Raw genomic sequence first — 56,790 nt, forward strand, 5'->3', positions numbered from 1 at the left:
GGACGCCAGCCCGGCCCACAACACCGCCCTGGCCGAAATGTGCGATCCCGGGACAGCCCAGTGCATGTCCTGGAGATGCCAGTGGTGGATGCGTTCCGAGAACCTGGACATGAACCCTCCCCGCGCAACGAGGATGGCCGGTCGCCAAACGCGACGGCCTTTGCGTCACGCTGAAGAAAATTAACGCACAACGGTTGTTAATTCGCCGTTGAAAGCCGGCCGCGGACGACGGTGATCAGGCCCTGATCACGTTCAACGAGGGCGCGGGCTTTTTCGCCAGCGCATCGCCGAACAGGTCGTGCTCGTCGCTGTCGGTGATCTCCACGTCGACGAAGTCGCCCGGCTTCAACCCCAGCTCGCCGCCGTTCTGGATGTGCACCAGCCCGTCGATCTCCGGCGCGTCGGCCTTCGAGCGCGCCACCGCGATGCCGTCCTCGATCAGGTCGACGAGGCAGCGCTGCACGCTGCCGATCTTCGCTTCGAGCTTCTCCGCGCTGATTTCCGCCTGCACTTCCATGAAGCGCGCGAGGCGCTCCTGCTTCACTTCTTCCGGTACCGGATCCGGCAGCGCGTTCGCCGACGCGCCATCCACCGGCGAATAGGCGAAGGCGCCGACACGGTCCAGCCGCACCTCGCGCAGGAAGTCGAGCAATTCCTCGAACTCGGCCGCGGTTTCGCCGGGGAAACCGACGATGAAGGTGCTGCGGATGGCGATGTCCGGGCAGATCTCGCGCCAGCGCGCAATGCGCTCGCGGGTCCTGTCGATCGCGCCGGGCCGCTTCATCAGCTTCAGCACGCGCGGGCTGGCGTGCTGGAACGGGATGTCGAGATACGGCAGCAGCTTGCCTTCCGCCATCAGCGGGATGGTGTCGTCGACGTGCGGGTACGGATACACGTAGTGCAGGCGCGTCCAGATGCCGAGCTGCGACAGGCCTTCGCACAGCGCCTTCATCCGGGTCTCGTACTCGTTGCCGCGCCACGGCTTCTTCGCGTACCTCAGGTCGACGCCATAGGCGCTGGTGTCCTGCGACACCACCAGCAATTCGCGCACGCCGCCGATCGCCAGCTTCTCGGCTTCGCGCAGCACTTCGTCGACCGGGCGCGAAACCAGGTCGCCGCGCATCGACGGGATGATGCAGAAGCTGCAGCGGTGGTTGCAGCCCTCGGAAATCTTCAGGTAGGCGTAGTGCTTCGGCGTCAGCTTGATGCCGTAGTCCGGCACCACGTCGACGAACGGATCGTGCCTGGGCGGCAGCGCCCGATGCACGGCGTCCATCACGCTGGCGTAGTCCTGCGGCCCGCTGATCGACAGCACGTCGGGGAATTGTTCGCGGATCAGCTCGCTGCGCTTGCCAAGGCAGCCGGTGACGATGACCTTGCCGTTCTCGGCCATCGCCTCGCCGATCGCATCGAGCGACTCTTCCACCGCCGAATCGATGAAGCCGCAGGTATTGACCACGACCACGTCGGCGTCGTCGTAGCTGGGCGAGATCGCGTAGCCCTCGACCCGCAACTGGGTGAGGATGCGCTCGGAATCGACCAGCGCCTTGGGGCAACCCAGGGAAACAAACCCGATCTTCGATTGGTTATTTCCCATATCCATCTGTTTCATAAGAACTTTCCAGGCAAGAACCGCCATCAGAACGCCGACGGCTTGCCGAAGCAGGCAACACCAGGCAACAGGATTTCATCTTGTTGATTCTACTGGGGGAAATCGGATTTGTACGTTTGGGCGTGCCCAAGACACGGGTTGATTCCATCGAGAATCGGCCACAAGCCACCCGTCGCATTGCCCGGAATCCAACCGGTGTGCGTTTCGTCCCGCGTCAACGGCTGACGCGTCTGTCCGTGGGCATCGACGCGATGCGCCCGCGGGATGCGATCGCGACACGCACCTATGCCGCGCGCCAATCGATCCTGACCAGCGCACCGCCGAGCGACGAGGACGACAACGCCAGGCGACCACCGCCCGCTTCGGCCAGTTCCCGCGCTATCGACAGCCCCAGCCCGCTGCCCGGCCCCGATTCGTCGAGCCGGCCGCCACGCGCGAGCATCGTCTCGAGGCTGCCTGGCGTGAAACCGGGGCCGTCGTCCTCGATCGTCAGCACCGTCCCTTCCGCGACCGGCGCGGCGGCGATGCGCACCTGCCGCCGGGCATGGCGCGCTGCGTTCTCGAGCACCGCGCCCAGGATCTCGGAAAGGACATCCGCGGGTACCGCCAGCCGCAGCCCGGCCGGGATGTCGATGGCGAAGGCCAGTTCGCCGCCCTTGTCGGTGTGCTCGATCACCGTCACCAGCCGTTCGGCGACCGTGCGCAGGTCGGCGTCGCCGCCCGGTGCGCCACGCAGGGACGCCGCCCGGGCGCGCGCCAGCTCGGCATCGATGGTGCGCCGGATCGCGGCGATGCCGCGGTCGATGCCGTCGGCCGCCTGTTCCGCGCCGCTTTCGCGCGCGCGCCTGCTTTGCGCGGCGATGGCCGACAAGGGCGTCTTCAGCCCGTGGGCCAGGTCGGCGGCACGGTGGCGCGCGAGTTCGAGGTCGCGCTCGCGCGCGTCCGCGAGCGCGTTGATCGCATCGGTCAGCGGCTGGATCTCGCGCAAGCGCGCCTCCGGCAACCGCGCGCTGGCACTGGCACGCAATGCGGCAAGGTCGCCGCGGATGTGCCCGAGCGGACGCAGGCCGAGCCGCACCTGCAACCATGCTGCCAGCGACAGCACCAGCCACAGCGCGAGCAAGAACAGGGCCAGTTCGCGGCCGAATTCGCGGCGCGCGGCGGCCAGCGGCGCGCGGTCCTGGGCGAGCTGGACCAGCACCTGTGGCCCGTCGGCATCCGGGACGACCGCGCGTTCGAGCAACGAGACCTCTTCGCCGAACGGTCCCTCCGAACGACGCATGCGCCAGTCATCGCCGGTGGGCGGAGCGGGCGGTTGCGACAGGTCCCCGTCCCACAGCGAGCGCGAACGCGCGGCGCCGGCGTCGCTGGAAACCTGCCAGTAATAGCCCCCGGCCGGCGTCAGCAGGCGCGGATCCATCGGGACCGGGTCCACCGACGGCGCGCCGTCCGCATCGAGCGAGAGCGCCGCGACCAGGCGGCGCCCGTCGCGTGCGAGTTCGTCCTGCAGCCGCCGCTCGATGTGGCGTTCGAACAGCAGGGTCATGAACAGCCACGCCGCGCACAACGCCAGCAGGATCGCCGCCGCCGCGCCGGCCAGCAAGCGCCAGTGCAGCGAACGAGCGAGCGTTGCGGTCATTTTCCCGGCCCCAGCAGGTAGCCGAAGCCGCGCCGCGTGCTGATGAGGTCCGCCCCGAACTTGCGCCGCAACCGCGCGACGATCGCCTCGATCGCGTTGGTGTCGCCGGAATCCGCGACCCCATAGAGGCGCTCGGCGATTTCGCCGGCGGGGATCGCCCGCCCCGGCTGGTGGGCCAGGCAGTCGAGCAGACGGAATTCCAGCGGCGACAGGTGCGCCGGCGCGCCATCGAAGGTGGCGCTCATGCGCGCGGTATCGAGCCGGAGCTTGCCGATGGCGACGATGTTGCTGGTGCGGCCCGCGCCGCGCCGCACCAGTCCGCGCACGCGCGCGACCAGTTCGCCCATCTGGAACGGCTTGCCCAGGTAGTCGTCGGCGCCGGCCTCGATGCCTTCCACCTTCTCGGTCCAGTCGCCGCGCGCGGACAGGATGAGCACCGGGAAAGCGCGGCCCGCGGAACGCCAGCGGCGCAGTACGGACAGGCCGTCGAGCTTCGGCAGGCCGAGGTCGAGCACGACCGCGTCGAAATCCTCGACGTCGCCGAGGTACCAGGCGTCCTGGCCGTCGCCGGCAACGCCGACCGAGAATCCCGCGGCGTCGAGCGCACGCTTCAGGTCGGCCTGGATGTCGGGATCGTCCTCGACGACAAGGCAACGCATCAGTCGTCCTCGATCTTGCGGATCGTGCCCGTGCGGGCGTCGAGCTTGACCTCGAGTACGCGGCCATTGGCGGCGAGCACTTTCACCTCGTACTCCCAGCCGTGCTTGTCGCTGTGGTCGAGTTCGACCTCGATGACGTCGCCGGGCGCCTTCTCCTGCACGATCTGCAGGATCCGGCTCAACGGCAGGATCTCGCCGCGGCGCAGCAGTTCCCGCGCGTCGATATGGTCCTGGCCGCGCTTGTCGGCGGATGCCGCGGAAACCGCGAAGAACGGGCCGGCGGCGATGGCGACGGCCAGCACGACGGCGATACGGCGGGAGATTCGGCGGAAGCTGGTCGGAATGTTCATGGGGCAAGCATGCGGCGGCGTTGCTGACATTTGCCTGACGGTTTCCCTTGCCGTGGCGTCAGCGAAGCCAGTCTAGCCTGTCGCATTGCCAAGGGGATACCGAACCGATGCGTCTTCACGCCACATCGCTCGCCGCGCTGCTCGCGACGGCACTGCACGCCCCGGCCGCCGCAGCACGGGCGGACGGCGACGTCTTTCCGCGCGAATACTTCGCCGGCACCCTCGCCGGCAACGCCTGGGAAATGCTGCAGCGCGTGCCAGGCTTCGCCATCGTCGAGGCCGACGACGAAGTGCGCGGCTACGGGGCGGCCCGGGGCAACGTGCTGATCGACGGCACGCGCCCGTCGAGCAAGCGCGAGGACATCTCCGATCTGCTCAAGCGCATCCCCGCCGCGTCGGTCGAGCGCATCGAACTGGTCCGCAGCGGCGCCGGCGGCATCGACATGGCCGGCCATGCGGTGCTGGCGAACGTGGTGCGCGTGCACGAGGCGAGCGGCGAAGGCGCGATCGAGGCCGGTGCAGCCGCATCGACGGACGGCTGGCTGGCTCCGCAGGCCGGCGTCGAATACGCGCGCCGCTGGCAGGACCACGCACTCGACTTCGCACTGCAATACGAGCCGGAACTCGACGACGACAGCGGCCGCGGCCGCATCCGCGCGTTCGCGCCGGACGGGGCCGCGCGCGGCGACGAGCGCCTGGACACCCGCGTGGTGCAGAAGAACGGCGAAGCCAGCGCCAGCTGGAAGCAGCCGCTGGCGGGCGGACAGCTGACCCTGACCGGCGCGTACCGCGACGAACGCGAATCCGTCGATACCTGGCGCCGCACCGACGGCGAAGCGGGAGAGCGCATCGACGAGCGCAACACCGGCCGCGAAACCGAGTTCGGGGCGCGCTGGTCGCGCCGGCTCGGCGCGAAGACCGTGCTGGAGGCGCTGGCCACGCGCCGCGATGGCCGCATCGACGACCACGAACGCTCGCGCGAAGACGGTACCGACACGTTATTCGAGGAAGACACCGACACCCGTGAAAGCATCGGCCGGCTCGAACTGAGCCACGAACGCAGCCGGCGGCTGACGCTGTCGGCGTCGCTGGAAGCCGCGCGCAACACCCTCGGCAGCGATGCGCGGCTGCTCGAAGGCGGCGTGCCGGTGGCGTTGCCGGGCTCCGACGTCGACGTCGCCGAAACGCGCTACGAAGGCACGGCCGGCTTCGCGTGGCAGGCCACCGGCGCGCTGCAACTGGAAGCGGCGATGCGCTTCGAGCGCTCGTCGATCGCGCACGGCGGCGACAGCCCGCTGCAACGCCGCTTTTCCTACCCGAAGCCGCGCGCGGCGCTGCGCTGGGACGCGGGCGAGCGCGACCGCCTGCGCCTGTCGCTGTCGCGCGAGGTCGGCCAGCTCGATTTCGGCGATTTCGTCGCCTCGGCCGAACTCGACGCCGGCACGGTTTCCGCCGGCAACGCCGAACTGGTGCCGGACAAGACCTGGCGCCTGGCGGCGTCGTGGGAGCACCATTTCGGCGCCGACGCCGCATTCACCCTGACCTGGACCCACGAGCGCATCGAGGACGCGATCGACCGCGTTCTGGTGGCGAACGGCGACGACGCGTTCGACGCGCCCGGCAACATCGGCGATGGCCGTCGCGACACGCTGCAGCTGGACCTGGCCGCGCCGCTGGACGGCATCGGTTTCCATGGCGGTCGCATCCGCGCGACGCTGCTCGGCACCGACAGCGCGGTGACCGATCCGGTCACCGGCGAACGCCGGCGGATCGGCGAGGAAAAGCCGGTGGACGGCGAAATCGAACTGAGCCAGGACCTGCCGGCATGGCGCGCCACCTGGGGCGTGCTGGTCGAGCACATCGCGGAACGCGAAACCCAGTACCGCTTCGACGAAATCGAGCGCAAGTCGGAAGGCGTGGGCTGGACGCTGTACGCCGAACGCCGGTTCGGCGCGCGCTGGCGCGTGCGCGCCGAAGCCGTCGACCTGTTCGGCCGCGGGTTCCGCGACGACCGCGACAAGTACGACGGCCCGCGCTCGCAGGTCCCGCTGGACGAGCGCGAGGCGCGCCGACGCAGGACGCCCGGCACCTTCGAGCTGACTTTCCGCCGCGAATTCGGCGATTGAGCGGGACGCCGCGCCGAAGCCGCGGACCTCACCCCGCGGCGCGCGCCAGGTTCAACAGCTCGAGCAGCGCCTGCTGCACGGCGCCGTTGCTGACCAGCACGTTGTGGCCGTGCAGGTCGAGCTCGCCGCCGGTCGCCGAGGTGGCGACGCCGCCGGCTTCCTTCACCAGGATCACGCCCGGCGCCATGTCCCAGGCGTTGACCGCACGTTCCCAGTAGGCGTCCCAGCGGCCTGCCGCGACCCACGCCATGTCCACCGCGCACGCCCCGGTGCGGCGGATGCCGGCGACGCTCGGGGTCAGCAGCGCCATCTCGCGCGCGAACAGCGCCTGCTCGGGTTTTCCGGCGAACGGGATGCCGCATGCCAGCACCGCCTCGATCAGCGTGCTGCGGTTCGACACGCGGATACGCTTGCCATTGAGCCACGCGCCCTTGCCTTCCTCGGCGACATAGAACTCGTCGATCATCGGCAGGTAGGTGACGCCGGCGACGACCACGCCATCGCGCGCGAGCGCCGCGTTGAAGCCCCATAGCGGATTGCCGAACAGGAAGTTCGTCGTGCCATCGAGCGGGTCGACGATCCACGTATGCGAACCGTCGCCGGCCACGGAGCCGCCCTCCTCGCCGAGGAAGCCGTAGCCGGGGCGCGCGGACCCGAGCAGCGTGCGCGCGGTCTTCTCCGCCTCCTCGTCGGCGATCGAGACCAGGTCGGCGGGCCCGCTCTTGCTGCGCACGCCGAGGTCGGACAGGTTTTCGAAACGCCGGCGCAGGCCGGCACCGGCCACTTGCGCGGCTTCGATCATCGCCAACAGTTCGGCGGAGGCGTCGATTCCCATGCCCGCTCAATCCCTCAGCTTGGTCCGCCACAGGGCGGCCGCCAGCAGCATGGACAGCACCGACGCGCCGACCCAGAAACCGATCGCCGCATCGAAGTCGTAGACGCGGCGGTCGCCGACCATGGTCATGCCCTGCTGTATCAACTTGCCGGACACGTGCTCCTGGATGCCTGCGCCGATGTAGCTGAAGATGCCGATCACGCCCATCGCCGCCCCGGCCACGCGCTTGGGCGCGATGTCCACCGCGAACAGGCCGCCCAGCGAAGTCACCAGCCCGGTCAGGCCCAGGCCGAACAGCACCATGCCCGCGATCATCGTCGGCATCGTGTTCGGGCCGTAGAAGAACAGCAGCAGGCCGCCGATCTCGATGATCGCGAACAACAGGTTCGTCGGCGGGCGCCGCGCCTTGAACGCGAGGTCGGAAATGAAACCGTACGCGACCGCGCCGGCGATTCCGGCCAGGGTCCCGGTCATCAGCACCGTACCCGCCGCCGGCAGCGACAGCCCGCGCGCCTCCTGCAGGTACAGGATGCCCCAGGAGTTGATCGCATAGCGGGTCACGTAGATGGTCGCGGCGGACAGGCACAACACCCAGATCGCCGGAATCTTCAGGATCGACAGTTGCAGGGCAAGAACCGACTTGATGCCGTCGTCGTGCTTTTCCTCGTAATGGTCGTTGTTCCAGTCGGCGACCGTAGGCAGGCCCAGCGTGCGCGGACGGTCCTGCACCAGCCAGTACATGCCCGCCGCGGCCGCGACGCCGACCAGGGCGGGACCGAAATAGCCCCAGCGCCAGCCCAGGAGCGCCACCAGCGTGCCGACGCCGACGAAAGTCAGCCCCTCGCCGATCGAATGGGCGGTACTCCATATGCCGTAGGCGCGGCCGCGTTCCCGGTTGGAGAACCAGGCCGTCATCGCCACGACCCCCCCGGGTGCGCCGAAGCTCTGGAACCAGCCGTTCAATCCCCATATCGCAACCGCCAGGCCGACCGTGGTGGTCCAGCCCATCGCGAAGTTGCACGCGGCCGTCAGCAGGAACGCGATCGCGAGGCACCGCTTCATGTTGGCGTGATCGGCCAGGAAGCCATTGGTCAGCTTGCCGATCGCGTAGGCGTAATACAGCGCCGAACCGATCATGCCCAGTTCGACCGGCGTGAACACGCCACCGTCAATCAAAGGCTTCTTGACCACGCCGATGGCCAGCCGGCAGGTGTAGATCAGGCCGTAGCCGAGCGTGATCGCCACCATCACCCGGAATCGGTGGCGGCGGAACAGCCGGTCGATGGCGTCCCGGTCGCCCATCTCCGGCCTGTCGGCGCCGGTGGCGAAGAAACCCAACAAAGATCTTGGCATCAGTCCTGCCCTCCCCGGGGTGATTGGAGCTCCGGCGCCGCCCATGTCAGCGCATCGTCGGGATCACGAAGGCGTGTTCGCCGACCGCGCCGCCCTTCGGCCAGCGCTGGGTCACGACCTTGGTCCGGGTGAAGAAACGCACCCCGTCGATGCCGTACTGGTTGAGGTCGCCGAAACCCGAGCGCTTCCAGCCGCCGAAGCTGTGGTAGGCCACCGGCACCGGGATCGGCACGTTGATCCCGACCATGCCGACTTCGACCCGCTCCGCGAATTCGCGCGCGGCCTCGCCGTTGCGGGTGAAGATCGCCACGCCGTTGCCGTAGGGGTGTTGCGAGGGCAGTTGCAGCGCTTCCTCGAAGCTGTCGGCGCGCACGATCTGCAGCACCGGGCCGAAGATCTCGTCGCGGTACGTCTTCATCGACGCGGTCACCCGGTCGAACAGGCTCGGGCCGAGGAAGAAGCCGTCTTCGTGCCCGGGCAGCGCGAAGCCGCGGCCGTCGCGCACCAGCTCCGCGCCCTCCTCGACGCCGATCCGGATGTAGTCCTCGATCCGCGCCTTGTGCGCGGCGCTCACGACCGGGCCGTAATGCGCGCCGGGATCGGTCGACACGCCGATCTTCAGCGCATCGATCGCGTCGAGCAGCTTCCCGCGCAATGCGTCCGCGGTCGCCTCGCCCACCGGCACCACCACCGGCAGCGCCATGCAGCGCTCGCCGGCCGAGCCGAAGGCCGCGCCGATCACGTCGGCGACGGTCCGGTCGAGGTCGGCGTCGGGCAGCACGATGCCGTGGTTCTTCGCCCCGCCCATGCATTGCATGCGCTTGCCGTGCTGCGCGCCGAGCGCGTAGACATGCTGGGCGATGTCGGACGAACCGACGAAGCTGACCGCCTTGATCGTCGGGTGCTTCAGGATCGCCTCGACGACCTCCCTGTCGCCGTGCACGACGTTGAGCACGCCCTCGGGCAGGCCGGCCTCGATCATCAGTTCCGCGAGCCGCACCGGCACCGACGGATCGCGTTCGGACGGCTTCAGGACGAAGGCGTTGCCGCAGGCGATCGCCGGGCCGAACATCCACATCGGGATCATCGCCGGGAAGTTGAACGGGGTGATGCCGGCGACCACGCCCAGCGGCTGCCGCGCCGAGAACACGTCGATGCCCGGGCCGGCGCCCTGGGTGTATTCGCCCTTCAGCAGGTGCGGGATGCCGCAGGAAAACTCGATCACCTCGAGCCCGCGCTGGATGTCGCCGCGCGCATCCGACAGCACCTTGCCGTGCTCGGACGACAGCAGCCGCGCGAGATCGTCCATGTTCTGCTCGAGCAGGCGTTTGAACTCGAACATCACCCGCGCGCGGCGCTGCGGGTTGACCTTCGCCCAGTCGGCCTGTGCCTTCGCCGCGCTGGCGACGGCGCGGTCGAGTTCGGCGGCCGAGGCCAACGACACCTTCGCCTGCACACTGCCGCTATTCGGATCGAAGACGTCGCCGTGGCGGCCGGAAGCGCCGGCGACGGTCTTGCCGTCGATGAAATGTTCGATGCTGCGCATGTCGGTATTCCGGTTCGTTACTTCGGCGGGGAAAGGATCCACAGGTGGTCGGGATCGATGCAGAACATCCAGCGCCGTTCCGGCCCGGCCATCACGTTGAGGTAGTAAAGGTCGTAGCCGTGCGCGGCGCCGACCGGGTGGTAGCCGCGCGGCACCAGCACCATGTCGCCGTCGCCGACGGCGAAGGATTCGTCGAGGTCGCCTTCGGCGGTGTAGACACGCTGGAAGGCGAAGCCCTGCGCCGGCGTTATGCGGTGGTAGTAGGTTTCCTCGAGCGCGGTTTCCTTGCCCGGCACGTGGGTGTCGTGCTTGTGCGGCGGATAGCTCGACCAATGCCCGGCCGGCGTGATGACCTCGACCACCAGCAGGCTGTCGGCCGGTTCGCCCTCCGGCAGGATGTTGCGCACGTAGCGGGTGTTGGTGCCCTGGCCGCGGGTCTCGCGCGGCATGTGCGCCGCGTCGATCAGCCGCGGCGCGCGGCCCGGCTTGCCCGGTGCGGTGCACACGACCAGTTCCGCCGCGCCGTTCGCGACCACCGAATACGCGGTGCCGGCCGGCACGTACACCGCGCCCGGCGCCCTGTCCTCGAACGGCGTCGCGCGCCCGCCGACGGCGACAAAGGAATGTTCGCCGGCGACCACGTCGGCGCTGCCGGTCACCAGCACCAGGCAGGTTTCGCGCGCCGCGTCGAAGCCCTCGAAACGCTGGCCGTCGGCGAGCCGGACGATGTGCTGGCCGATGTAGGTCCAGCCGGCGCTGTCCGGGGTCACCGCCAGCACGGTGCCGTCGGCGGTGGGCGCGTGCGGGCGCAGGTGCAACCGACTGCTCACGACAGCCCCGCCCTCGCTGCCGCTTCGCGCAGCGTGCGCAGGCCGAGTTCTGCATACGGCTTCGGTGGCGCCAGCGCCGGATCCTGCTCAGCCTCGATCACGATCCAACCGCTGTAACCGATCTTCTTCAGTTCGCGCATCACTTCGTCGTAGTCGATGCCGCCATCGCCGGGCACGGTGAACATGCCGGCGAGCACGCCGTCGAGGAAGCTGGCGCGCTCGTCGCGAGCCTTGGCGAACACCTTGGCGCGGATGTCCTTGCAGTGCACGTGGGCGATCCGTCGCGGCCATTCCTGGATCAGGCCGATGAAGTCGACCCCGCCGAGCGCGGCGTGGCCGGTGTCGAGGGTCAGCCCGACCGAATCGCCAGTGCTGCGCAGGAACGCACGCACGTCGCCGTCGCTCTCGACCACGGTACCGAGGTGGTGGTGGTAGGCGAACTTCAGCCCCTGCGCCGCGATGTAGTCGGCGACCTCGGTCATGCGCGCGCCGAACTGCGCCCAGTCGCCGGCGGCCAGCCGCGGCGAACCGGTCAGCGGCACGCGCTTGTTGCCGTGCACCGCGTTGCTGGTCTCGGCGAATACGAACACGTTGCTGCCCAGCGCCTTCAGCACCTGCAGGTGCGGCTGCAGTGCGGCGATTTCGGCCTGCGCGTCCTGCACCAGCAGCGAACCGCTGTACCAGCCGCCGATCAGGTCGATGCCGTAACCGGCGAGCAGCGGCTTCAGAGCGGCCGGATCGCGTGGGAACTTGCCGCCGAGTTCGACCCCGGCGAAGCCGACGTCGCGGATGTCGGCGAGGATGCTGTCCAGCGGCGTGTCGCCGCCCAGCTCGGGCATGTCGTCGTTGGCCCAGGCGATCGGGCTGACGCCAAAACGTATCGTCATGACAAGTCTCTCTTCATGCGCACGCGCTGTTCGTAGTCGCGACGTGCGGCGTTGACTTCGGGGCGGTCGGAAACCTCGGGAACGGCGACGTCCCACCACCAGCCGCCGGCTTCGGTGGTTTTCAGTGGATCGGTGTCGATGACCACAACGGTCGAGCGCTCGGCGGCGCGCGCGCGTTGCAGCGCGGCCTGCAGTTCGCCCAGCGTGGCCACGTGCTCGGCCAGCGCGCCGAGGCTGCGCGCGTGCGCGGCGAAGTCGATGTCCGGCAGCGCGGCGTGGCGCGCGTCGGCGAGCAGGTTGTTGAAGCCGGGCGAACCGGTCGCCTGCTGCAACCGGTTGATGCAGCCGTAGCCGCGGTTGTCGAGCAGCACCACGACCAGCTTGAGGCCGAGCATCACCGAGGTGGCGAGTTCGGAATTCAGCATCAGGTAGCTGCCGTCGCCGACCATCACCACCACTTCGCGCTGCGGTTCGGCCATCTTCACGCCGACCCCGCCGGCAATCTCGTAGCCCATGCACGAATAGCCGTATTCGAGGTGGTAGCCGCCGGGCCTGGCGGTGCGCCACAGCTTGTGCAGCTCTCCCGGCAGACCGCCGGCGGCGCAGACCACGACCACGTCGTCGCCGAAGCTTCCCTGCACCGCCCCGATCACCTGCGCATCGCTGGGCAGGGCCTTGCCGGCCTCGCCCGAGGTCGCCACGACGACGTCGGCGTTCCAGGCGACGACCGCGGTGCGGTCGCGCTCGACGACCTCGCCAGCGACGCGCCAGCCCTGCAGGCGTTCGCGCAGCGCTTCGACCACGGTGAGCGCATCGCCGACCACTGCGGTCGCGCCATGCTTGTGCGCGTCGAACGACTGCACGTTGACCTGGAACAGCCGCTTGCCTTCGAACAGGCTGCGCGAGCCGGTGGTGAAGTCCTGCAGGCGCGTGCCGATGCCGACGACGAGGTCGGCTTCCTGCGCCATCGCGTTCGCGGCGCTGGAGCCGGTGACGCCGATCGAACCGAGCGCGCACGGATGCGTCCACGGCAGCGCGCCCTTGCCAGCCTGCGTCTCCGCGACCGGCAGGCCGGTCGCTTCGGCGAGCACGGCGAGTGCGGTTTCGGCCTGGCTGTACAACACGCCGCCGCCGGAAACCAGCAGCGGGCGCTTCGCGACGCGCAGCGCCGCTTCCAGTGCATCGAGTTCGCGCGGGTCCGCAGGCGGCCGGCGTTGCGTCCAGATGCGACGCTCGAAGAACGACAACGGGTAGTCGAACGCCTCGGCCTGCACGTCCTGGCAGAACGCCAGCGTGACCGGGCCGCAGTTCGCGGGATCGAGCAAGGTCGCCAGCACCTTCGGCAGCGCATCAAGCAGCTGTTCGGGACGCACGATTCGGTCGAACCAGCGCGACACCGGCCGGAAGCAGTCGTTGGCCGACACCGTGCCGTCGCCGAAATCCTCGACCTGCTGCAGCACCGGGTCGGGACGGCGGCTCGCATAGACGTCGCCGGGCACGAACAGAACCGGCAGGCGGTTGACGTGCGCTAGCGCCGCGGCGGTGACCAGGTTGGTCGCGCCGGGGCCGATCGAGGTGGTGCAGACCATCGCGCGGCGGCGGCGCATCTGCTTGGCGTAGGCGACGGCGGCGTGCGCCATGCCCTGTTCGTTGTGCGCGCGGAAGGTCGGCAGCGCGTCGCGCGCGGCGTACAGTGCCTCGCCCATCGCGGCGACGTTGCCGTGGCCGAAGATCGCCCACGCGCCGGCGAAGTATGGTACTTCGGCGCCGTCGACGACGACGTACTGCGCGCACAGCCAGCGCACCAGCGCCTGCGCTGCGGTCAGGCGGATCGTCGTCATCTCAGGCCACCTCCCCCACCGGCCGGCGCGAACGCGCCACGCGCCAGGCTTCCACCAACGTGCCGAAGCGCCGGGCGAGGTCGGCGACCGCGGTCTCGTCGTCGATCTTCCCGGCCAGCCAGCGCTCGGCGGCGTCGGCAAAGATCGTGCGCCCGACTGCGAAACCCTTCACCACCGGCGCTTGCGCCGCGGTCCGGAACGAAGCGACCAGTTCTTCTTCCGGCGCCGACAGGCCCAGCAGCAGCACGCCGCGGCAATACGGGTCGTTGGCGGCGATGACCTGGCCGATGTTGGCCCAGGCCTGCGCGTCGTCGCTCGGTTCCAGCTTCCACCAGTCCGGCCTCATGCCCAGATCGTAAAGCCGCTGGAGCGCGCGCGACACCGTGGCCGCATCGACCTTGCCGTCGCGCGAGACGATGATCTCGACCAGCAGCTCGTGGCGGGTCTTCCGCGCCGCGTCCTGCAGGCGCAGCAGTTGCCGCTCCTGGCGCTCGCGCAGTTCCGTCGCATCGTCCGGGTGGTAGAAGGCCAGGCACTTGATCACGTGGTTGGCCGGCCAGGTCGCGACCTCGGTGGCGACGTCGGCCGAGCTTTCGAATTCGAGCGGGCGCGAACCCGGCAGTTCGATCGGGCGGCCGATCCAGTACGGGCGGTCCGCCGCGGCTTCCAGCCCGCGCATGCCGTAGCGGCCGTCGAGCAGCACGCCGAAACGGTCGCCGCTGCCATCCGCAGCGAGCCGGTCGACCGCCTGCAACGCGAGTTTCTTGAACCCGGCGATGCGCTCGTAGCCGATGCCGAGCTTGTCGCAGATCGCCTCGAACTGGCTGCGGTGGTCCATCGCCAGCACGGTCAGGTCGTTCCACCCGCCGTTGCGCGTGGTCGCCCAGTGCAGGTGTTCCAGCGCCGCGTCCTCGCGCAGGCGCAACGGATGCTGCTTCGCGTCGAGGAACCGGCGCAGCTCGGCCCAGGTCGCCATCGCCGGCGCGCAGCCGTGACGCGAGACCACGATCGCACCGCAGGCGTTGGCGTATTCGCAGCAGGTTTCCAGCGCCTCGCCGCGCAACCAGCCGCGCAAGAAGCCGGCCATGAACGCGTCGCCGGCGCCGAGCACGTTGAACACCTCGATCCTGAAGCCGCGACCGACGACGCCGTCGTCGAGGCGGTCGGGGATCGCGCCGGGGAAGGCGACGCAACCCTGCGCGCCGCGCTTGTACACCAGCAGCGCCGGCGTCCGCGCGCGGATCGCGCGCAGCGCGGCGACGGTGTCGGTGGTGCCGCCGAGGATGTGGATCTCCTCCTCGGTCCCGACGACCAAGTCGCACAGCGGCAGCACCTGCTGCAGCTTCATGGTGACCGCATCGTGGGCGACGAAACGGTCTTCGCCGCGGTCCTTGCCGGCCAGTCCCCACAGCACCGGCCGGTAGTCGATGTCGAACACGACCTTGCCGCCGCCGGCGCGGGCGAATTCGCAGGCGCGCACCGAGGCGTTGAACACGTTGTCGCGCGATAGGTGGGTGCCGTTGATCAGCACCGCCTTCGCCGCGCCGATGAAATCCGGATCGACGTCGTCCACGGTCAGCGCCATGTCGGCGCAATTCTCGCGGTAGAAGATCAGCGGGAAGGTGTCCGGGTCACGGATGCCGAGGAACACCAGCGCGGTCAGCCGCTCCGGGTCTTCAAGCACGCCGCGGGTGTCGACGCCCTCGCGGCCGAGCTGCTCGCGCAGGAAGCGGCCGAAGTGGTCGGCACCCACCCTGGTCAGCAAGCCAGCGCGCAGGCCCAGCCGCGAAGCGCCAATGGCGGTGTTGGTCGGGCTGCCGCCGACGTACTTGGCGAAGGAGTTCATGTCCTCCAGCCGGCCGCCGACCTGTTCGCCATACAGATCGATGCTGGAACGCCCGATCGTGACCAGATCCAGCGAATGTTCCACCGCCATGCTGGCTACCCTTCCCTGCGGGCGACCATCGCCCGACGTTTTGTAAAATATATTCTATTTTTTGAAAAATGCAAGATTCATTTCAATGACTACTTGAGCGATTCCGCGGCTCATTTCCGCTGGCCGCGGCCACGGCGGGTGCCCAGCGTCGAAGGATTGCGCACCTGGCTGGCACTGGCGAAGGCGTAGGACAGCACCAGCGACTGCGCCAGGCACATCGAGGTCGACAGCGAACGGAACTTGCGGATCTCGGCCTCGCGCACCTGCAGCACCAGGTTGGCCGGCTTGGCGATCGGGCTGACCAGGCTGTCGCTGATCGACAGCACCTTGCTGCCCGCGTCCACCGCGACGTCGATCAGGTGCGCGGCCTCTTCGGCATACGGGTGGTAACTGACCACCAGCAACAGGTCGTCGCGGGCGATCCCATGGATCTGCTGCCGGGTCATGCCGCCGACGCTGTCGACCAGCACCGCGCGCTTGTCGACCTGGTGCAGCGAATACGCAAGATAAGCCGCGACCGGGAACGAGCGGCGGAAGCCGGCCACGTACACGGTGTCGGCCTGCGCGATCAATTCCACCGCTGCGGCCAGGCTGGCCTTGTCGACAGTTTCGCCAAGGTGCTGCAGGGCCATGATGTTGCCTTCGACGAACTCCGACAGCACCTGCGACGGCGCGCCGACCTTCTTGCCGTCGACCGCCTTGGAGAACTCGCGGATGCGCTCGCTGTAGCCCAGCGAGGCGTTCGACGACAGCAGGCCGTCGCGAAACAGCCGTTGCATCTGCGTGGCGCCCTCGAAGCCGAAGGTCTTGGCGAAGCGCACGATCGCGGACGGCTGCACGCCGGTGCGCTCGGCCAGCACCGCCAGCGTTTCCAGCGCCACCGTGTTGGGCTCGTCGAGCACGTAGCGGGCGATCTGCTGCAGTCGCTTGCTCAGCGTCTCGTAGCGGGCAAGGATCGCCGCGCGCAGTTCCTCGGCGGTGTTCGGCGGGGGATTCTTCTCGGCCATTCGGACCACTCTTTGGTGTCGGCTGTCGCCGGTTCAGGGGAGGAGGCGCCGGGGTATGCAGCCGGCACCGTCATCGCTATTCTATTCGAATCTGGAATAGAATATAAATTCCATACAACGGAACGACGGCGGGGGACATTGTGGAACGAATCGACGTGGCGCTGATCGGCGCCGGGCGCATGGGGCAGATCCACGGCCGCAACGCCGCGGCCAATCCCGGCCTGCGGGTCAAGTACGTCGTCGACCCGCGCCCCGGGGCGGCCATGCTGACCCGGGAGCTGGGTGCGCAGCCGGCGCCGCTGGAACTGGCCCTGGCAGATCCGGCGGTACGCGGCGTGCTCATCTGCAGCACCACCGACTGCCACCTGGAACATGCACTGGCCGCGGCTGCGGCGGGCAAGGCGATCTTCTGCGAGAAGCCCATCGACCTGGACCTCGACAAGGCGCGCCGGGCGCAGCCGCGGTTCGACGGCGTGCCGTTCCTGCTCGGCTTCAACCGCCGCTTCGACCCGCATTACCGCGCCCTGAAGCGACGCCTCGAGGCCGGCGAAGCGGGGGCGCTGGAAGCGCTGCACATCGTCAACCACGACCCGGCCGCCCCCCCGCCCGGCTTCGTTCCCACCAGCGGCGGCCTGTTCAAGGATTTCACCGTGCACGACCTGGACACGGCGCGCTGGCTGCTCGGCGAGGAGCCGGCGGAAGTGTTCGCGACCGCGAGCTGCCTGGTCGACGCGAGCATCGGCGAACAGGGCGACGTCGACACCGCGCGCACCGTGCTGAAGACCGCCGGCGGCAGGCTCTGCGTGATCTCGAACACGCGCCGCAGCGGCTGCGGTTACGACCAGCGCATCGAGGCCTACTGCGCGCGCGGCCTGCTCTGCGCCGACAACGTGCGCATCGATGCGGTGCAGGCCTGGTGCGAAGGCGGCGCGGTCGCGTCGCCGATCCACCCGAATTTCGCCACGCGCTACCGCGAGGCCTACAGCGCGGAAATCGACCACTTCGCCGACGTACTGCACGGCCGCGCCGCGCCGCAGATCGGCTACGCCGACGGCATCGTCTCGCTGGTCCTCGCCGAGGCCTGCGCCGCATCGGTGCGCGACGCTACCGCCATCCAACTCTGACCCAGCCCGGGACCCAAGCAATGCACAAGATCGTCCTCATCGGCGCCGGCCGCATCGGCCGCATCCACGGCAGGAACGCCGCTGCCAACCCGCGCGTCGAGCTGGCCGGCGTGGTCGACGTGGTCGACGCCGCCGCGCAGGCGCTGGCGAAGGAGCATGGCGTGCCGGTGCGCACGCTCGACGACGCCCTCGCCGACGAAAGCGTCGCCGGCGTGATCGTCGCCAGTTCCACCGACACCCATCTCGACTACAGCCTGCGCGCCGCCGCGGCCGGCAAGGCGGTCTTCTGCGAGAAGCCGATCGACCAGGACCTGACGCGGGCGAAGTCGGCGGCGAAGGAACTGGCGCGGGCGCGCCTGCTGCTCGCCTTCAACCGCCGCTTCGACCCGAACTTCCAGGCACTGAAGGCCAAGCTGGATTCCGGCGCGGTCGGCAGGCTGGAAAGCCTGCAGATCACCTCGAACGACCCTGCCCCGCCGCCGCCGTCCTACGTCGCCGTTTCCGGCGGACTGTTCAAGGACATGGCGATCCACGACTTCGACATGGCGCGCTGGCTGCTCGGCGAGGAGCCGGTCGAAGTGTATGCCTCCGGCAGCTGCCTGGTCGATCCCGAGATCGGCAAACTCGGCGACGTCGACACCGCGCGCACGGTGCTGAAGACCACCGGCGGCAGGCTGTGCGTGATCTCGAACAGCCGCCGCAGCGGCTTCGGCTACGACCAGCGCATCGAGGCCTACGCTTCGGCCGGCATGGTCCGCGCCGACAACGTGCTGGAAAGCACGGTGCAGGCATGGAACGAAAACGGCGCGGCCGCCGACAAATTCCAGAACTTCTTCCTCGACCGCTACGCCGAGGCCTACCGCCGCGAGATGGAGCACTTCGCCGACATCCTCGACGGTGCCGCCCCTTCGGTCGGCTACGCCGACGGCGTCGCCGCGCTGGCGCTGGCCGAAGCCGCGGCCGAGTCGAGCCGGTCCGGCAAGGTGGTCAGGCTATAAGCCCGCGAACATCGTCGCACGCCGCGTCGCCCCGCACCGTGCGGGGCGATTCATTCGCATCGATTCGCTGCCCCATAGGGCGGGGCTTGTGCCGCTGCCCCCGATCCTGCTTTTGCCGCGGACGGCAGCGCCGGATCCAGGCGCCTGCGCGAAAGAAGGCCCCGCCCAGGCGGGGCCGGAGAGGATCGATGTCAGTGCTTCGGCGCGGTGGCCAGCGGCGCGACCAGCTTGGCGCGAACGCCCCTGGCGAAGTCGTCGAGCCTGCATTCCTTCGCGCAGCCGGGGATGTCGAGGTAGACGTAGGCCGGCGCGTTGTCGCCGCCCAGTGGCTGCAACTCGCGTACCTGGTCCATCGTCTGCGCGCGGTAGAAGGCGCGCACGTACTTCGTCCCCGCGGCGTCGGACAGCACCTCGAAGCCGAGTGCGCCGCCCGGCGGCGGATCGTCCTGCGGATAGCCGGGCACGGTCCAGTGCAGGTCGAGGAAACCGCCGAGGTTGGCGATGTTGGTGTCGTGCCCGACCAGCACGGTCAGCTTCGGGCCGGATTCCATCGCCTCGAGCATCCGTGCCGCCAGCGGCGAGGCGGCGCGCGCGGCGATGTACGGCGGCCGCGCTTCGTAGCGGAACTTCAGGGTATGGAATTCGAGTAACTTGCCGATCTCGTCGCGCCCCAGGCGCCCCCAGGCCACGTCCTGCTCCGGCATGCCTTCGAGGTATTCCAGCAGGAAGGTCTGCGCGACGGTGGACGCGGTGCCCAACGGATCGCCGATCGACGGCCCGTCGCCCTCTTCGCGCACCAGCCCGGCCGGCTGCCTGGACAGATCGCACGCCGCGGCCTCGGCGCAACCAAACGCGCGGTTGAGCAACGCGAACAGTTCCGCATGGCGACGCACCTCCTCGTCCATGCCGCCAGCGGGGGCGAGCGCCTGCGCAGCGCGCAGCGCTTCGTCGGCGTCGATGGGAACCGCGCCGGCATCGAGCGGATGGAATTCGACGTCGTCCTTCGCCTCCTTCGGGAACGACACGTCGACCGGGCAACCGGGCGCCATCCCTTCGACCAGCGCGCGCGCGGTGGCCTGCGTGCGCGACTTGGCGCTGGCCGCCACGGCAAGGTCGTCCTTGCCCGGGCAGCGATATTCGGGCAGCAGGCCGCGCTCGATCCAGTGCGTGCGATCCCAGGCGCCGAGCAGCTTCACCGCGTCGTGGCCGTGCGGGGTCAGCTCGCCGAAACCGACCGACCACTTCGGCCATTCGCCATCGACCACGCCGTCCGGTACGAACTTCGCCTTGGTGGGCGGACGCACGCCATGGCGCATCAGCATGACCACGCGCTCGAGCTTGGGTTCGGCGGCCGGACCATCGACGGCGGCCTTTGCCGCGGCGGCGCCGTCGTGGCGCGCGCAGGCGGACAACGCGAGCGCGATCGCGCCCAGCGCGAACCGCCTTGCGGCGTGCGTTGCATGTTTCGACATCGTTTCGCTCCTGCTGGCTGGAAAACCGGCTGGCCGGCCGGAAGCCCGGGCGGGCTTCCGGCGGCGCGGCCGCCCTCGAGGGGGCTGGATCAGAACACCATGCGCAAGGTCAGCGTCCAGCGCGGCGAGGAACGCTCGCGCTCGACCTCGAACCCGTCCACGTTGTAGGCGGCCTGGTTCCCGATGATTTCCGCTCCGTTGTCGCCGTCGAAGCCGGACTCGGTCTGGATCGAGCGCGCGTCGAGCAGGTTGCTGCCGGTCAGGCGCAGCATGGTGTGGTCGCCCAGGCGCTTCTCGATGAACACCTCCAGGTTGCCGTCGTAGAGCTGGTGCTCGATCTCGCCGTAGGTCACGAAGTCCGACTCGCCCTGCTTCTGGTAGCTGGCGCCGATGCTGGCATCCCAGGAGGGGATGTTCTGGGTGATGCCTACGTTGTAGACGTAGTCCGGCTGGTAGTCGATGAAGATGTCGCCCCCGCCAGCGGGGTCGTCGCGTTCAGAATGCAGCCGCGTGTAGTTGGCGAACACGCCGGTCTCGCTGAGGCCAATGAAGTCCAGCGGCGTGGACAGGTCGAACTCGATGCCGCGCACCTTGGCCTTGCCGATGTTGGCGTAGCTGTAGACGTTGCCGGGGAAGTCCTCGGGATCGAGGCCGACGCTGTCGGTGCCTTCGCCGGTGTTCACCAGGCCGATCAGGTCGTCGATGCTGCGCGCGAACAGGTTGACGCCGAACACGCCGCGGCGGCCGATGCGGTGCTCGTAGCCGATGTCGAAGCCGATCGAGGTCTCCTGCTTCAGGCCGGGGTTGCCGACGGTCACGTCCTCGTCGGCAGGCGATTCCAGCGACAGCGCCGGCACCAGCTGGTCGATGCTCGGGCGGCGCACGGTCTTGGCGACGCTGAAGCGCAGCTGGTCGCTGTCGTTGATCGACCACCGCAGGTGCGCCGACGGGTTGAGCTGGAATTCATCGCTGCTGGCGCTGCCCTCGGAGGTTTCCTCGAGCGTGCCGGCCTCGTAGAACGCGGTGGCGAAGGATTGCTCGGTCTTGGTGCTTTCCGCGCGCAGGCCGGTCTCCAGGGTCACGTTGTCGGAGAGCTTCCACTTCAGCACGCCGTAGGCGTCGAGGCGGCGTTCCTGGTAGTCGAACTGGCCGTCGTTGATGGTGATGTCCTCTTCGTCGTCCATGTCGTCGCTGACCACCAGGCGGTAGTCGCGGTCCTTGCGCTTGGCGCTGATGCCGAACTTGCCCGAGACCCGGTCGCCGAAGTCGCGGGCGTAGGACAGGCCGGCCAGCCATTCGCCGTCTTCGGCGTCGTTCACTTCGCGGTTGACCAGGTTGCCCGGCTCGTCCTCGAAGGTATCCTCGATGCCGTCGTCGTCGAAGCGGTTGTACGACAGCTCCGCCTTCCAGGTGCCGCCGCCGGCCTTGCTGGTCAGCAGCGCGGCAAGGCCGTGGCTCTTCTGCTGGAAGTGGGCGTCCTGCAGCTCGATCGCCGGATCTTCCAGGTCGAGGCCGCCGACGCTGCCGTCGCCCTCGAACTCGCGGGTGTCTTCGTGTTCGCGGCGGTCGGTGGTCAGGTAGAAGGCATCGAAGCGCAGCGAGGTCTCCTCGGACAACAGGAAGGTGGCGTCGCCGTTGAACGACTTGTCCTCGCTGTCGCGCCAGTCGCTCTGCTCGGTGCGTTCCACCGCGCTGGACTGCGATGCGTCGTCCCAGCGCTCGAGGCGGCGGCCGGTGCCGTGCGCCGCCACTTCCTCGGCGAATCCGACCGAATCCTCCTCGAACACTTCCTCGACCGCATGCTTCTCGTTGAAGCGCTTCTGCGCGTCCAGCGTCAACGACCAGAACGCGGTCTCGGACTGGTTGCGTCCCGACCACGACACCGAGGCATTGGGACGGTTCTTGCCCGAAGCCTGGTCGTGGCTGACGCCGATGCGCGCGATCACGCCCGGCGGCAGGCTTTCGCCGTCCTTCAAGATGATGTTGATGGTGCCGCCGACGCCCTGGCTGTCGATGTCGGCGCTGGGCGCGCGCACGATCTCGATGCGGTCGATGATTTCGGCCGGGATACGGTCGACGAACACGGTGCGGTCGTTGCCCGCGCCGGGGATCGGGCGGCCGTTGACCAGCACCTGGGTGTAGCCCAGGCCGAGGCCGCGCAACTGCGGCGCGTCGGATTCGCCGATGTCGCTGGTGAAAGCGACCCCGGGCACGCGGCGCAGCTGGTCGCCGACCGAGACCGGCTCGAATTTCTGGAAGAACTCGCGGCCGTACACCAACTGCGGGGCCGTCGTTTCCGCGCGGTCGCGGTACTGGATCTGGCCCGTGACGATCACCGACTTCAGGTCGGTGACCTGGCCTTCCTGCGCCTGCGTTGCCGCCGGCGCGGCCACCGGATCCTCCCCCTGCGATGCGGACGCGGCCTCCTGCCCGTCGACCTCCTGCCCGTCGGCATCCTGGGCAAAGGCCTGCCCGGGCGCGATCGCGAGACTGCTCAAAACGAACGCCGTCAGCGTATTCCTACGGATCTTGCGCATTGTGTGGTCCCTCCCGAGGACATTCACCACCGGCCGGACGATGGCCCGGCCCAGGCGGCTGCGCGCAGATTACGAACAAACATTCCAAAATGCAAATGAAATGGAATTTTTCTTGCAAAGCAGCATGGTTCATGCCATCTTTCCGGGCCATGACCGGATCGCCAGACAGGCGCCACGCCCTGGCGTGACGCGCATTCATCGGCCATGGGAGGAGACGATGCGAACCAAGATGCAGTTGCGATTTGCCCTTTGTGCCGGGCTCGGCGCCTGTTGCGCCTCCGCCCCCGGGCAGACCGCGCAGACCGCGGACACCCCGCTGGTGGCGGCGAAAACGCAGACCCAGGCCAGCGCCTCGGACGAGGTCGAGGCGGCGGCCTTTGCCATAGACCCGGCCCGCGCCAGCGCCAGCCGCATCGTCGGCAGCACGGCCCTCGGCGGGCTGGAAAGCTATTCGCTGGACGGCAAGCGCCGTGCGGCGATGCCGGCCGGCGAAGCCGTCGCCGTGGCCACCGCCGAAGACGCGCGCGGAACCGTGCTCGCCGCCATCGACGCCACCGACAATCGCCTGCGGCTGTTCCGCGTGCGCGGCGCGGGGCTCGAGGAAGCGACCGCGCGCAAAATCGCGCTCGGCTTCGCCGGCGAGGGCATCTGCCTGTACCGGCATGCGCTCGACGGCGCGCTGTACGCCTTCGTCGTCGGCGACGGCGGCGAGATCGACCAACTCATCCTGTTCGCCAACGCCGACGGCAGGCTCGATGCGCGCCAGGTGCGGCGCGTCAGCCTGCCCTCCACCGTGAAGCAGTGCGCCGCCGATTCGCGCGGCCATGTCTATGCGGCGCAGGAAACGGTCGGCCTGTGGCGCTTCAATGCCGACCCGGAAGCGGACCTCGACGCGACGATGGTCGATTCGCCGTCGCTGGGCAATCTCGAGGGCGAGACCAAGGGCGTGGCGCTCTACGACGGCGGCGCAGGCCGGCGCCTGCTGCTGGCTTCCGACACCGACGGCGGCCGCATCAACGTCTATGACCGCGACGACAACGACGCCTACGTCGGCGCGTTCCGCGCCGGCCCGAACGGCAAGGTCGTCGGCGAACCCGGTCCGCTCGCGGCGACCTCCGCGCCGCTGCCGTCGGCGCCGCACGGCGCGCTGCTGGTCGCGGACGAGGACGACTCGAACTACAAGCTGCTGTCGATCGACGACATCGCCAGCGCGCTGAAGCTGCCGGCCGCGCCATCCGCTTCGGCCGGCGCCGAGGACAAGCGCTTCGCCTCCGTCGTCGCCGTCGCCGAATCGCGGCCGATGGACAGCTACGGCGACGCCGCCGACGACCCGGCGATCTGGGCGGACCCGGACGATCCTGCCGGTAGCCTGGTCATCGGCACCGACAAGCGCGCCGGCCTGTACGTCTACGACCTGCAGGGCCGGGTCAAGAGCTTCATCGCCAGCGGCAAGATGAACAACGTCGACCTGCGCGACGGCTTCGAACTGGGCGGCGAGAAGATCGTGCTGGTGACCGCCAGCAACCGCACCGACAAGTCGATCGGCATCTACCGGCTCGACACCGCGACGGGCGAACTGGCCGACATCGCCGATGGCGTCCAGCCCACCGGCCTCGGCGACCCCTACGGCCTGTGCATGTACCGCAGCGCGCGCGATGGCCGCACCTACGTGCTGGTCAACGGCGACGATACACGCTTGCGCCAGTGGCAACTGGTGGCGACGAAGAACGGCAAGGTGCGGGCGGAGCTGGTGCGCGACCTGAACTTCGATTCGCAGACCGAAGGCTGCGTCGCCGACGACGCCGGCGGCAGCCTGTTCGTCGACGAGGAGGACGTGGCGCTGTGGAAACTGCCGGCCGAACCCGATGGCGGCGACACCAAGACCGCGGTCGCGCGCGTCGCCGACAACCCGTCGCTGAAGGACGACCTGGAAGGCCTGGGCATCTACGACCTCGGCGACGGCCGCGGCTACATCGTGGTGTCCAGCCAGGGCAACGACAGCTATGCGGTGTTCCGCCGTGAAGGCGGCCACGAATACCTGGGTTCGTTCGCGGTGGTCGCGGACCCCGCGAACGGCATCGACGGCATTTCCGAGACGGATGGCCTCGAGGTCAGCAGCCGCAACCTCGGTCCCGGCCTGGAACACGGCGCGATGGTCGCCCAGGACGGCCGCAACGTGATGCCGGTGGAGAACCAGAACTTCAAGATCGTGCCGTGGAAGGCGATCGCCGAAGCGCTGGGGCTGGAGATGCGCCAGCCCTGACCGGACAAGATGCATGGCGGCGCCATTTCGCCGCATGGCCGATGGCGCTGCGCGTCACCGGGCACGCGGAGATCCGGCGCCTTGTCCTGCCTGCCGTCGCTTGGCGCGACGGCAGGCAGAAGCCACCAGACCGTGACGCTCCCTACCCTCCTTCCCGGAGATCTGCGTCATCGGCGCGGCGCCCGATGGTGGTCCTCGCCGCTTCCATTTCGCTGCGACGACGAACAATTCCGGAATCCCGCGGTTCGGGCAGCGCGTTGTGTGGACAACCGAGGCAGGCGAAACCGGCTTTCGCGACGGCGAGGGACATGCCTGGCGGTTTGCGGAAGACGCGGAAATCGTGCCCGCGGGCTTAAGATGCGCCTCCTAGTACAGGAGGCGACGTCATGGGCCAGTGGATCACGATCGGGACCGCACGCGGGCCGGTGCAGGCCTGGCAATCGCCGCCCGACGGCAAGTCGCGCGGCGCGGCGCCCAAGGGTGGCGTCGTCGTCGTGCAGGAGATCTTCGGTGTCAATGCGCACATTCGCAGCGTTGCCGACGGTTTTGCCGCCGCCGGCTACCTGGCCATCGCGCCGGCTTTCTTCGACCTGGTCGAGCAGGGCGTGGAGCTCGACTACGGCCCGGCCGAGTTCCAGCGCGGCCGCGAGCTGGTGACCGAGGTCGGCCTGGACGGCGCACTGGCCGTGGTCGAAGCGGCCGCGAAGCTGGCCGCATCCGCCGGCAAGGTCGCCACGGTCGGCTATTGCTGGGGCGGCACCGTCGTACTGCGCGCGGCGCAGGAACTCGGCCTGCCGGGCGTCAGCTACTACGGTGCGCGCAACGTCGCCTTCCTCGACCGGCCGCTGAAGGCCCCGGTCGTCTTCCACTTCGGCGAGCGCGACGCCTCGATCCCGCCGGAAGCCGTGCAGGCGCATCGCGACAAGCTGCCGCCGACGCTGGCGCAAGTGTTCACCTATCCCGCCGGGCACGCCTTCAATCGCAACGTCGACCCGCGCCACCACGACGCCGGCAGCGCCGCGCTGGCGCAGCAACGCACACTGGAATTCCTGCGGAAGAACATCGGATGAGCGCCGCGCCGCGACAGGAATTCGTGCTGGATCCGCGGCTCGAAGCCGACAGCGTGCTGGTCGCCGACGGCCCGCTGTCGCAGGTGCGGCTGATGGACGACGCGCGCTTCCCGTGGTTGCTGCTGGTGCCGCGCGTGCCCGGCGCGATGGAGTGGATCGACCTGGACGGCAACCAGCAGCGCCTGCTGCTGGCCGAGATCAACCAGGTGGCGAAGCTGCTGCGCGACGAACCCGGCGTGCAGAAGCTGAACATCGGCGCCCTCGGCAACGTCGTGCGCCAGTTGCACGTGCACGTGGTCGGCCGCCACGAAGGCGACGCGGCGTGGCCGGGGCCGGTCTGGGGCAGCGGCGCCGCGCGGAAATGGGACGTCGATGCGCTCCTGGCGCGTGTCGCGGCATGGCGCGCCAGACTGGGATGAAAGCGACCCGGCGCGATGACATTCCGTTCAGATCGCGCGGTGCCAAAATGATGCCAACCTCACCGACACGGGACCGCCCATGAAACGCCTGCTGCTCGCCGCGCTCCTCGCCATCGCCCTGCCTGCCTACGCCGGCATCTTCGACAAATCGCCGGACAAGGCGGCGCAGGAAGCGGCTGCCGGCGACCTGCCCGCGGTCACCGTCTGGATCGACGCCAGCTGGGGCTTCCGCAACCAGGGCGCGGCCAACAACCTGAGCAAGGCGCACAAGGCCTTCTACGCGAATGGCTACCGCGTGGTCAGCGTCGAGCCGTATATCGAAAACGGCGACCTGCAGGGTTTCTTCGTCACCTACGAGAAGCGCGCTTACGTTCCCGTACCCTGACAGTCAATCCGCCTTGACGACCCGGGTGCCGGCGATCAGGTCGTGCCCGCAACGGCAATCGGCGCGGAAGATCATCAGCACGTCCACCAGTGCCGCCAGGTTGCCGAGGAAGGGAACCAGGCCCGCTACCTGCACCGGCAGGTAGCGCTTGGCGATCAGCGTGGCGAAAGAGGGCTTCTCCCCCTGCAGATCGACGATGCGGATCTTCATCAGGCGTTTGCCCCAGGTCTGCCCGCTCGCGCTCAACGGATAGCCCTGCACGAGGACGAAGATCACGAAACCCATCAGCCCGTACAGCAGTTGCATGCCGAAGCCCGGCGCCTGCCCGCTCGACGCAGCCTGCCAGTAGCCGGTCGTGAACATGACCGGGCAGACGAGCACCAGCATGATCACGGTATCGAGCAATGCCGCGGCCAGGCGTTCGCCACGGCCCGCAAGCTGGTCGTCCCGGGCCGGATCGACGACCGCCGTTTCCGGTGCCTGATAAGGATTCTGCTCCATCTCCGCCCCCTCCTTCCGCCGATGGACGCTGCTCAGGTCCGCGGCAGCGTGACCCCGGTCTGCCCCTGGTACTTGCCGCCGCGATCCTTGTAGCTGGTCTCGCAGACCTCGTCGGATTCGAAGAACAGCATCTGCGCCACGCCCTCGTTGGCGTAGATGCGCGCCGGCAGCGGCGTGGTGTTGCTGAACTCGAGGGTGACGTGACCCTCCCACTCCGGCTCCAGCGGGGTCACGTTGACAATGATGCCGCAACGCGCGTAGGTACTCTTGCCCAGGCACACCACCAGGGTGCTGCGCGGGATGCGGAAGTACTCGACGGTGCGCGCCAGCGCGAAGCTGTTCGGCGGAATGATGCAGACGTCGCCCTCCACGTCGACGAAGCTGCCGCTGTCGAAGTGCTTGGGGTCGACGATGGTCGAATTGATGTTGGTGAACACCTTGAACTCGCGCGAGCAACGCACGTCGTAGCCGTAGCTGGAGGTGCCGTAGCTGACGATGCGGTGGCCGTCGGCGGCGGTCTTGACCTGGCCCGGCTCGAACGGCTCGATCATGCCGTGCTGTTCCGCCATCCGCTTGATCCAGCGGTCGCTCTTGATGCTCATGCAATGCTTCCCGTGGCCGGACGGCCGTTGCGTGGAATTCTAGCCGAGTCGGTCACGCCAACGACGAGGCGATCGTCATCGGCGCGCGCGGCCGCTTCGCCAGTTCGCCCGCCAGCGCCCGCGCGGTGGCGCGGTAGGCCTGCGCCGCCGGCGAATCCGGCGCGGCCACCACCACCGGCTGGCCGGCGTCGCCCTGTTCGCGGATCGCGATGTCCAGCGGCAGCGAACCCAGCAGCGGCACGCCGTACTGGGCCGCCATGCGCTCGCCCCCGCCTTCGCCGAACAGGTGCTCGGCGTGGCCGCAGTTCGTGCAGACATGCACCGCCATGTTCTCGACGATGCCCAGCACGGGGACCTTCACCTTCTCGAACATCTTCAGCGCCTTGCGCGCGTCCAGCGTGGCGATTTCCTGCGGCGTGGTCACGACCACCGCGCCGGCGACCGGAATCCGCTGCGCCAGGGTCAGGTGGATGTCGCCGGTGCCCGGCGGCAGGTCGACGACCAGGTAATCAAGGTCGCCCCAGCGGGTGTCGTTGAACAGCTGGGTCAGCGCCGAGGTCGCCATCGGCCCGCGCCAGATCATCGGCGTGTCGGCGTCGACCAGCAGGCCGATCGACATCGCCTCGACCCCGAACGCGCGCAGCGGCTCGATCGACTTGTTGTCCGGGCTTTCCGGGCGCCCGCTCAGGCCGAGCATCGCCGGCACGCTGGGCCCGTAGATGTCCGCGTCGAGCAGCCCGACCTTCGCCCCGTCGGCAACCAGCGCCAGCGCCAGGTTCACCGCGGTGGTCGACTTGCCTACCCCGCCCTTGCCCGAGGCCACCGCGATGACATTGCGCACGCGCGGGTGCGGCGAGAGGTCGGGCTGGACGGCATGAGCAGATATGCTGGGCATGGATTCGACAGTTTTTATTAAAAAAAACAATGACCTGAGAAATTATGCCATTGGCATCCCCGGGGAGCAGCCACCCGACGCATCCGGATGCCCCGGGAGGGGATCCCTAGCCACCCGGAAAGGACATTTGGTGGCAAATTCTACAGGCAGCGATGACCGTTCACGGTCACTTCACATCGAATTAACCACATGCTAACGTCGAGCCCGGGAGAGGAATCACCCAGGCAATTGCGACCGTACTGCCCGCTTTGGGATGGGCGGAACGGCCATTCCTTAAGTCAAACACAGGGTCAGTCCATGTCAGCACTCAGGTCAAATCGAATCAAAAAGAACCGTCTCAGCGCCGCCGTGTTCGCGGCCATCCTGCTCCCGTGCGCCCCCGCCATCGCCCAAGAGGCGGCCGCGGACGAAGGTCAGACGGAAACCAAGCAGGAACAGGCCACCAACCTCGAGAAGATCGTCGTCACCGGCTCGCTGATTCCGCAGACCGAACTGGAAACCTCCAATCCGGTGCTGATCATCGATGCCGAGGACATCCATTCCCGCGGCTACACCAGCGTCGCCGACATCCTGCAGCAGAACAGCTTCGCCAGTGGCGGCATCCAGGGCGGCGAAACCTCCGCTTCGTTCACCCAGGGCGCCGAGGCAGTGAGCATGTTCGGCTTGGACCCGGGCTACACCAAATACCTGATCGATGGCCGTCCGATGGCCAACTACCCGGCCCTGTACAACGGCTCCGACGTATTCAATGCCATCCAAGGCATTCCGATCGACCTGGTCGATCGCGTCGAAATCCTGCCGGGCGGCGCCTCGTCGCTATACGGTTCGGACGCGATGGCCGGCGTGGTCAACATCATCCTGAAGAAGCAGATGGACGGCGCCATCCTGCGCATCCGCGGCGGCGGTTATTCCGATGGCGGTGGCAGCAACTTCCGCGTCAGCCTGGCCAAGGGCTTCAACAGCGAGGACGGCCGTCTGTCCGCGGTGTTCGGCGCGCAATACGAGGAACGCGACCCGATCTGGGGTTACCAGCGCGACCTGACCGACTCGATCAACCAGGACGGCTACTCCGCGGCGACCGCGCCGCGCGACTACCTGGTCTATGGCTATACCCAGCTTTCCGATTTCGGCTTCGGCAACTACGGCTACGTGCTGCCGGATGCCGCTGCCGACTGCGCCAACGTGGCCAGCCAGTTCAACGGCACCGAGGAGCTGCAGTTCCGCCCCGGTTACGGCTACTACTGCGGCTCGATGCTGTCGCCCGGCTGGCGGACCATCCGCAACGGCAAGGAGAGCGGGCAGATCTACGGCCACGTCACTTTCGACATCAACGACAACGTACAGTTGTACGCGGACGCGCTGTACAGCCATGACGCGACTCGCTACTCCGCTGGCAGCAACTACACCTGGTGGGGCACCGGCATCAAGTACGGCTATTTCTACGACCCGGACTACGACGGCTTCATCAACCTGCAGCGCGTGTTCACCCCCGAGGATATCGGCGGGCTGGGCTACGGCGACATCATGGACAAGGTCACCAACAAGAGCTACCAGGTCGCCTTCGGCTTGCGCGGCATGTTCGGCGAGAACTGGGACTATGACCTCAGCTTCGCCCGCAACGAATCGAAGTACACCTCACGCGGCTGGGTGCGCTGGGCCGATGCGATCAACGCGTATTTCGAGGACACCGTGCTCGGTCCGCAACTGGGCGTCGATCCGTACTACAACTACTACCCGGTGTTCCAGCCCGACTACGCGGCCTTCTACAGCACCAATCTGACTCCGGAGGACTTCGCCAGCTTCACCGGCTATGCCATCTCCAAGGCCAAGACCTGGGACGACGTGTTCCGTGCACAGTTGACCAACAGTAACCTGTTCTCGCTGCCAGGCGGCGACGCGGGTCTGGCGGTCGCGATCGAGGCCGGCAACGAGGGCTGGGATTATCAGCCGAACCCGGGTTACCTCAACGGCGACGTGTGGGGTACCACCGACGTGGCCGGCGCTGCCCACCGCACTCGCTATGCGGCGATGAGCGAATTGCGCCTGCCGTTCTTCGACATGCTGACCGCTTCGCTATCGGCCCGCTACGACGCCTTCGACGCGTACGGCGTCAAGGTTGACAAGCCGACCTGGAGCGCTGGCCTGGAATTCCGCCCGTTCGACAGCCTGTTGCTTCGCGGCAAGTACGGCACAGCGTTCAAGGCGCCGACCCTTTCCGATACGCACCAGGGCTTGAGCGGCTTCTATTCGTTCGCCTCGGACTACTGGCGCTGCGGCCTGCCCGAGAATGGCGGTTATGACCCGTCGGATCTCGAGGGCTGCGATTACGACAGCGTCCAGTTCTTCGGCACCCAATCCGGCAACCCGGACCTGGACCCGATCAACGCGGACTTCTGGAGCGCGGGCGTCGTCTTCTCGCCTCTAGCCAAGCTGTCCTTCAGCGTCGATTACTACAACTGGGATATCCGCGACGAAGTCGCTGGCTTGTCCGCCGACGACGTACTGCTGCAGGAGTACTACTGCCGCAACAACCTCGAGGGCGGTCCTGGCGTTACCTCGTGCGACAATGCCTTGGCGTGGGTTACCCGCGGCCCCAGCGGCCAGCTCCTCGAGGTCTACACGCCGAAGGTCAACATCGCCCAGCAGAAGCTCGAAGTGCTGGCGGCGACGGCCAAGTACGCGCAGGACATCGGCCGCTTCGGCGACCTGGCGTTCTCGCTGAACTACACGCGGACGCTAGACCACACCCTGCTGCCGCAACCGACCGAGCGCGAGATCGACCTGCTGGACGAGCCGCAGGCCAACTGGGTCTACGATGCCGGCCCGAAGTACAAAGCCGACGCAGCAGTCACTTGGAACATCGGCAAGTTCAGCACCACGGTCTATGCCAACCAGATCGGCCCGACCTGGAATTACCTGGCCTACGCCACCGACGACCCGACCTACGTCCACGCATCGGGCGCCAAGGCCGGCAAGTGGGGCTCGTACACCACGTACAACCTCGGCCTCGATTACGCGGCAATGGACAACCTGACCTTCTCGGTCAAGGTCAACAACGCCTTCGACAAAACGCCGGACGACCAAGCCTCGAACTTCCCGGGTACCACGTCGACGCCGTACAACAACTACCTGTACAGCGCCATGGGCCGTTCGTTCTATCTGGAAGTGGCTTACAAGTTCGGCCAGTCGGAATAATCCCGGCATCGCGCTTTTCGGCTTGCAAAGCCAAGACCCCGCTCCGGCGGGGTCTTTTTTTTAGGCGACGCTTCGCCGGACAGCTCGTGTCGGCCCGCCCCATACGCCTGCGAATGCGGTATAAAGCCGGCAACGGCCGCAACGCCGCTCCGTCCATCGATCCCTGGGAGGGGAACCCATGCGCAAGACCCTGCTGACCGCCTTCGTCGCCGTGCCGATGCTGGCGCTTTCCTTCGCCGCCAGCGCCGCCGACGCGACCGGCCGCTGGAAGACCATCGACGACGAAACCGGCAAGGCCAAGTCGATCGTCGAGATCTACAGGACCACCAACGGCACCCTCGCCGGCAAGGTCGTGCAGCTGCTGAACCCGGACAAACCCAATCCCGTCTGCGACAAGTGCAGCGGCGCCAACAAGGACAAGCCGATCGAGGGCATGGTGATCCTGTGGAACCTGAAGCAGGACGACGCCCGCCATTGGAGCGGCGGCACCGTGCTGGACCCGAAGAAGGGCAAGACCTACAAGTCGAAGATCGAACTGAGCGCCGACGGCAAGGAGCTGGACATGTCCGGCTGCATCGCCTTCATCTGCCGCGCGCAGACCTGGGTTCGCGAATAAGCCATCGCGCCTTTCGCGACCAGGAAGGCCCGGCCCATGCCGGGCCTTCCATTTGCCCGTGCGATAATGCGGTTTTCCCGCGATTCCCCACCCCATGCCCCGCTCCGCCCTCGTCACCAACGCCCTGCCCTACGCCAACGGCCCGCTGCACCTGGGCCATCTCGTGGGCTACATCCAGGCCGACATCTGGGTGCGTGCGCGGCGCCTGCGCGGCGAAAAGACCTGGTACGTCTGCGCCGACGACACCCACGGCACGCCGATCATGCTGGCCGCGGAAAAGGCCGGGGTCACGCCGGAAACCTTCATCGCCAATATCCAGGAAAGCCACGAGCGCGACTTCGCCGCGTTCGGCGTGGCCTTCGACCACTACGACTCGACCAATTCACAGACCAACCGCGAACTGACCGAACGGTTCTATTCGAAGCTCGAGGCCAACGGCCACATCGGCCGCCGCAACGTCGCGCAGTTCTACGACCCGGTCCGCAACATGTTCCTGCCGGACCGCTACATCAAGGGCATCTGCCCGAACTGCGGAAGTCCCGACCAGTACGGCGACAACTGCGAGGTCTGCGGCGCTACCTACGCCCCGACCGAGCTGAAAGAACCCAAGTCCGTGCTGTCCGGCGCAACGCCGGAGATCCGCGATTCGGAACACTACTTCTTCGAGGTCGGCCGCTTCGAAAGCTTCCTGCGCGAATGGCTGGCCGGTGACGTCGCCGTGCCCGGCGTGAAGGCCAAGCTGATGGAATGGCTGGACAGCGAAGGCGGCCTGCGCGCGTGGGACATTTCGCGCGACGCGCCGTACTTCGGCTTCGAGATCCCCGGGCATCCGGGCAAGTTCTTCTACGTCTGGCTGGACGCGCCGATCGGTTACCTGAGCAGCTTCGCGAACCTGTGCAAGGAAAGCGGCGAGGACTTCGATGCCTACCTCAAGCCGGGCTCAGAAGCCGAACTGCACCACTTCATCGGCAAGGACATCGTCAACTTCCACGGCCTGTTCTGGCCGGCGGTGCTGCACGGCAGCGGCCACCGCGCGCCGACGAAGCTGCACGTCAACGGCTACCTGACCGTCGACGGCGCGAAGATGTCGAAATCGCGCGGCACCTTCATCATGGCCCGCACCTATCTCGACGTCGGCCTGGAACCGGAAGCGCTGCGCTACTACTTCGCGGCGAAGTCCTCCGGCGGCGTCGACGACCTCGACCTGAACCTCGGCGACTTCGTCGCCCGGGTCAACGCCGACCTGGTCGGCAAGTTCGTCAACCTCGCTTCGCGCTGCGCCGGCTTCATCGACAAGCGCTTCGCGGGCCGGCTCGCCGACGAGCTGCCGGACCCCGCGCAGTACCGGCGCTTCGTCGCCGCGCTGGACGGCGTCCGCGCCGCATACGAGGCGAACGACCCGGCATCCGCGATCCGGCAGACGATGGCGCTGGCCGACGAGGCCAACAAGTACATCGACGACAACAAGCCGTGGGTCATCGCCAAGCAGGACGGAAGCGATGCACAGCTGCAGTCGGTCTGCACCCAGGGCATCAACCTGTTCCGCGTGCTCGCCGCCGCGTTGAAGCCGATCCTGCCGCGCACCTGCGCCGAGGCCGAGGCTTTCCTGTCCGCGCCGCTGGCCAGCTGGGAGAAACTCGACGATCCGCTGGACCACGGCCACGTCATCCAGCCGTATTCGCCGCTGTTCACCCGCATCGACCCGAAGCTGATCGACGCGATGGTCGAGCAATCGAAGGACACCCTCGCCGCGGGGAAGGAACGGGCCGCGCCGCAGAACACCGGGAAAAAGAACGAAGGAAAAGCCGCCGTGGCCACACCGAGCGAAACCGGGCCCGAATTCATCGCCATCGACGACTTCGCCAAGCTCGACCTGCGCATCGGCAGGGTGCTGGTTTGCGAGTTCGTCGAGGGCAGCGACAAGCTGCTGCGCTTCGAACTGGACGCCGGCGAGCTCGGCAGGCGGCAGATCTTCTCCGGCATCCGCGCCAGCTACGGCGAGCCGGACAAGCTGGTCGGCCGCAACGTGGTGTTCATCGCCAACCTCGCCCCGCGCAAGATGCGCTTCGGCACCAGCGAAGGCATGATCCTGTCGGCCGGCTTCGACGGCGGCGCGCTGGCCTTGCTCGACGCCGACGCCGGCGCACAGCCCGGCATGCCGGTGCGCTGAGGCCGATGCAGCTCGCGCTGTTCGACTTCGACCACACCGTCACCACCGGCGACAGCTACGCGCGATTTCTGCGCCGGGTCGCCACGCCAAGGCAACTGGCACAGGCGAACTGGAAGATCGGACCGTGGCTGCTCGGCTACCGCGCCGGCCTCGTTTCGGCCGAAGGGCTGCGCGCCCGGGTCACGCGGATGACCTTCGCCGGTCGCGATGCCGGCGAAGTCGCCGCGCACGGCGAACCGTTCGCGCGCGACGCGCTGCCCGGCATGCTGCGCCCGGAGGTGATGCGGCGGATCGGATGGCACCGCTCGCAAGGCCACGAAGTCGCGCTGGTTTCCGCCTCGCTGGACTTGTACCTGCAACCATGGTGCGAACTGCATGGACTGGCGCTGATCTGCAACCGGCTCGAGACCGCCGATGGCCGGCTGACCGGCCGCTACCTCGGCGGCGACATCGGTCGGCACAAGGCGCGCGAGATCCGCGCGCGCTACGATCTGCCCCGCTACGAACGCATCCACGCCTACGGCGACAGCCGCGAGGACAAGCCGATGCTGGCCCTGGCGCACGAGCGCTGGTACGCCGGCAAGCGCATCGCATGAACGACGACATCGCCACGTTGACCGAGCGGCTCGACCGCATCCTGCCGCAGACCCAGTGCGGCCAGTGCGGTTATCCCGGCTGCCGGCCGTACGCCGAGGCGATGGCGCGCGGCGAGGCCGGCATCGACCATTGCCCGCCCGGCGGCGACGCCGGCGCGCGCGCGCTGGCGAAGGTGCTCGGCGTCGACGCGAAACCCTTCGACCGCGCGCGCGGCGAACACAAGCCGGCGCAGGTCGCCTTCGTCGTCGAGGCCGACTGCATCGGCTGCACCAAATGCATCCAGGCCTGCCCGGTCGACGCCATCGTCGGCGGCGCCAAGCTGATGCATGTCGTCATCGAACCGTTGTGCACCGGCTGCGAACTGTGCGTACCCGCCTGCCCGGTCGACTGCATCGTGATGGAAGCCATCGCCTAGTCGGCGATCGGCACCCCGCCCTCGCGCAAAAGTTCGCGCAGGCCATCGACCATGTTGCCGTAGCGCTTCCAGCGCTGCAGCGAGGTCCGGTAGATCGGCGACCGCACCTGCACCGCACTCGCCGTCGACACCGGCGCCTCGTTCCTTTCGAAGTTCAGGCAGTCGTCATTCCATTCCAGGCCGCAGTGGGCGATCAAGCCGCGGGTAACCGTTTCCTGGTCCTGGACCAGGTCCTCGTAACTGATTTCGAGGATACGCCCAGGCATGACGTCCTGGAGCTTCTTCATGAACCTGTCAAAGCCGAGGTAGTACCGTCCGGTATCCAGTAAGTCGTACGAATAGTTGTAGTAGCCGGAAGTCAGCGCGAACAGTTGCCGGTAGTTGGCTACGCAGGTATCCATAGGGTCGCGGCGCAGGCAAACGATCTTCGCGTCGGGTAGGGCCTTCGCGATGAAGCCGGCGTAAAGGAAGTTCTGCGGAAGCTTGTCGGTGAAGCGCGGTTTCCCGCCGGCGACCCTTTCGGTGCTTTCGATGTAGGCCCGGCCCAGTTTTTCCCAGTCCATCAACGCTACCGAATCAAGGGTGGCACGATCGAGCATGTTCCCAGAACGAACGCCCGAGACGCGCTTGAATTCGACCGGGAAATTCTGCAACTCGCCCGCCGAATGCACGTCCGGGTGCGACGAAACAATGCGCTCGATCAGCGTAGTTCCGCTCCTCGGCATGCCAATGATGAAGATCGGCCGCGTTGTGTGGAAACCAGGCGCTTCTCTGGTGAGCGCGGGTGTCAGTTCCACCAGCGCGTCGAACATCTCGTCGTCGGGCAGGACCGAACGGTTCAGCATCGGTTTCCATGCGTCCTTCGCCGTCTTCAAGTGGCGGAATGCGTCTTCGTAGCGCCCGAGATCGTCGTATTCCTTCTCTAGCGCCAGGTTCAGGTAAAGCGTGGCTTCAGGATTCCCGCGCGCCCGCTCCACCAGTTCGCGCAGGCGATCGACGTGGTTCGATTCAGGCTTCTGCTTCTGCAACTGGGATAGCGTAAGGTGCGCACGCCAGAACATCGGATTCAACTGTATGCAGCGCTCGCACTCCGCGGCAGCTTCTCCGATTTCGCCATTAGCCATCAGCGACGTGGCTAGGTTGAAGTGCAGATTGGCCTGCTCCGGCACGAGTTCCACCGCCCGGCGGAACGCCGACACCGCACGCACATGCTCGTTGCAGCGTGTATAAATGACGCCCAACGTGTTAAGCGTCATCGGATCCTTGGCGTCCAGTTGCATGGCGCGGTCGGCCTGTTCCACGGATTGCTTCTGCTGGTGGCATTCGAGCAGAACCCGTGACCATTGCGCGGCATAGTCGGCACGATCCGGGTTCAGCTCATTGGCCATCAACAAGTGGCGGAAGGCCGCCTTCAGGTCCTTCTGCTCCAGCGCGGAGACACCGATAATGAAATGCACGCCTGCGTGCTGCGGCTGTTGCGTCAGCAGCGATTCGGCGGCCGTACGTGCCTGCGCCCATTGCCGCCGGTTCAGTGCGTCGACGGCCTGCGCGTAGCGCTGGCGGATCTGCTCCAAGCTGTTACTCCTGCCGTTCATTTGGCTTCACATGCCGAACAGATGCGTTCGACCTTGTAGCCCTTCGCGCGCAGCTTCTCGACCACGCCGTCGGGGCCGAGCAGGTGCAACGCGCCGACAACCACCAGCACGTCGCCCGGGTCCGATCCGTCCAGCCGCCCCGCCAGCTCCAGCGTCCAGCGGTCGTTGCGCTCGACGTTGATCCGCCGGTACAGGCGCGGGTAGTCCCGCTTCATCTCCGCGGCCATCTCGTCCAGCAGGGTGTCCGCGTCGCCCGAGCGCCAGGCCGCATGCAGTTTCGCGGTTTCCTGCGAACCCTTCGCCGCTTCCTCCAGCGCTTCGGCGACGAACTGCTTCTGTTCCTCGGTGGCCATGCCGTCGAGCATGGCGACCTGTTCCTTGCCGGTTTCCAGGCCCAGCGCCGGCTTCCCCGCCTGCGCGGCGGCGGCCATGAAATGCGCGTCCAGTCCCAGCGTCGGGTCCAGTCCCTGCTTGGTCAGTTCGAGGATGCTGATGGTCAGGCCGGCGAACCACGGCTCGAGACTGGCGAAGTTCGCCAGCGGCAGCGAATTCTTTTGCGCATAGTCCTGTAATGCGCTCCACGTGGCCGGGTCGAGGTCGTCCTGCAACTGCTTGCCGTCGCCGCGCATGCCCGCCTGCAGCATCAGCGCCGGCAACGCGGGCGAATTCATTTCCTCCGGCGACAGTTCGAACAACAGCGATTCGGCGTCGGCGAAGGCGGCGTCGACGTCCTCCGACAGCGGGTAGTCGTCCGGCCGCAACAGGTGGAACGAACCGAGCAGGTACAGCGCGTTGTCGGCATCGGACACCTTCCACAGCAACGGCACCGGCGATTGCCGCACGGGGGAGGCGGTTTCCGTCGCCGTCGCCAACGACAGCGGCAACGAGGCGGCGAACAGCAGGGCGAGTACGCGCAATCCGGGAGCGTGGATCTTCATTCGGGCAGTTTCGCCTCGGCTGGAGGAACGTAGGCTTTCTCGCCGGCCTCGATGGCGAGGTCGACCAGGCGGTTTTCCGGCGGCGCCAGCGGACAGGTGGCGAACGACGTGAACGCGCACGGCGGGTTCTCGGCGCGATTGAAGTCGAGCACGACCTTGCCGTCGGCGCCGGGCCGCGGTGCGTACAGGTAGCGGCCCGCCGGATAGCTGCCGTGGCCGCTGGTACGGTCCACGAAGATGAAGAACAGCTTGTCCGGGCCCTCTTCGAGCGCCTCGAGGCGGTACGGCTTGCCGTCGCGCTCGAACTCGACCGCGCCCGGGTTCGGGGTGTCCGTGGTATTGCCGATGATGTCGACGATCGGCAGGGTCTTGCCCGGCGGATTCGCGACGAACCGGCCTTCGATGCGCCAGCCGAGGTCGGAGGGCCAGTAATCGATCCCCTTGAAGTGCGCGCGACTGGGCGCATCAGCGTGCTTGACCCGCAACGCGAGGCGGTCGCCGCGCTTGATCAGGGTCAGCACGCCCCGGCCATCGTCGAAACCGATCGCGGTCGGTGCGGGATCGTGGTCGTTCTTCAGCTCGATCCGGCCGGTCAACGGCACGCCGTCCGCGGTCAGGGCGACGCCGCTCTCCGGGGTGAAGAACACGCGGCCGTCCTTCTGTTGTTCGACCAGGCCCATCCGCGCCGGTCCCATCGCCAGGCGGATGCCACTGTCCGGGCTGCTGCCGACGTAATGCGCCCTGAGCCCCAGCCAGTGCAGGCCGATCAGGCTGGTCCAGCCGTCCGGCTTGAGCAGTTCGGTCACGCGTTCCTCGCGCCAGGCGGCGTTGTCGCCGCGCAGGTCGATGCTTTCGGCGGACTCGATCGCGCCATCGCCGGAATCGCCGCGTCCGCAAGCGGCCAATGCGACCAATACGAACAGCCCCGGTACCCAGGCATGTTTCCCCATCGTCAACGTCCTCGCAGGAACCAGCGGTCGATTTCGGCCAGCGAAAAGCGCGCCCAGGTCGGCCGGCCGTGGTTGCACTGGCCCGAGCGTTCGGTGATTTCCATCTCGCGCAGCAGCGCGTTCATTTCCGGGATCGTCAACCGGCGGTTGGCGCGCACCGCACCATGGCAGGCCATGGTCGACAGCAGCTCGTCGCGCGCGGCGGCGACGCGCAGGCTCTCGCCGTGCTCGCGCAGGTCGGCCAGCACGTCGCGCAGCAGCGCGCCGGGCTCGGCGTGGGCCAGCAGCGCCGGTACGCTGCGCACGCTCAGCGATTGCGGGCCGCTGCGGGTCACTTCGAAACCGAGGGCGGCCAGCGTTGCGGCCTCGCGCTCGGCCACGTCGGCGTCGCGCTCGGCGACCGACAGGTTCAGCGGCACCAGCAGCGGTTGCGAGCGGATGCCGATGCCGTCGTGCGCGGCCTTCAGCTTCTCGTAGCCGATGCGCTCGTGCGCGGCGTGCATGTCGACGACCACCAGGCCGTCGGCGTTTTCGGCGAGGATGTAGATGCCGTGCAGTTGCGCGATGGCATAGCCCAGCGGGGGAATGCCGGCATCGCCGGTTTCCGGCAGCGGCGCCGATGCGGACGCGACCGGCGACGACTCGCTGTCCGGCGGCGCATACAGCGCCGCGTAAGCCGCCGGCGCTTCGGCGACGCCGAGGCCGAGCGGGCTCTGCCGCGTCGGCATCCATTGCTGCAGCGGCGCGATGGCCGCGCCGTTGGCCACGGCCTGCGGCCCCGTCGCTGCCGCTGCCGGAGCCGCCGTTCCCGCGCGGGTCTGCGCCAGCGCTTCCTGCAGCGTGCGGTAGACGAAATCGTGCACCAGCCGCGAATCGCGGAAGCGCACCTCGTGCTTGGCCGGATGCACGTTGACGTCGACCCGCGACGGGTCGATCTCGAGGAACAGCACGTAGGCCGGCTGGCGGCCGTGGTACAGCACGTCCTGGTAGGCAAGCTTCACCGCATGGGCGATGTTGCGGTCGCGCACGCTGCGGCCGTTGACGTACAGGTACTGCTGGTCGGCGCTGGCGCGCGAATAGCTGGGCTGCGCGATCCAGCCGTGCAACCTCAGCCCCGCGCCGGCATGGTCGATGCGCAGGCTCTGCGCAGCGAAGTCCTCGCCGAGGGTTTCACCGAGCCGCGCCGACGATTCGCGCGCCGCATCGCCATTCGCGCCGGACTTGTACCGGCGCGACGGCTTGCCGTTGTGGGTCACGCGCAGTTCGACGTCGGGCCGCGCCAGCGCCAGCGAGCGCAGCCATTCCTCGATGTGGCCGAGTTCGGTGCGCTCGGCGCGCAGGAACTTGCGCCGCGCCGGCACGTTGTAGAACAGCTCGCGTACCTCGACCGTGGTGCCGGGCGGCTGTTGCTTCGGCGCGACCTCGCCGAACTTCCCGCCTTCGACGCTCAGCGCCGCCCCATGCGCATCGCCGGGCCGGCGCGAGGCGATCCGGAAGCGCGACACCGAGGCGATCGACGGCAGCGCCTCGCCGCGGAAGCCGGGCGTGGCCACCGCCTCGAGGTCGTCGAGCGAGGCGATCTTGCTGGTCGCATGCCGCGACACCGCCAGCGGCAGTTCGTCGGCGGGAATGCCGCCGCCGTCGTCGCGGATGCGGATCAGGCGGATGCCGCCTTCCTCCAGGTCGATGTCGATGCGCTTCGCCCCGGCGTCGAGGGCGTTCTCGACCAGTTCCTTGACCACGGAGGCCGGACGCTCGACGACTTCGCCGGCGGCGATCTGGTTGATGAGCAGGTCGGGAAGCGGACGGATCGGCACGGATGGGCGGCGGCTGTCGCGCCGCATCGGAAGTCGGCCATCATGATAGCCGAGGCCTGCGCGGCCACGCGGGAATCCGTCGCGGAACCGCCGGGATGCTACGACTCAGGGCGAGCCGCCGGCCCCGCGCGCCGCCACCTCGGCGGAACCGGCGTCCACGGCCTGCGCACGCGCGGCGAACAGCGTGCCCGGCGGCGGTTCGCGGGTGAAATAGGTGCGCACGCCGTCGAGTACCGCCCCGGCGATCTTGCGCTGGTACGCGGGGCTGGTGAGCTGGCGCTCTTCCTCGTAATTCGAAATGAAGGCGGTTTCGACCAGCATCGCCGGCATGTCCGAAGTGCGCAACACGGCGAAGTTGGCGCGCTCCAGCCGCGACTTGTGGGTGTTGCCGATGCGGCTGAGTCCGTCGAGTACGTGGCTCGCGGCGTTCTCGGAGGCCTTCATGTGGCCGCTCTGGGCCAGGTCGATCAGCACCGACGACAGCGTGCTGTCGACCTTCTGCAGGGGCACGCCGCCGACCAGGTCGGAGGCGTTTTCCTTGTCGGCCAGCCAGCGCGCGCGCTGCGACGAAGCGCCCTTCAGCGACAGCACGTAGACCGACGAACCGCTGGCGCTGCGATTTTCCGCGGCGTCGGCGTGGATCGACACGAACAGGTCGGCCTTGGCCGTGCGCGCCTTCTGCGCCCGCTGCGGCAGCGGGATGAAATAGTCGCCATCGCGGACCAGGTAGGCCTTCATACCCGGCGTGGCATTGACCTGGCGCGCCAGTTCGCGGGCGATGGCCAGGGTCACGTTCTTCTCGTACTTGCCGGTCGGGCCGATCGCGCCGGAATCCTGCCCGCCATGGCCGGCGTCGATGGCGACGACCAGCGGGCGCATGCCGGCCCGCATCGGGATACCGACGCCGACCCACGGCCCGGCGGATGCCTCGGGCACCGATTCCGCGGCCTGCGCCTCCCGGTCGGGGGCCTTGCCTGCGGCGATGTAATCGCCCAGCGGCACCGACGCCGGCGCCGCCGGGGCCTGCGGCCGCGCGACGCCGACCGGAGCCGTGGAGCCGCCGTTGAGGATTTCCTGCGGCGACAGGCCGGCAACGGTCGCGGGTACCGCCGCATCGGCAGGCGTGCCCGTTGCCGGCGCTTGCGCCTGCTGGGTCACGATCGAGGTCAGCGCGGCGGTGGCCTGCGCGGCCCGCTGTTTTTCCGACTCGGACGGAGCCGTAGCCAGGCCCGCCGCGGGCGTCGGCGCATCGGCCGCAGGTTTCGTCGCCACGGCCGGCATCGCCGGACCGTCGCCCGGCCACTCGATCACCAGCAGCGAAACGCCATCGGCCGCCGACTCCATGCGCGGCTTCAGCGCCGCTACCGGTTCGGCCAGGTCGAAGACCACGCGCAGCGTGCCCGCCTCGGGCTGGCCGGTGCGCACCGACTTCACCACGCCGCTGCCGCCGGGCAGTTTCAGCCCGCCCTTGGCGCTGGATGCCGGCAGGTCGACGACCAGCCGTTCGGGACCGTGCAGCGAGAGGGTCTTGTACTCGCCCTTGCCCTGCAGGCGGATCTCGGCGCGGGTACCGGTCGCACCCTGCTCGACGGCGATGCCGCTGACCTGGCCGGCGGCAGCCGGGAAAACCGGGGCAAGCAACAGGGAAAGCACGGCCACCGGGAGCAAAACGCCTCCCCAATAGCGTCCGAAGCTGGCCCGGTGCCTGCGCATGGGGCGGATTCAAGCACCAAAGTGTGAATTGCGCAAGCACTTTTCCCTTAATAATCCGCAACCTGCCGCGACTTCCTAGTCCAGACCGGCAGGGAGGGTCCGCAAGCGTCGGTTTATAAGGGGCTGCCCAGAGCGGGCCCGGAAGCCGGAATCAGCCCTGCAAACCGCCCCAGGACCAGCGCGGGATGGCCAGCCCGCAGGGCACGTCGGCGGCGGATCCGGGGTAGCGCGCCATCGTCGTCGTGGTCGCCCATGCGAAGTAATCGTGCAGCACCTGCCGCAAGGGCCCGGACGCGATCCCGACGTCGTCCAGCGCCCGGTCGAAGCAGGCGATCGCGCGCCGGTCCATTTCCTCGTGCACGCCGTTGCCGCTGTGCATGCGCACGACCGAGGTTTCGTCGCCGTGGTTTTCCGAATAGACGGCGGGACCGCCGAGCGCTTCGATCCAGTACGCGGCAAGGCGTTCGGTGTGTTGCGGATGGAAGCCGTGGCTGAAGGCGTGGCCGACGATCTCGTCGTCCACGACTCGCCGGTGCCACGCTTCGGCGAGCCGATGCAGGCCTTCGGCGCCGCCAGCGGCTTCGTACACGCTTTGCAATTCGTGGCGCCGCCGTTCGAGTCGCGAAAGCCAGTCGCGGCCGGCGGCGGAGACGCCGTCGAGTTCCGCCCCCCGGCCTTGCCCCTGCACCGCCAGCACGACCCGCAGGTCGGGCGCGGGCAGGCCGTGGCCGCCCTTTTCCGGCCATTCGACCAGCCACAGCGTGGCGATGCCTTCGTCGAGGCCGAGGAAATCCAGTTCGCCGGCATCGGCGAGGCGATACAGGTCGAGGTGCCAGGCTTCGCCACCTTCGATCGGATAGCGCTCGACCAGCGTGTAGGTCGGGCTCCTGATCGCGCCCCGCACGCCGAGCGCGCGCAGCAGCGCGCGCGCCAGCGTCGACTTGCCGGCGCCGAGGTCGCCCTGCAGGTAGACCACCGCGGGAACGGGGCGCGTCCCGGCGAGCGCGCGGCCGAGGCGTTCGGTGGCTTCGGCGTCGGCAAGCTGCAACTTCATCGGTCGATGCCCGCCGGATTCGCCAGTCGCCGCAGATGCGGCAACAGATCGGAAGGCAGCAGACCGCGCTCGCCCTGTTCCGCCGCCGCATCGCCGGCCAGCGAATGCAGCAATGCGCCCGCACTCGCCGCATCGAACGCGGACAGGCCCTGCCCGCGCAGCGAAGCGACGACGCCGGTCAGCAGGTCGCCCATGCCGCCGACCGCCATGCCCGGATTGCCCGCGCCGATCACGCGCGGCATCGCGTCCGGCGCCGCGACGATCGTGCCCGCGCCTTTCAGCACCACCGTCGCGCCGTAACGCTGCGCGATGGCCCGTGCGGCGGCATAGCGGTCGCGTTGCACTTCAGCGGTGGAAATGCCGAGCAAGCGCGCCGCCTCGCCCGGATGCGGGGTCAGGATGGCGTCGTGCAACTGGTGCGGCCACGTCGCGAGGAGGTTCAGCGCATCGGCGTCGACCACCAGCGGCTTGCCGGACTGCAGCGCCAGGTGCAGCACCGCGCGTGCCCAGTCGCCCTGCCCCAGCCCGGGACCGCCGGCGATGGCATCCGGGCTGGCCAGCAGCGGCCACAGGTCCTCGTCCGACTCGACCGCTGCCGCCATCGCTTCCGGCCGCCGCGCGAGCCCCACCGGCACATGCCGCTCGCGCGTCGCCACCGTCAGCAAGCCGCAACCCGTGCGCAGCGCCGCCACGGCGCACAGCGCGATCGCGCCGCCGTGGCCATGGTCGCCGCCGATGCACAGCACGCGCCCGGATTCGCCCTTGTGCGTGTTGCGCCGGCGCGGCGGCAGCCATTGCGCGAGCGATTCGCCCGCCAGCAGCATCGCGCAGGGCGACGCGGCATCGAAGGTTGCCGCCGGAACGTCGAGGCCATCGAGCTGCACTTCGCCGGCGCACTCCAGCGCATCGCCGGTACGCAGGCCGACGTGCGGCGAGATGAACTGCAATGTGCAATCCGCGACCACGGCGCTGCCCGGTGCGGAACCGCGGTCGGCATCCAGGCCGCTGGGCACGTCCAGCGAGAACACCGGCGCCGGTTGCGCGTTGATCGCGTCGATCAGCGCCGCCGCATCCGCGTCCGGCGCGCGCGACAGGCCGATGCCGAACAACGCATCGACGACGAGATCGCCCTCAAGCCCCGCTTCCGGGAACAGGTCGATGCGCCCGCCGGCGGCGACGTAATCGGTGCAGGCGCGTTGCGCCAGCTCGCTGCGCGGAACATGCGCGGGAAGGTGGACCACCCGGACCTGACGCCGCGACTGCCGGGCCAGCCGCGCCAGCACGTAGCCGTCGCCGCCATTGTTGCCCGGCCCACAGACGACCGCGATCCGCATCGCCTCCGGCCAATGCTGAAGGACGTACTGCCAGCCCGCCTGCCCGGCCCGCTGCATCAACTCGTAACCGTCGCCGCCCAGCAATCCGGTCGCGCGCGCGTCGAGCGCGCGGGCCGCGGCCGTGTCGTAGAGCGGTGTCATGCCAGTCATCGTGGCGATTCTATACTTCGCCCATGCCTTCACCCGCTTCCTGCCCGCCCGATCCGTCCGCGCTCGCTGCCCGCGTGCGCGAGCTGGCGCGCGAGCTGGGCTTCCAGCGCGTCGGCATCAGCGGCGTCGAACTGGGCGACGACGAAGCGCACCTGCGCGACTGGCTGGCGCGGGGCCTGCAGGGCACGATGGGCTGGATGGCCGCGCACGGCGACAAGCGTTCGCGCCCGGCCGAACTGATCCCCGGCACGCTGCGGGTGGTCTCGGTCGGCTTCGACTACGGCCGCCGCGACGACGACGAGGCCTGGGCCACGCTGGCCGATGGCGAACGCGCCTACGTCGCCCGCTATGCGCTGGGCCGCGACTACCACAAGCTGATGCGCAACCGCCTGCAGAAACTGGCCGAGCGCATTGCCGCCGAAATCGGCCCGTTCGGGCATCGCGTGTTCGTCGACTCGGCGCCGGTGCTGGAGCGCGCGCTGGCGCGCAACGCCGGGCTGGGCTGGATCGGCAAGCACACCTGCCTGATCGACCGCGACGGCGGCTCGTGGTTCTTCCTCGGCGAAATCTACGTCGACCTGCCGCTGCCGATCGACGAACCTGCGACCGCGCATTGCGGTACCTGCATGCGCTGCATCGAGATCTGCCCGACCCAGGCGATCGTCGCCCCGTACCGCCTCGACGCGCGCCGCTGCATTTCGTATCTCACCATCGAACACGAGGGCGCGATTCCCGAGGAACTGCGCCCGGCGATCGGCAACCGCATCTTCGGTTGCGACGATTGCCAGCTCGTGTGTCCCTGGAACAAGTTCGCGAAGCGGACCGATGAGCCGGATTTCCGCGCCCGCAACGACCTGGACACGGCGACGCTGCCGCAACTGTTCGCGTGGACGGAAGACGAGTTCCTCGCCCGCACCGAAGGCTCGGCGATTCGCCGCAGCGGGCACGAACGCTGGCTGCGCAACATCGCGGTGGCGCTGGGCAACGCGCCGGAGACGCCCGCGGTGATGGCCGCGCTGGCATCGCGACGCGACGACCCTTCGCCGCTGGTGCGCGAACACGTGGCGTGGGCGCTGCGCCGGCATACCGGTGAGAACGAAGGATCGGCTACTTCCGGCCCATGATTTTTTCGAGCGCCTTGCCGCGGGCGCGCTCGTCGACCAGCTTGTCCATCTGCCGGATCCGGCGCATGGTCGGATCCTCGACATCCTCGACGCGGACGCCGCAGACGATGCCGCGAATCCTTCCGGACTCGGGGTTGTAGCGCGCGGCTCCGTCGAAGAACTCCCGCACGGTCGCGTTTTGCAGGCGCTCGGCCAGTTCGGCTTCCGAGTAGCCCGTCAGCCAGCGCTCCAGCACCGCGACGTCCCCGCGCGGCAGGCCCTTGCGCGCCAGCTTCTCCTCGTACGCGCGGTGGATGCCCGCGTAAGCCATTCCGAAGATCCGGTGTTCCATCTTCGCCCCTCCACCGTCGGCGTTTTCCGGGATGTCAGCCGCGCGACTTCAGCTCCGCCAGCAACGCCTTCGTGACCGGGTCGGGCGCGTCGCCCTCGCCCTGCAACGCCGGCAGCAGGCCGTTCGCCAGCTGCTTGCCCAGTTCGACGCCGAACTGGTCGAAGGCATTGATGCCCCACAACACCGACTGCGCGTAGACGCTGTGCTCGTACATCGCGATCAGCGTGCCCAGCGACTGCGGGGTCAGCGCATCCAGCAGGATCATCGTGCTGGGGCGGCCGCCAGCATAGCTGCGGTGCGGGTCGTCGCTGCGCTGGCCGTTGGCCAGCGCCTCGCTCTGCGCCAGCAGGTTCGACAGCAGGGCGAGGTGGTTCTCCGCGTACGGATCGTCGTTGCGCACGGTGCCGACGAAATCCAGCGGCACGATCTGCGTACCCTGGTGCAAAGCCTGGAAGAAGCTGTGCTGCACGTCGGTGCCCGCCCCGCCCCACCACACCGGCACAGTGTCGCCGTCGACCGGCGAGCCGTCCAGCTTCACCGACTTGCCGAGGCTTTCCATCACCAGTTGCTGCAGGTAGGCCGGCAGCAGGGCCAGGCGCTGGTCGTAGGTCATCACCCCGTGCGCGGCGTGGCCGAGCAGGTTGCGGTTCCACACCGCGGTCAGCGCATGGCGCACGGCGAGGTTCTTGGCCAGCGGCGCATTCAGCGCATGCGCGTCGAACTCGGCGGCGCCGGCGAGCAGGTCTTCGAAACGGTCGAAGCCGATCGCCAGCGCGATCGGGAAGCCGACCGCCGACCACAGCGAATAGCGCCCGCCGACCCAGTCCCACATGGGCAGCACGCGTTCGGCGGCGATGTCGAACGCGGCCGCGGCGCGCTGCGGATTGGCGCTGACCGCGTACAGGCGTTCGCTGCCGCCGAGCCAGTCGCGCAGGATCGCGCCGTTGAGCAGGGTTTCCTGCGTGCCGAAGGTCTTCGAGATCAGGATGCCGGCGGTCGTGGCCGGGGCAAGCGCGGCAAGCGTGCGCTGCATGGCCGCGCCATCGACGTTGGACACGAAATGCACCCGCAGGCGTGCGCCGGCGACGGGACGCAGCGCATCGGCGACCAAGCGCGGGCCCAGGTCGGAACCGCCGATGCCGACGCTGACGATGTCGGTGATGCCGGAGGATTCCAGTTCCGCGACCAGCCTGCCCATGCGCTGGCGCACTTCGCTGGCCGTCGCGAACGCCTCGCGCGCGGCCGCGGCCTGCGACAGGTTGCCGCGCAGGGCGGTGTGCAGCGCGGCGCGGCCCTCGGTGACGTTGACGGTTTCGCCGTCGAACAGGCGGCGGAACGCGGCGGCGAGCTGCTTCTCCTCGCCCAGCGCGTCCAGCGCGTCCAGCGCGCCGCGGTCGTAGCCCTGCCGCGCGAAGTTCGCGTACAGCGGGCCGACCCGCAGCGAGAAATCGGAAGCGCGCGCCGGATCGGCGGCGATCAGGTCGCGGGTCTTCGCGCCCCACAGGCGCGCGGCGTGCGGCTCCAGCTTCTCGAACGCGGTCATGCGGCCTGCTTCGGGATCGAATCGTTGGTGTGGGTGATGCGGTTCTGGCCGTCGACGTAGACCAGTTTCGGCTTGAACGCCGTCGCCTCCTGTTCCGTCATCGTGGCGAACGCGGCGATGATGACCAGGTCGCCGACCTGCACGTGGCGCGCGGCGCCGCCGTTGAGCGAGATCACGCCGCTGCCCGCGTCCGCGCGCAGCGCGTAGGTGGTGAAGCGCGCGCCGTTGCTGACGTCCCAGACGTGCACCTGCTCGAACTCGCGGATGCCGCAGGCCTGCAGCAGCAGTTCGTCGATGGCGATCGAGCCCTCGTAGTTCAGCTCGGAATGGGTGACGGTGGCGCGGTGGATCTTGGTCTTGAGCAGGCTGATTTGCATGACGGCAGGGCCGGTCCGGGGGGAACGGGATTCTAGCAAAGCGCCGTTAAGGGCCCCTCTCCCAACGGGAGAAGGGTCCAAGGCCTCAGAACTCGAGGTTGTCGATCAGCCGCGTGCGGCCGAGCCTGGCCGCGATCAGCGCGACCTTCGCGCCCTTCTCGCCGTCGGCCGGCTCGCTCAGGTCCGGGCGGCGGATCGTGGCGTAGTCGACGGCGAATCCCGCCTTCGCCAGGCGCCCGCTCGCCGCGGCCTCGATTTCCGCGCGCGGCCTGCCGGCCGACCAGCCATCGCGCAGGTCGAGCAGGGTCCGGTGGATTTCCGCCGCGCGCGGGCGCTCCTCGGCGCCGAGGTACTGGTTGCGCGAACTCATCGCCAGGCCGTCGGCCTCGCGGACGATGCTGCCGCCGATGATCTCGATGGGGAACGCCAGGTCGGTGACCAGCTGCCGGACCACGGCGAGTTGCTGGTAATCCTTCTTGCCGAACGCGGCCACGTCCGGCTGCACCTGGTTGAACAGGCGCGACACCACGGTGCACACGCCGTCGAAATGGCCCGGGCGGAACTCGCCCTCGAGCACGCTGCTGACCCCGGGCACGTGGACGTTCGAGGCGAGTTCGACCCCGAACGGATACATCGATTCGACCGTCGGCAACCACAGCACGTCGCAACCGGCACCCTCCAGGCCGGTCTTGTCGGTCTCGACCGTGCGCGGGTAGCGGGTGAAGTCCTCGTTCGGGCCGAACTGGGTCGGGTTGACGAACACGCTGGACACCACCCGGTCGGCGTACTGCCGCGCCAGCATCACCAGCGAGTAGTGGCCGGCGTGCAGGTTGCCCATGGTCGGCACGAAACCGACGCGATGGCCCTCGCGCTTCCACTGGCGCACGCGCTCGCGCAGCACGGACAGGTCGGTGATGGTTTCGAGCATCGCGGTTCCTTCTGAAACGAACGAGGCCCGGCGAATGCCGGGCCATCCGGGAATACGGGTTCAGGCGTAGGAGTGCGCCTGGTCCGGGAACGAACCGTCGCGTACCGCCTGCGCGTAGGCGCGCACCGCGCCGGCGACCGAACCGCCTTCGGCGAGGAAGTCCTTGACGAACTTCGGCTTGCGGTGGCCGGTGTCGAGGCCGAGGAGATCGTGCAGCACCAGCACCTGGCCGTCGCAGCCGGGACCGGCACCGATGCCGATGGTCGGGATCGACAGGTCGGCGGTGATCGCTGCGGCCAGCGAGGTCGGCACGCATTCGAGCACCAGCAGCTGCGCGCCCGCTTCCTCGACCGCTCTGGCGTCGGCGCGCAGCTTCGCCGCGGCCTTCTCCTCGCGGCCCTGCACCTTGTAGCCGCCGAATTTCAGCACCGACTGCGGGGTCAGGCCGAGGTGCGCGCAGACCGGGATGTCGCGTTCGGCCAGGTAGCGGATCACCTCGAGCTTGTTCGCGCTGGCGCCTTCCAGCTTGACCATCTCGGCGCCGGCCTGCAGCAGTTGCACCGAGGCGTCGAGCGCGCGCTCCGGGGTTGCGTCCGACTGGAACGGCAAGTCGGAGACCAGCAGCGCGTGGCGCAGGCCGCGGCCGACGATGCGGGTGTGGTAGACCATCGCCTCCACCGATACCGGCAGGGTCGAATCGTGGCCCTGCACGACCATGCCCAGGGAATCGCCGACCAGCACCAGGTCGACGCCGTTGGCATCGAGGATGCGGGCGAAGCTGTTGTCGTAGCAGGTCAGCATGACCAGCTTGCGGCCGTCGTGCTTGGCTTCGGCCAGCGCAGGGACGGTCCAGGGCTTGGATTCGGCTTGGGTGCTCATGGCCGCCTATTATCCACTCATAGCGGCAAGATATTGGCGGTTTCCGACGGCGCCAGCGCGGACAAAGCGTTCCGCGCGAGGCCGTGGCCGGGCAGTTCGAGGTCCGGCGCGATCTCCAGCAGCGGCACCAGCACGAAGCCGCGCCGGTGCAGCTGCGGATGCGGCACGCGCAGGCCGGGCTCGTCGATCTCCGCCGCGCCATGCAGCAGCAGATCGAGGTCGAGCGTGCGCGGACCCCAGCGCTGCTCGCGATGGCGGTCGCGGCCGTGGCGACGCTCGGTTTCGAGCAGGGCGCCGAGCAGTTCGCGCGCGGCCAGCCGCGTTTCCAGCGCCGCGACGGCGTTGACGAAGTCCGGCTGCGCCTCGACGCCCCAGGCGGGCGTGCGGTACAGGCGCGAAGCCCGCAGCAGCCGCGTTCGCGGCAGGTCGGCGAGTTCGTCGAGGGCGGCGCGCAAGGTCGCCGCGGCGTCGCCGACGTTCGCGCCAAGGCCGATGAAGGCGGTGACCGCGCCGCTCATTCGCCCGCGGGCGATCCGGCGCTGCCGCTGCGACGGCGACGGCGGCGGCGGCGCTTCGACGGCGGCGCGCCCTCCTCGGCCGTGTAGCTGTCCGGCGGCTGCGCCACGCCGAGGGCCGCGGCCAGTTCCTCGCCCGACTGGTGTTGCGCCTCGCGCCAGAAGTCGACGTCGACGGCGTGCGAATCGGATGCGGCCAGGCGCAGCACGAGGAAGTCGTAGGCGGCGCGGAAGCGCGGATGCGCGAGCAGGCGCATCACCCGGCGCCGCTGCCGCGTCGAGAAGCGCGACTGCAGCAGCCAGATCTCCTGCATCGGCAGCGAGAAGCGCCGCGGCAGCGCCACGCTCTGCAACTGGTGCACGGTGACCCGGTCGGCGGCGCGCCGCGCCGCGTCCTCGGCGTCGAGGCCCTGCGCCTGCAGGCCGATCAGCGCGCGGCAATACGCCGGCCACAGCAGCAGCGCGAACAGGAACGCCGGCGACGCCGGTTCGTCCAGGCGCACCCGCGCGTCGGTGCCGCGCAACCCCTCCACCAGCATGCGCCGCAACGCGCCGCTGCGGTTGGAGGCGAGCGCGGCCGCGGTTTCCGGCAACAGCACCGGCAGCAGGCCGAACTTCTCCAACCCCTCGAAACTCGCCACCGCGTGGCCGGACAGGAACAGCTTGAGGATTTCCTCGAACAGCCGCGCCGGCGCGGCCTGGGCCAGCAGCGGCGCGAGCCGCGCGATCGGCTCGGCGGTGCCTTCGTCGATGCTGAAGCCGAGCTTGGCGGCGAGCCGCACCGCGCGCAGCATCCGCACCGGGTCCTCGCGGTAGCGCTGCTCGGGATCGCCGATCAGCTTCAGCCGGCGCGCCAGCACGTCCTCGTAGCCGCCGACGTAGTCGCGCACCGAGAAATCCTCGATCGCGTAGTACAGCGCGTTGGCGGTGAAGTCGCGGCGCACCGCGTCCTCCTCGATGCTGCCGTAGACGTTGTCGCGGACCAGGCGGCCGTTGTCCATCTCGCGGTCGCCGCTGCCGTCGTCGCTGTTGGCGCGGAAGGTCGCGACCTCGATGATCTCGCCACCGAACACCACGTGCGCCAGGCGGAAGCGGCGGCCGATCAGCCGGCAGTTGCGGAACAGCTGCTTGACCTGCTCGGGCGTGGCGTCGGTGGCCACGTCGAAGTCCTTCGGATGCTGGCCGACCAGCAGGTCGCGCACCGCGCCGCCGACCAGGTAGGCGGCGAAGCCGGCGTCGCGCAGGCGGTAGAGCACGCGCAGCGCGTTCGGGCTGATGTCCTTGCGCGAGATCGGATGCTGCTCGCGCGGGATGACCTGGAGGGTGGCTTGCGGCGTGATGGCGGTGATTCCGGTGCTGCGGGGGAATGCCGGCATGTTCGGGATCGTTGCCCCGCCCGGCGCGAAACCCATATAATAGAACACTGTGCCGCGTCGGCGAGACCCCAGCGCTCCCTTCGTCTAGTGGTTAGGACGTGGCCCTCTCAAGGCTAAAACAGGGGTTCGAGTCCCCTAGGGAGCGCCAATTTTCCCGCTGCATCCGGAGCCGCCCAACCGCGGCTTCCGATGCGGCCGTCGAAACGATTCCCGCACGGCGCGATCGCCCTTCCCACCGCACGCGGGGGAAGGGAACGGAATGAGGGGAATCCGCGCGACGCAAGCACCGGCCTCGGGCCGGTTTTTTTGTGCCGCGGCGCCGTTGTTCTAGAATTTTCCACATCCCCGGACCGGACTACCCCCATGCCCTTCGTCGTCACCGAGAACTGCATCAAGTGCAAGTACACCGACTGCGTCGAGGTGTGCCCGGTCGACTGTTTCCACGAAGGCCCGAACTTCCTGGTGATCGACCCGGACGAATGCATCGACTGCACGCTGTGCGAGCCGGAATGCCCGATCAACGCGATCTACCCGGAGGACGACGTGCCGGCCGGGCAGGAAGGCTACGCCGCGTTGAACGCGGAATTGTCCAAGGCCTGGCCGGTGATCACCACGCGCAAGGACCCGCTGCCCGACGCGAAGGAATGGGACGGCAAGCCGGACAAGTTGCCGCTGCTGGAGCGCTGAAAAATCGGTTCCTGGTTGTTGGTTCCCGGCTGTTGGAAAAAGGCCAATCCCCGAACGACCGAGAACCAACAACCAAGAACCACGAACCAAAAAAGGGCGCCAATGGCGCCCTTTTCTGCACCTGCCGGGCAAGCCGATCAGCCGCCCAGCTTTTCCTTCAGCTGCGCGACCAGCTTCACCGGCGCCTCGCCGCTGGCCGGCAGGCCGCGCGGATCGACCGCGGAGATGTACGAACCCGCGTCCTTCGCGACCACGCGCACCAGGAAGTTCACGCCCTCGTAGCTGACGTCGTAGACGCCGAGCAGCTGCGCCTTGCTGGAAACGGTCACGCCGGGGATCGTGGCCAGCACGTCGCCGAGCTTGGCGAAGGTCTCGTCGCGGCTGCCGGCGACGTTGAACCAGGTGCTGGCCGGCGCGCTCGGCGACGCGGCCGGGGCCGCGGCGGCCGGGATCTGCATCGCCCCGGCGGTGCTGGGCAGGGTCAGGCCCGGCGGCACTTCCAGCGGACGCATTTCCGGGGCCAGCGCGTAGTCGCCCTTGGCGCCCTTCTTGAACCACGAGCACCCGGACGCGCCGGCCACGGCGACGGCCAGCAGGACGAGGGCGAACGGACGCGAAGCTTGGGAAAAACGCATGGACGACTCCTTGTGGAATTCAGGCGGCGAGCGCGGCGGCGCCCGCTTGTTCTTCGAGCGCCTTCGCCAGCACGGCGAGGCGGTCGGCGGTGGCGTGGTGGGCCGCGGACAGCGGCAGCAGCGGCAGGCGCAGGCCGCTGCCGAAACCCAGCCGCTGCAGCAGCGCCTTGACCGGGATCGGATTCGGTTCGACGCCATGGAAAGCGTGGAAGTCGGCCAGTTGCGCGTCCCAGGCCTCGGCCGCGGCGCGATCGCCGCCGCGGGCCAGGTCGCACAGCCGCCGGAACGAAGCCGGCAGCGCGTTCGAGCCGACCGAGATCAGCCCGTCGGCGCCGTCGAGCATCGAGCGCGCGGCGCTCGGGTCGTCGCCGCTGAGGACGGCGAAGTCCTTCGACTTCAGCGGCAGCAGCGCGGCCATGCGTTCGGCGTCGGCCCTGGCTTCCTTGATGCCGACGATGTTCGGGTGCGGTGCCAGCTCGGCCACGGTCTCCGGCAGCAGGTCGGTGCCGGTGCGGCCGGGCACGTTGTACAGCACCACCGGCAGCCCGCCCTGCTCGGCCACCGCGCGGTAATGCGCGAGCAGGCCGGCCTGGGTCGGCCGCACGTACGGCGGCGTCACCACCAGCGCGTACTCGGCGCCGGCGGCGGCGGCGCGGCGGGTCGCGGCGATGGTCTTGGCGGTGTTCATCATCCCGGTGCCGGCGAGCACCGGGATGATCCGCTTCGAAACCGGCCCGCCGATGACTTCGGCGGCGATGCGGATCAGCGTTTCGTATTCGTCGTCGGTCAGCGCCGCGGCCTCGCCGGTGGAACCGGCCACCACCACGCCCTGCACGCCGCCGTCGAGCTGCTGTTTCAGCAGCCGGCGCCACGCATCCAGGTCCAGTTCGCCCGTCGGCAGGAACGGGGTGGCGAGTGCGGTGATGCAGCCGTGCAGGGACAAGTGCTTACCTTCGATCGGGAATGCTTGGGGAAGCGGGCGCGTGGGAAGCGGGCGCGGAACGCCACGTCGTGCCGCGATGTTACTTGCGGCCGGAAAGCACCGGCAAGTATGCTGGCACCGTTCCGGGCACCCGGCCCGGCCGCCATTCAGACTCGCAGAACCGTTTTCTTGCAGAAGCGCCCGGAATCCGCCTTGTCCGACACCTCGCCCCGGCCTTCGCCGAACGAAAACCACCTCCTGATCAACGCCTACACGACGCATCCGGAGTCGCCGCTGCTGGCGGTGACGCGGCGCATCGCCGATTCCGGCTGCAACCTGGTCGACGCGCGCCTGTCCACCGTGGGCCGCGACGTCTCGGTGACCGCGCTGGCGGTCGGCTCGTGGGACGCGGTGGCCAAGCTGGAGGCGATGCTGGGCCGGCTGGAGCGCGAGGAAGGCATCAAGCTGGTCTGGTACCGCACCTCGGCCAAGGTGGTGCAGTCGAACCTGCTGCCGTACATCGTCGAGGTGGTGGCCGCCGACAAGCCGGGCATCCTGTTCCAGCTGGCCGACTTCTTCGACCGCCAGGGCATCACCATCGAAAACCTGCAGAGCACCCGCTACCGGGCGATGCAGACCGGCGCGGAGATGTTCTCGGCGCAGGTGACCATCGGCGTGCCGGCGAACATGCACATCGCCGCGCTGCGCGACGATTTCCTCGAATTCTGCGACCATCTGAACCTGGACGCGATCATGGACCCGATGAAGTTCTGAGGACTTGATGACGGCAACCGGCAAAGCGCTGCTGAAGTCCACCCTCAAGCTGCCGCTGGCGCTGTCCGGCGGCGACACGACCACCCTCGCCGACTACGCCGGCCAGTGGCTGGTCCTGTACTTCTACCCGAAGGACTCGACCCCCGGCTGCACCACCGAGGGCCTGGACTTCAACGCGTTGCTGCCGAAATTCCGGAAACTGCATGCGGCCGTTCTCGGCGTCTCCCGCGATTCGGTCAAGTCGCACGACAACTTCTGCGCCAGGCAGGGCTTCAGGTTCCCGCTGGTCAGCGACGCCGACGAAAAGCTGTGCAATGCCTTCGGGGTGATCGGCGAGAAGAACATGTATGGCAGGAAGGTGCTGGGGGTCATCCGGAGCACCTTCCTGATTTCGCCCGATGGCCGTATCGTGCGGGAGTGGCGCGGCGTGAAGGTGCCCGGCCATGCCGAAGCCGTACTCGAAGCACTGAAGGCCGCACAAACCGAGTGAAACCCATCCCTTCTCCCTCCGGCCACTGCCCCGCCAAGCGGGTCGCGGTGGTCTGCGGCGTTGGTTTCCCTGCATCCGCCCATCCCGGGCGCAGGCGCGAGGCGCCGGCGCCGCAGAGCCCGCATCCGTGGACGGCTGTCTTGTGGCTCCGCGCCCGCGGCGCCCGGCCCGGGACGAACGGATTCCTTTTCCACCCCACCCACCTTCGCGAGGCGTCATAGATGACCCGAGGCAAGCGCATCTACGTGCTGGACACCAACGTGCTCATGCACGACCCGACCGCGCTGTTCAAGTTCGAGGAACACGACGTCTACCTGCCGATGCAGGTCATCGAGGAACTGGACCACGCGAAGAAAGGCACGTCGGAAGTCAGCCGCAACGCGCGCCAGGTCAGCCGCTTCCTCGACGAGCTGATCGAAGGCGCCGGGCCGGAGCACATCGAGTCCGGCATCGTCCTGACCCATCCGCAGGGCCTGCAGCTCAAGCGCCAGGGCGGGATCGGCAAGCTGTTCTTCCAGACCACGCCGGTCGAGCCGGGCCGCAGCTTCGGCAGCGTGGTGCCGGACAACAAGATCCTGGCCGCGGTGCTGGCGCTGCGCGAGGAGCATCCGGATTCGCCGGTGATCCTGGTGTCGAAGGACATCAACCTGCGGATCAAGGCCTCGATCAGCAAACTGACCGCCGAGGACTACGAGAACGACCGCGCGCTCGACGACTTCAGCCTGCTGTTCACCGGCGCGACCGAACTGCCGGAGGATTTCTGGCACCGCCACGAAAG

51 protein-coding genes and 1 tRNA gene (2 of these 52 only partly in view) are annotated in these 56,790 nt (G+C 68.5%); 18 read left to right on the top strand and 34 right to left on the bottom strand.

Features of this window, described 5'->3' with window-relative positions; genetic code table 11:
* From CSC71_RS02205 to CSC71_RS02225, 5 genes are all read right to left on the bottom strand, one after another.
* A protein-coding gene (locus CSC71_RS02205; RefSeq protein WP_162372713.1) for a hypothetical protein crosses the window boundary here: on the bottom strand, nt 1–111 show its start. The gene continues 432 nt to the left of window position 1, outside the view; the window shows 111 of its 543 coding nt (coding positions 1–111); it begins with the start codon at nt 109–111; its stop codon lies beyond the left edge, outside the window.
* Between the two features lie 124 nt (nt 112–235).
* Nucleotides 236–1,597 (bottom strand): 30S ribosomal protein S12 methylthiotransferase RimO, encoded by a 1,362-nt coding sequence (gene rimO, locus CSC71_RS02210; protein ID WP_162372817.1) that lies wholly within the window; start codon nt 1,595–1,597, stop codon nt 236–238.
* Nucleotides 1,598–1,895: 298 nt separating this feature from the next.
* On the bottom strand, nt 1,896–3,251 hold the full coding sequence (locus CSC71_RS02215) for a sensor histidine kinase (protein WP_162372714.1): 1,356 nt from the start codon (nt 3,249–3,251) through the stop codon (nt 1,896–1,898).
* Nucleotides 3,248–3,910 carry a response regulator transcription factor gene (locus CSC71_RS02220; RefSeq protein ID WP_211367817.1) on the bottom strand — a complete coding sequence of 221 codons (663 nt, stop codon included), beginning with the start codon at nt 3,908–3,910 and terminating at the stop codon, nt 3,248–3,250. The genes CSC71_RS02215 and CSC71_RS02220 overlap by 4 nt, the downstream gene beginning before the upstream one ends.
* Complete coding sequence (locus CSC71_RS02225) at nt 3,910–4,260, bottom strand: PepSY domain-containing protein (RefSeq protein ID WP_162372819.1); 351 nt, start codon at nt 4,258–4,260, stop codon at nt 3,910–3,912. Before CSC71_RS02225 ends, CSC71_RS02220 begins: the two co-directional genes overlap by 1 nt.
* Nucleotides 4,261–4,367: 107 nt before the next feature.
* Here CSC71_RS02225 and CSC71_RS02230 point away from each other — a divergent pair, with 107 nt between their 5' ends.
* Nucleotides 4,368–6,386 (top strand): TonB-dependent receptor plug domain-containing protein, encoded by a 2,019-nt coding sequence (locus CSC71_RS02230; RefSeq protein WP_162372715.1) that lies wholly within the window; start codon nt 4,368–4,370, stop codon nt 6,384–6,386.
* Between the two features lie 28 nt (nt 6,387–6,414).
* Here the strand turns inward: CSC71_RS02230 and CSC71_RS02235 are convergent, their stop codons facing one another.
* From CSC71_RS02235 to CSC71_RS02270, 8 genes are all read right to left on the bottom strand, one after another.
* A complete protein-coding gene (locus CSC71_RS02235) occupies nt 6,415–7,221 on the bottom strand; it encodes an inositol monophosphatase family protein (RefSeq protein WP_162372716.1) in 807 nt (268 codons plus the stop codon).
* A 6-nt stretch (nt 7,222–7,227) separates the two neighbouring features.
* Nucleotides 7,228–8,574, bottom strand: a complete 1,347-nt coding sequence (locus tag CSC71_RS02240; RefSeq protein WP_162372717.1) for an MFS transporter — start codon at nt 8,572–8,574, stop codon at nt 7,228–7,230.
* 46 nt (nt 8,575–8,620) lie between these two features.
* On the bottom strand, nt 8,621–10,120 hold the full coding sequence (locus CSC71_RS02245) for a CoA-acylating methylmalonate-semialdehyde dehydrogenase (protein WP_162372718.1): 1,500 nt from the start codon (nt 10,118–10,120) through the stop codon (nt 8,621–8,623).
* A 17-nt stretch (nt 10,121–10,137) separates the two neighbouring features.
* On the bottom strand, nt 10,138–10,950 hold the full coding sequence (gene iolB / locus CSC71_RS02250; RefSeq protein ID WP_162372719.1) for a 5-deoxy-glucuronate isomerase: 813 nt from the start codon (nt 10,948–10,950) through the stop codon (nt 10,138–10,140).
* Complete coding sequence (iolE, locus tag CSC71_RS02255; protein ID WP_162372720.1) at nt 10,947–11,837, bottom strand: myo-inosose-2 dehydratase; 891 nt, start codon at nt 11,835–11,837, stop codon at nt 10,947–10,949. Before iolE ends, iolB begins: the two co-directional genes overlap by 4 nt.
* Nucleotides 11,834–13,678, bottom strand: a complete 1,845-nt coding sequence (iolD, locus tag CSC71_RS02260; protein WP_162372721.1) for a 3D-(3,5/4)-trihydroxycyclohexane-1,2-dione acylhydrolase (decyclizing) — start codon at nt 13,676–13,678, stop codon at nt 11,834–11,836. The genes iolE and iolD overlap by 4 nt, the downstream gene beginning before the upstream one ends.
* A gap of 1 nt (nt 13,679) precedes the next feature.
* Nucleotides 13,680–15,614 (bottom strand): bifunctional 5-dehydro-2-deoxygluconokinase/5-dehydro-2-deoxyphosphogluconate aldolase, encoded by a 1,935-nt coding sequence (locus CSC71_RS02265; protein ID WP_162372722.1) that lies wholly within the window; start codon nt 15,612–15,614, stop codon nt 13,680–13,682.
* 110 nt (nt 15,615–15,724) lie between these two features.
* Nucleotides 15,725–16,621 carry a MurR/RpiR family transcriptional regulator gene (locus CSC71_RS02270; RefSeq protein WP_162372723.1) on the bottom strand — a complete coding sequence of 299 codons (897 nt, stop codon included), beginning with the start codon at nt 16,619–16,621 and terminating at the stop codon, nt 15,725–15,727.
* A 140-nt stretch (nt 16,622–16,761) separates the two neighbouring features.
* Between CSC71_RS02270 and CSC71_RS02275 the strand changes: the two genes are divergently transcribed.
* On the top strand, nt 16,762–17,745 hold the full coding sequence (locus tag CSC71_RS02275; protein ID WP_211367819.1) for a Gfo/Idh/MocA family protein: 984 nt from the start codon (nt 16,762–16,764) through the stop codon (nt 17,743–17,745).
* Between the two features lie 20 nt (nt 17,746–17,765).
* The gene (gene iolG, locus CSC71_RS02280) at nt 17,766–18,743 is read left to right on the top strand and encodes an inositol 2-dehydrogenase (protein WP_162372724.1); all 978 of its coding nucleotides are present in this window, start codon (nt 17,766–17,768) and stop codon (nt 18,741–18,743) included.
* Between the two features lie 191 nt (nt 18,744–18,934).
* On the opposite strand, the gene CSC71_RS02285 is transcribed toward iolG, so the two are convergent.
* The gene (locus tag CSC71_RS02285; protein WP_162372725.1) at nt 18,935–20,215 is read right to left on the bottom strand and encodes a histidine-type phosphatase; all 1,281 of its coding nucleotides are present in this window, start codon (nt 20,213–20,215) and stop codon (nt 18,935–18,937) included.
* Between the two features lie 89 nt (nt 20,216–20,304).
* The gene (locus CSC71_RS02290) at nt 20,305–22,713 is read right to left on the bottom strand and encodes a TonB-dependent receptor plug domain-containing protein (RefSeq protein ID WP_162372726.1); all 2,409 of its coding nucleotides are present in this window, start codon (nt 22,711–22,713) and stop codon (nt 20,305–20,307) included.
* Between the two features lie 256 nt (nt 22,714–22,969).
* On the opposite strand from CSC71_RS02290, the gene CSC71_RS02295 reads away from it, so the two are divergent.
* From CSC71_RS02295 to CSC71_RS02310, 4 genes are all read left to right on the top strand, one after another.
* Nucleotides 22,970–25,015 (top strand): phytase, encoded by a 2,046-nt coding sequence (locus CSC71_RS02295; RefSeq protein WP_211367821.1) that lies wholly within the window; start codon nt 22,970–22,972, stop codon nt 25,013–25,015.
* A gap of 386 nt (nt 25,016–25,401) precedes the next feature.
* The gene (locus tag CSC71_RS02300) at nt 25,402–26,085 is read left to right on the top strand and encodes a dienelactone hydrolase family protein (RefSeq protein ID WP_162372727.1); all 684 of its coding nucleotides are present in this window, start codon (nt 25,402–25,404) and stop codon (nt 26,083–26,085) included.
* Complete coding sequence (locus CSC71_RS02305; RefSeq protein ID WP_162372728.1) at nt 26,082–26,504, top strand: HIT domain-containing protein; 423 nt, start codon at nt 26,082–26,084, stop codon at nt 26,502–26,504. The genes CSC71_RS02300 and CSC71_RS02305 overlap by 4 nt, the downstream gene beginning before the upstream one ends.
* Nucleotides 26,505–26,583: 79 nt before the next feature.
* The gene (locus CSC71_RS02310) at nt 26,584–26,889 is read left to right on the top strand and encodes a hypothetical protein (protein ID WP_162372729.1); all 306 of its coding nucleotides are present in this window, start codon (nt 26,584–26,586) and stop codon (nt 26,887–26,889) included.
* Nucleotides 26,890–26,892: 3 nt separating this feature from the next.
* Here CSC71_RS02310 and CSC71_RS02315 read toward each other — a convergent pair whose 3' ends face one another.
* Genes CSC71_RS02315 through apbC form a run of 3 tightly spaced genes read right to left on the bottom strand, consistent with a single transcriptional unit; the run spans nt 26,893 to nt 28,887 of the window.
* Nucleotides 26,893–27,390 (bottom strand): RDD family protein, encoded by a 498-nt coding sequence (locus tag CSC71_RS02315; protein WP_162372730.1) that lies wholly within the window; start codon nt 27,388–27,390, stop codon nt 26,893–26,895.
* 32 nt (nt 27,391–27,422) lie between these two features.
* On the bottom strand, nt 27,423–27,992 hold the full coding sequence (dcd, locus tag CSC71_RS02320) for a dCTP deaminase (RefSeq protein WP_162372731.1): 570 nt from the start codon (nt 27,990–27,992) through the stop codon (nt 27,423–27,425).
* 52 nt (nt 27,993–28,044) lie between these two features.
* Complete coding sequence (apbC, locus tag CSC71_RS02325) at nt 28,045–28,887, bottom strand: iron-sulfur cluster carrier protein ApbC (RefSeq protein WP_162372732.1); 843 nt, start codon at nt 28,885–28,887, stop codon at nt 28,045–28,047.
* 297 nt (nt 28,888–29,184) lie between these two features.
* Here apbC and CSC71_RS02330 point away from each other — a divergent pair, with 297 nt between their 5' ends.
* The 5 genes from CSC71_RS02330 (at nt 29,185) to rnfB (ending at nt 35,880) form a co-directional block, all read left to right on the top strand.
* Entirely contained in the window at nt 29,185–32,082 is a 2,898-nt protein-coding gene (locus CSC71_RS02330) for a TonB-dependent receptor plug domain-containing protein (protein ID WP_162372733.1), read from the top strand.
* A gap of 178 nt (nt 32,083–32,260) precedes the next feature.
* A complete protein-coding gene (locus tag CSC71_RS02335) occupies nt 32,261–32,698 on the top strand; it encodes a DUF2147 domain-containing protein (protein ID WP_162372734.1) in 438 nt (145 codons plus the stop codon).
* Between the two features lie 94 nt (nt 32,699–32,792).
* Nucleotides 32,793–34,868, top strand: a complete 2,076-nt coding sequence (gene metG, locus CSC71_RS02340) for a methionine--tRNA ligase (protein ID WP_162372735.1) — start codon at nt 32,793–32,795, stop codon at nt 34,866–34,868.
* Nucleotides 34,869–34,873: 5 nt separating this feature from the next.
* Nucleotides 34,874–35,464, top strand: coding sequence for an HAD family hydrolase (locus tag CSC71_RS02345; protein WP_162372736.1), 591 nt, complete (start codon nt 34,874–34,876; stop codon nt 35,462–35,464).
* Entirely contained in the window at nt 35,461–35,880 is a 420-nt protein-coding gene (gene rnfB / locus CSC71_RS02350; RefSeq protein WP_162372737.1) for an Rnf electron transport complex subunit RnfB, read from the top strand. Before CSC71_RS02345 ends, rnfB begins: the two co-directional genes overlap by 4 nt.
* On the opposite strand, the gene CSC71_RS02355 is transcribed toward rnfB, so the two are convergent.
* From CSC71_RS02355 to CSC71_RS02385, 7 genes are all read right to left on the bottom strand, one after another.
* Nucleotides 35,877–37,454: a tetratricopeptide repeat-containing sulfotransferase family protein gene (locus CSC71_RS02355; RefSeq protein ID WP_246191929.1), complete on the bottom strand. Its 1,578-nt coding sequence runs from the start codon at nt 37,452–37,454 to the stop codon at nt 35,877–35,879. The genes rnfB and CSC71_RS02355 overlap by 4 nt on opposite strands.
* A gap of 17 nt (nt 37,455–37,471) precedes the next feature.
* Nucleotides 37,472–38,413, bottom strand: a complete 942-nt coding sequence (locus tag CSC71_RS02360; RefSeq protein WP_162372739.1) for a TraB/GumN family protein — start codon at nt 38,411–38,413, stop codon at nt 37,472–37,474.
* Complete coding sequence (locus CSC71_RS02365; RefSeq protein ID WP_162372740.1) at nt 38,410–39,363, bottom strand: DUF1684 domain-containing protein; 954 nt, start codon at nt 39,361–39,363, stop codon at nt 38,410–38,412. The genes CSC71_RS02360 and CSC71_RS02365 overlap by 4 nt, the downstream gene beginning before the upstream one ends.
* A gap of 2 nt (nt 39,364–39,365) precedes the next feature.
* Nucleotides 39,366–41,180, bottom strand: coding sequence for a DNA mismatch repair endonuclease MutL (gene mutL, locus CSC71_RS02370; RefSeq protein ID WP_211367823.1), 1,815 nt, complete (start codon nt 41,178–41,180; stop codon nt 39,366–39,368).
* A 105-nt stretch (nt 41,181–41,285) separates the two neighbouring features.
* Nucleotides 41,286–42,839, bottom strand: a complete 1,554-nt coding sequence (locus tag CSC71_RS02375) for an N-acetylmuramoyl-L-alanine amidase (protein WP_246191930.1) — start codon at nt 42,837–42,839, stop codon at nt 41,286–41,288.
* A 205-nt stretch (nt 42,840–43,044) separates the two neighbouring features.
* Nucleotides 43,045–43,947: a tRNA (adenosine(37)-N6)-threonylcarbamoyltransferase complex ATPase subunit type 1 TsaE gene (gene tsaE, locus CSC71_RS15650; RefSeq protein ID WP_162372743.1), complete on the bottom strand. Its 903-nt coding sequence runs from the start codon at nt 43,945–43,947 to the stop codon at nt 43,045–43,047.
* Complete coding sequence (locus CSC71_RS02385) at nt 43,944–45,431, bottom strand: NAD(P)H-hydrate dehydratase (RefSeq protein WP_162372744.1); 1,488 nt, start codon at nt 45,429–45,431, stop codon at nt 43,944–43,946. The genes tsaE and CSC71_RS02385 overlap by 4 nt, the downstream gene beginning before the upstream one ends.
* Nucleotides 45,432–45,454: 23 nt before the next feature.
* On the opposite strand from CSC71_RS02385, the gene queG reads away from it, so the two are divergent.
* Entirely contained in the window at nt 45,455–46,555 is a 1,101-nt protein-coding gene (queG, locus tag CSC71_RS02390) for a tRNA epoxyqueuosine(34) reductase QueG (RefSeq protein ID WP_162372745.1), read from the top strand.
* Here the strand turns inward: queG and CSC71_RS02395 are convergent.
* The 7 genes from CSC71_RS02395 to pcnB form a co-directional block, all read right to left on the bottom strand.
* Nucleotides 46,539–46,886, bottom strand: coding sequence for a DUF2200 family protein (locus CSC71_RS02395; protein ID WP_162372746.1), 348 nt, complete (start codon nt 46,884–46,886; stop codon nt 46,539–46,541). The genes queG and CSC71_RS02395 overlap by 17 nt on opposite strands.
* A gap of 34 nt (nt 46,887–46,920) precedes the next feature.
* Entirely contained in the window at nt 46,921–48,429 is a 1,509-nt protein-coding gene (pgi, locus tag CSC71_RS02400) for a glucose-6-phosphate isomerase (RefSeq protein ID WP_162372747.1), read from the bottom strand.
* A complete protein-coding gene (panD, locus tag CSC71_RS02405; RefSeq protein WP_162372748.1) occupies nt 48,426–48,806 on the bottom strand; it encodes an aspartate 1-decarboxylase in 381 nt (126 codons plus the stop codon). The genes pgi and panD overlap by 4 nt, the downstream gene beginning before the upstream one ends.
* Nucleotides 48,807–48,891: 85 nt before the next feature.
* The gene (gene panC, locus CSC71_RS02410) at nt 48,892–49,734 is read right to left on the bottom strand and encodes a pantoate--beta-alanine ligase (protein ID WP_162372749.1); all 843 of its coding nucleotides are present in this window, start codon (nt 49,732–49,734) and stop codon (nt 48,892–48,894) included.
* Between the two features lie 60 nt (nt 49,735–49,794).
* A complete protein-coding gene (gene panB, locus CSC71_RS02415) occupies nt 49,795–50,613 on the bottom strand; it encodes a 3-methyl-2-oxobutanoate hydroxymethyltransferase (RefSeq protein WP_162372750.1) in 819 nt (272 codons plus the stop codon).
* Between the two features lie 17 nt (nt 50,614–50,630).
* Nucleotides 50,631–51,131, bottom strand: coding sequence for a 2-amino-4-hydroxy-6-hydroxymethyldihydropteridine diphosphokinase (gene folK / locus CSC71_RS02420; protein WP_162372751.1), 501 nt, complete (start codon nt 51,129–51,131; stop codon nt 50,631–50,633).
* Nucleotides 51,128–52,504, bottom strand: a complete 1,377-nt coding sequence (gene pcnB / locus CSC71_RS02425; RefSeq protein ID WP_162372752.1) for a polynucleotide adenylyltransferase PcnB — start codon at nt 52,502–52,504, stop codon at nt 51,128–51,130. The genes folK and pcnB overlap by 4 nt, the downstream gene beginning before the upstream one ends.
* A 73-nt stretch (nt 52,505–52,577) precedes the next feature.
* Here pcnB and CSC71_RS02430 point away from each other — a divergent pair.
* Together CSC71_RS02430 and fdxA are read left to right on the top strand one after the other, a co-directional pair.
* Nucleotides 52,578–52,652: transfer RNA gene (locus tag CSC71_RS02430), tRNA-Glu, on the top strand.
* A 215-nt stretch (nt 52,653–52,867) separates the two neighbouring features.
* Nucleotides 52,868–53,191 (top strand): ferredoxin FdxA, encoded by a 324-nt coding sequence (gene fdxA / locus CSC71_RS02435; RefSeq protein WP_162372753.1) that lies wholly within the window; start codon nt 52,868–52,870, stop codon nt 53,189–53,191.
* Between the two features lie 137 nt (nt 53,192–53,328).
* Here the strand turns inward: fdxA and CSC71_RS02440 are convergent, their stop codons facing one another.
* Together CSC71_RS02440 and dapA are read right to left on the bottom strand one after the other, a co-directional pair.
* Nucleotides 53,329–53,826 carry a hypothetical protein gene (locus tag CSC71_RS02440; RefSeq protein ID WP_162372754.1) on the bottom strand — a complete coding sequence of 166 codons (498 nt, stop codon included), beginning with the start codon at nt 53,824–53,826 and terminating at the stop codon, nt 53,329–53,331.
* Between the two features lie 19 nt (nt 53,827–53,845).
* On the bottom strand, nt 53,846–54,769 hold the full coding sequence (dapA, locus tag CSC71_RS02445; RefSeq protein WP_162372755.1) for a 4-hydroxy-tetrahydrodipicolinate synthase: 924 nt from the start codon (nt 54,767–54,769) through the stop codon (nt 53,846–53,848).
* 108 nt (nt 54,770–54,877) lie between these two features.
* Here dapA and CSC71_RS02450 point away from each other — a divergent pair, with 108 nt between their 5' ends.
* The 3 genes from CSC71_RS02450 to CSC71_RS02460 form a co-directional block, all read left to right on the top strand.
* On the top strand, nt 54,878–55,522 hold the full coding sequence (locus CSC71_RS02450) for a glycine cleavage system transcriptional repressor (protein ID WP_211367824.1): 645 nt from the start codon (nt 54,878–54,880) through the stop codon (nt 55,520–55,522).
* A gap of 7 nt (nt 55,523–55,529) precedes the next feature.
* Nucleotides 55,530–56,012 (top strand): peroxiredoxin, encoded by a 483-nt coding sequence (locus CSC71_RS02455; RefSeq protein ID WP_162372757.1) that lies wholly within the window; start codon nt 55,530–55,532, stop codon nt 56,010–56,012.
* 221 nt (nt 56,013–56,233) lie between these two features.
* Nucleotides 56,234–56,790 carry the 5' portion of a PhoH family protein gene (locus tag CSC71_RS02460; protein WP_162372758.1) on the top strand. The gene runs 847 nt beyond the window's last position, so 557 of the gene's 1,404 nt are visible here — the first part of the coding sequence; it begins with the start codon at nt 56,234–56,236; its stop codon lies beyond the right edge, outside the window.

This window comes from Pseudoxanthomonas sangjuensis (assembly GCF_010211755.1).
GTDB classification, from domain to species: domain Bacteria; phylum Pseudomonadota; class Gammaproteobacteria; order Xanthomonadales; family Xanthomonadaceae; genus Pseudoxanthomonas_A; species Pseudoxanthomonas_A sangjuensis.

Bases quoted from the DNA above. Each gene is read 5' to 3' on its own strand.
- CSC71_RS02330 (WP_162372733.1), top strand. From the start codon at position 29,185: ATGTCAGCACTCAGGTCAAATCGAATCAAAAAGAACCGTCTCAGCGCC.
- apbC (WP_162372732.1), bottom strand. From the start codon at position 28,887: ATGCCCAGCATATCTGCTCATGCCGTCCAGCCCGACCTCTCGCCGCAC.
- dcd (WP_162372731.1), bottom strand. From the start codon at position 27,992: ATGAGCATCAAGAGCGACCGCTGGATCAAGCGGATGGCGGAACAGCAC.
- CSC71_RS02345 (WP_162372736.1), top strand. From the start codon at position 34,874: ATGCAGCTCGCGCTGTTCGACTTCGACCACACCGTCACCACCGGCGAC.
- CSC71_RS02335 (WP_162372734.1), top strand. From the start codon at position 32,261: ATGCGCAAGACCCTGCTGACCGCCTTCGTCGCCGTGCCGATGCTGGCG.
- queG (WP_162372745.1), top strand. From the start codon at position 45,455: ATGCCTTCACCCGCTTCCTGCCCGCCCGATCCGTCCGCGCTCGCTGCC.
- CSC71_RS02285 (WP_162372725.1), bottom strand. From the start codon at position 20,215: ATGTCGAAACATGCAACGCACGCCGCAAGGCGGTTCGCGCTGGGCGCG.
- CSC71_RS02295 (WP_211367821.1), top strand. From the start codon at position 22,970: ATGCGAACCAAGATGCAGTTGCGATTTGCCCTTTGTGCCGGGCTCGGC.
- panB (WP_162372750.1), bottom strand. From the start codon at position 50,613: ATGAGCACCCAAGCCGAATCCAAGCCCTGGACCGTCCCTGCGCTGGCC.
- CSC71_RS02300 (WP_162372727.1), top strand. From the start codon at position 25,402: ATGGGCCAGTGGATCACGATCGGGACCGCACGCGGGCCGGTGCAGGCC.
- CSC71_RS02220 (WP_211367817.1), bottom strand. From the start codon at position 3,910: ATGCGTTGCCTTGTCGTCGAGGACGATCCCGACATCCAGGCCGACCTG.
- CSC71_RS02245 (WP_162372718.1), bottom strand. From the start codon at position 10,120: ATGCGCAGCATCGAACATTTCATCGACGGCAAGACCGTCGCCGGCGCT.
- CSC71_RS02235 (WP_162372716.1), bottom strand. From the start codon at position 7,221: ATGGGAATCGACGCCTCCGCCGAACTGTTGGCGATGATCGAAGCCGCG.
- CSC71_RS02225 (WP_162372819.1), bottom strand. From the start codon at position 4,260: ATGAACATTCCGACCAGCTTCCGCCGAATCTCCCGCCGTATCGCCGTC.
- panC (WP_162372749.1), bottom strand. From the start codon at position 49,734: ATGCTCGAAACCATCACCGACCTGTCCGTGCTGCGCGAGCGCGTGCGC.
- metG (WP_162372735.1), top strand. From the start codon at position 32,793: ATGCCCCGCTCCGCCCTCGTCACCAACGCCCTGCCCTACGCCAACGGC.
- rimO (WP_162372817.1), bottom strand. From the start codon at position 1,597: ATGGGAAATAACCAATCGAAGATCGGGTTTGTTTCCCTGGGTTGCCCC.
- CSC71_RS02395 (WP_162372746.1), bottom strand. From the start codon at position 46,886: ATGGAACACCGGATCTTCGGAATGGCTTACGCGGGCATCCACCGCGCG.
- CSC71_RS02270 (WP_162372723.1), bottom strand. From the start codon at position 16,621: ATGGCCGAGAAGAATCCCCCGCCGAACACCGCCGAGGAACTGCGCGCG.
- panD (WP_162372748.1), bottom strand. From the start codon at position 48,806: ATGCAAATCAGCCTGCTCAAGACCAAGATCCACCGCGCCACCGTCACC.
- CSC71_RS02385 (WP_162372744.1), bottom strand. From the start codon at position 45,431: ATGACTGGCATGACACCGCTCTACGACACGGCCGCGGCCCGCGCGCTC.
- CSC71_RS02455 (WP_162372757.1), top strand. From the start codon at position 55,530: ATGACGGCAACCGGCAAAGCGCTGCTGAAGTCCACCCTCAAGCTGCCG.
- CSC71_RS02450 (WP_211367824.1), top strand. From the start codon at position 54,878: ATGCTGGCACCGTTCCGGGCACCCGGCCCGGCCGCCATTCAGACTCGC.
- pgi (WP_162372747.1), bottom strand. From the start codon at position 48,429: ATGACCGCGTTCGAGAAGCTGGAGCCGCACGCCGCGCGCCTGTGGGGC.
- CSC71_RS02305 (WP_162372728.1), top strand. From the start codon at position 26,082: ATGAGCGCCGCGCCGCGACAGGAATTCGTGCTGGATCCGCGGCTCGAA.
- pcnB (WP_162372752.1), bottom strand. From the start codon at position 52,504: ATGCCGGCATTCCCCCGCAGCACCGGAATCACCGCCATCACGCCGCAA.
- CSC71_RS02265 (WP_162372722.1), bottom strand. From the start codon at position 15,614: ATGGCGGTGGAACATTCGCTGGATCTGGTCACGATCGGGCGTTCCAGC.
- iolE (WP_162372720.1), bottom strand. From the start codon at position 11,837: ATGACGATACGTTTTGGCGTCAGCCCGATCGCCTGGGCCAACGACGAC.
- tsaE (WP_162372743.1), bottom strand. From the start codon at position 43,947: ATGAAGTTGCAGCTTGCCGACGCCGAAGCCACCGAACGCCTCGGCCGC.
- CSC71_RS02230 (WP_162372715.1), top strand. From the start codon at position 4,368: ATGCGTCTTCACGCCACATCGCTCGCCGCGCTGCTCGCGACGGCACTG.
- rnfB (WP_162372737.1), top strand. From the start codon at position 35,461: ATGAACGACGACATCGCCACGTTGACCGAGCGGCTCGACCGCATCCTG.
- fdxA (WP_162372753.1), top strand. From the start codon at position 52,868: ATGCCCTTCGTCGTCACCGAGAACTGCATCAAGTGCAAGTACACCGAC.
- CSC71_RS02315 (WP_162372730.1), bottom strand. From the start codon at position 27,390: ATGGAGCAGAATCCTTATCAGGCACCGGAAACGGCGGTCGTCGATCCG.
- iolD (WP_162372721.1), bottom strand. From the start codon at position 13,678: ATGACGACGATCCGCCTGACCGCAGCGCAGGCGCTGGTGCGCTGGCTG.
- CSC71_RS02440 (WP_162372754.1), bottom strand. From the start codon at position 53,826: ATGCGTTTTTCCCAAGCTTCGCGTCCGTTCGCCCTCGTCCTGCTGGCC.
- CSC71_RS02240 (WP_162372717.1), bottom strand. From the start codon at position 8,574: ATGCCAAGATCTTTGTTGGGTTTCTTCGCCACCGGCGCCGACAGGCCG.
- CSC71_RS02215 (WP_162372714.1), bottom strand. From the start codon at position 3,251: ATGACCGCAACGCTCGCTCGTTCGCTGCACTGGCGCTTGCTGGCCGGC.
- iolG (WP_162372724.1), top strand. From the start codon at position 17,766: ATGCACAAGATCGTCCTCATCGGCGCCGGCCGCATCGGCCGCATCCAC.
- CSC71_RS02365 (WP_162372740.1), bottom strand. From the start codon at position 39,363: ATGGGGAAACATGCCTGGGTACCGGGGCTGTTCGTATTGGTCGCATTG.
- CSC71_RS02360 (WP_162372739.1), bottom strand. From the start codon at position 38,413: ATGAAGATCCACGCTCCCGGATTGCGCGTACTCGCCCTGCTGTTCGCC.
- CSC71_RS02310 (WP_162372729.1), top strand. From the start codon at position 26,584: ATGAAACGCCTGCTGCTCGCCGCGCTCCTCGCCATCGCCCTGCCTGCC.
- folK (WP_162372751.1), bottom strand. From the start codon at position 51,131: ATGAGCGGCGCGGTCACCGCCTTCATCGGCCTTGGCGCGAACGTCGGC.